This is a genomic window from Pseudomonas sp. FG47, from assembly GCF_057809115.1.
This window is the reverse complement of record NZ_JBMDJI010000032.1, coordinates 1-49,951: the sequence shown is the minus strand read 5'-3', so window position 1 is coordinate 49,951 and position 49,951 is coordinate 1. Positions and strand designations below refer to the sequence as shown.

The 49,951-nt window shown below is 64.1% G+C and carries 48 protein-coding genes and 1 other RNA gene; 12 read left to right on the top strand and 37 right to left on the bottom strand.

Annotation, left to right across the window (positions count from 1 at the left end; all coding sequences use genetic code 11):
* Nucleotides 1-232: 232 nt before the first annotated feature.
* From ACODS5_RS19805 to colR, 5 genes are all read right to left on the bottom strand, one after another.
* The gene (locus ACODS5_RS19805) at nucleotides 233-463 is read right to left on the bottom strand and encodes a hypothetical protein (RefSeq protein ID WP_134693942.1); all 231 of its coding nucleotides are present in this window, start codon (nucleotides 461-463) and stop codon (nucleotides 233-235) included.
* Nucleotides 460-1,161: a lipopolysaccharide kinase InaA family protein gene (locus ACODS5_RS19800; RefSeq protein ID WP_134693943.1), complete on the bottom strand. Its 702-nt coding sequence runs from the start codon at nucleotides 1,159-1,161 to the stop codon at nucleotides 460-462. Before ACODS5_RS19800 ends, ACODS5_RS19805 begins: the two co-directional genes overlap by 4 nt.
* A gap of 6 nt (nucleotides 1,162-1,167) precedes the next feature.
* Entirely contained in the window at nucleotides 1,168-1,848 is a 681-nt protein-coding gene (locus ACODS5_RS19795; RefSeq protein WP_134693944.1) for a class I SAM-dependent methyltransferase, read from the bottom strand.
* Between the two features lie 108 nt (nucleotides 1,849-1,956).
* Complete coding sequence (locus ACODS5_RS19790; protein ID WP_134693945.1) at nucleotides 1,957-3,285, bottom strand: sensor histidine kinase; 1,329 nt, start codon at nucleotides 3,283-3,285, stop codon at nucleotides 1,957-1,959.
* A complete protein-coding gene (gene colR / locus ACODS5_RS19785; protein ID WP_003255215.1) occupies nucleotides 3,275-3,958 on the bottom strand; it encodes a two-component system response regulator ColR in 684 nt (227 codons plus the stop codon). The genes ACODS5_RS19790 and colR overlap by 11 nt, the downstream gene beginning before the upstream one ends.
* Before the next feature lie 191 nt (nucleotides 3,959-4,149).
* Between colR and ACODS5_RS19780 the strand changes: the two genes are divergently transcribed.
* Nucleotides 4,150-4,878 carry a phosphatase PAP2 family protein gene (locus ACODS5_RS19780; protein WP_489109461.1) on the top strand — a complete coding sequence of 243 codons (729 nt, stop codon included), beginning with the start codon at nucleotides 4,150-4,152 and terminating at the stop codon, nucleotides 4,876-4,878.
* A gap of 100 nt (nucleotides 4,879-4,978) precedes the next feature.
* Here the strand turns inward: ACODS5_RS19780 and groL are convergent, their stop codons facing one another.
* From groL to ACODS5_RS19755, 5 genes are all read right to left on the bottom strand, one after another.
* Nucleotides 4,979-6,622: a chaperonin GroEL gene (gene groL / locus ACODS5_RS19775; RefSeq protein WP_134693947.1), complete on the bottom strand. Its 1,644-nt coding sequence runs from the start codon at nucleotides 6,620-6,622 to the stop codon at nucleotides 4,979-4,981.
* Between the two features lie 48 nt (nucleotides 6,623-6,670).
* Nucleotides 6,671-6,964 carry a co-chaperone GroES gene (locus tag ACODS5_RS19770; RefSeq protein ID WP_003260750.1) on the bottom strand — a complete coding sequence of 98 codons (294 nt, stop codon included), beginning with the start codon at nucleotides 6,962-6,964 and terminating at the stop codon, nucleotides 6,671-6,673.
* Nucleotides 6,965-7,232: 268 nt separating this feature from the next.
* Complete coding sequence (locus ACODS5_RS19765) at nucleotides 7,233-7,694, bottom strand: FxsA family protein (RefSeq protein WP_489109460.1); 462 nt, start codon at nucleotides 7,692-7,694, stop codon at nucleotides 7,233-7,235.
* 66 nt (nucleotides 7,695-7,760) lie between these two features.
* Nucleotides 7,761-8,492: a HugZ family pyridoxamine 5'-phosphate oxidase gene (locus tag ACODS5_RS19760; protein WP_134693949.1), complete on the bottom strand. Its 732-nt coding sequence runs from the start codon at nucleotides 8,490-8,492 to the stop codon at nucleotides 7,761-7,763.
* Between the two features lie 250 nt (nucleotides 8,493-8,742).
* Nucleotides 8,743-9,750: a DUF481 domain-containing protein gene (locus tag ACODS5_RS19755; RefSeq protein WP_489109459.1), complete on the bottom strand. Its 1,008-nt coding sequence runs from the start codon at nucleotides 9,748-9,750 to the stop codon at nucleotides 8,743-8,745.
* A 152-nt stretch (nucleotides 9,751-9,902) separates the two neighbouring features.
* Between ACODS5_RS19755 and ACODS5_RS19750 the strand changes: the two genes are divergently transcribed.
* Together ACODS5_RS19750 and ACODS5_RS19745 are read left to right on the top strand one after the other, a co-directional pair.
* On the top strand, nucleotides 9,903-10,256 hold the full coding sequence (locus ACODS5_RS19750; RefSeq protein WP_134693952.1) for an MGMT family protein: 354 nt from the start codon (nucleotides 9,903-9,905) through the stop codon (nucleotides 10,254-10,256).
* Nucleotides 10,257-10,300: 44 nt separating this feature from the next.
* A complete protein-coding gene (locus ACODS5_RS19745; RefSeq protein WP_134693953.1) occupies nucleotides 10,301-11,848 on the top strand; it encodes an AmpG family muropeptide MFS transporter in 1,548 nt (515 codons plus the stop codon).
* Nucleotides 11,849-11,979: 131 nt separating this feature from the next.
* On the opposite strand, the gene ACODS5_RS19740 is transcribed toward ACODS5_RS19745, so the two are convergent.
* From ACODS5_RS19740 to ACODS5_RS19730, 3 genes are all read right to left on the bottom strand, one after another.
* Nucleotides 11,980-13,224, bottom strand: coding sequence for an MFS transporter (locus tag ACODS5_RS19740; protein WP_489109458.1), 1,245 nt, complete (start codon nucleotides 13,222-13,224; stop codon nucleotides 11,980-11,982).
* Between the two features lie 167 nt (nucleotides 13,225-13,391).
* Nucleotides 13,392-14,231, bottom strand: a complete 840-nt coding sequence (locus ACODS5_RS19735; RefSeq protein ID WP_134693955.1) for a mechanosensitive ion channel family protein — start codon at nucleotides 14,229-14,231, stop codon at nucleotides 13,392-13,394.
* 111 nt (nucleotides 14,232-14,342) lie between these two features.
* Entirely contained in the window at nucleotides 14,343-14,828 is a 486-nt protein-coding gene (locus tag ACODS5_RS19730; protein WP_011535522.1) for a YajQ family cyclic di-GMP-binding protein, read from the bottom strand.
* 99 nt (nucleotides 14,829-14,927) lie between these two features.
* On the opposite strand from ACODS5_RS19730, the gene ACODS5_RS19725 reads away from it, so the two are divergent.
* Genes ACODS5_RS19725 through ACODS5_RS19715 form a run of 3 tightly spaced genes read left to right on the top strand, consistent with a single transcriptional unit; the run spans nucleotide 14,928 to nucleotide 18,477 of the window.
* Nucleotides 14,928-15,845, top strand: coding sequence for a putative 2-dehydropantoate 2-reductase (locus tag ACODS5_RS19725; protein ID WP_134693956.1), 918 nt, complete (start codon nucleotides 14,928-14,930; stop codon nucleotides 15,843-15,845).
* 36 nt (nucleotides 15,846-15,881) lie between these two features.
* Nucleotides 15,882-17,909: a sensor histidine kinase gene (locus ACODS5_RS19720; RefSeq protein WP_134693957.1), complete on the top strand. Its 2,028-nt coding sequence runs from the start codon at nucleotides 15,882-15,884 to the stop codon at nucleotides 17,907-17,909.
* A 1-nt stretch (nucleotide 17,910) separates the two neighbouring features.
* On the top strand, nucleotides 17,911-18,477 hold the full coding sequence (locus ACODS5_RS19715; protein ID WP_489109457.1) for a cob(I)yrinic acid a,c-diamide adenosyltransferase: 567 nt from the start codon (nucleotides 17,911-17,913) through the stop codon (nucleotides 18,475-18,477).
* A 116-nt stretch (nucleotides 18,478-18,593) separates the two neighbouring features.
* Here ACODS5_RS19715 and ACODS5_RS19710 read toward each other — a convergent pair whose 3' ends face one another.
* From ACODS5_RS19710 to secA, 4 genes are all read right to left on the bottom strand, one after another.
* The gene (locus ACODS5_RS19710) at nucleotides 18,594-19,538 is read right to left on the bottom strand and encodes a Nudix family hydrolase (protein WP_489109456.1); all 945 of its coding nucleotides are present in this window, start codon (nucleotides 19,536-19,538) and stop codon (nucleotides 18,594-18,596) included.
* Nucleotides 19,535-20,167 carry a glutathione S-transferase family protein gene (locus tag ACODS5_RS19705; RefSeq protein WP_489109455.1) on the bottom strand — a complete coding sequence of 211 codons (633 nt, stop codon included), beginning with the start codon at nucleotides 20,165-20,167 and terminating at the stop codon, nucleotides 19,535-19,537. The genes ACODS5_RS19710 and ACODS5_RS19705 overlap by 4 nt, the downstream gene beginning before the upstream one ends.
* A gap of 139 nt (nucleotides 20,168-20,306) precedes the next feature.
* Nucleotides 20,307-21,524, bottom strand: a complete 1,218-nt coding sequence (gene argJ, locus ACODS5_RS19700) for a bifunctional glutamate N-acetyltransferase/amino-acid acetyltransferase ArgJ (protein WP_134693963.1) — start codon at nucleotides 21,522-21,524, stop codon at nucleotides 20,307-20,309.
* 164 nt (nucleotides 21,525-21,688) lie between these two features.
* Entirely contained in the window at nucleotides 21,689-24,424 is a 2,736-nt protein-coding gene (secA, locus tag ACODS5_RS19695; protein WP_134693964.1) for a preprotein translocase subunit SecA, read from the bottom strand.
* Between the two features lie 310 nt (nucleotides 24,425-24,734).
* Here secA and ACODS5_RS19690 point away from each other — a divergent pair, with 310 nt between their 5' ends.
* On the top strand, nucleotides 24,735-25,184 hold the full coding sequence (locus ACODS5_RS19690) for a DUF721 domain-containing protein (RefSeq protein WP_489109454.1): 450 nt from the start codon (nucleotides 24,735-24,737) through the stop codon (nucleotides 25,182-25,184).
* 230 nt (nucleotides 25,185-25,414) lie between these two features.
* Here the strand turns inward: ACODS5_RS19690 and lpxC are convergent, their stop codons facing one another.
* The 18 genes from lpxC to rsmI all read right to left on the bottom strand — a co-directional run bounded on the left by lpxC (nucleotide 25,415) and on the right by rsmI (nucleotide 44,837).
* Complete coding sequence (gene lpxC, locus ACODS5_RS19685; protein ID WP_023629817.1) at nucleotides 25,415-26,326, bottom strand: UDP-3-O-acyl-N-acetylglucosamine deacetylase; 912 nt, start codon at nucleotides 26,324-26,326, stop codon at nucleotides 25,415-25,417.
* A 112-nt stretch (nucleotides 26,327-26,438) separates the two neighbouring features.
* Complete coding sequence (ftsZ, locus tag ACODS5_RS19680; RefSeq protein WP_023378838.1) at nucleotides 26,439-27,635, bottom strand: cell division protein FtsZ; 1,197 nt, start codon at nucleotides 27,633-27,635, stop codon at nucleotides 26,439-26,441.
* Between the two features lie 55 nt (nucleotides 27,636-27,690).
* On the bottom strand, nucleotides 27,691-28,959 hold the full coding sequence (gene ftsA / locus ACODS5_RS19675; protein ID WP_134691051.1) for a cell division protein FtsA: 1,269 nt from the start codon (nucleotides 28,957-28,959) through the stop codon (nucleotides 27,691-27,693).
* Between the two features lie 14 nt (nucleotides 28,960-28,973).
* Nucleotides 28,974-29,843, bottom strand: a complete 870-nt coding sequence (locus ACODS5_RS19670; protein WP_134691053.1) for a cell division protein FtsQ/DivIB — start codon at nucleotides 29,841-29,843, stop codon at nucleotides 28,974-28,976.
* A gap of 6 nt (nucleotides 29,844-29,849) precedes the next feature.
* Nucleotides 29,850-30,806: a D-alanine--D-alanine ligase gene (locus ACODS5_RS19665; RefSeq protein ID WP_489109453.1), complete on the bottom strand. Its 957-nt coding sequence runs from the start codon at nucleotides 30,804-30,806 to the stop codon at nucleotides 29,850-29,852.
* Nucleotides 30,803-32,251 (bottom strand): UDP-N-acetylmuramate--L-alanine ligase, encoded by a 1,449-nt coding sequence (murC, locus tag ACODS5_RS19660; RefSeq protein ID WP_134691057.1) that lies wholly within the window; start codon nucleotides 32,249-32,251, stop codon nucleotides 30,803-30,805. The genes ACODS5_RS19665 and murC overlap by 4 nt, the downstream gene beginning before the upstream one ends.
* Nucleotides 32,244-33,323, bottom strand: coding sequence for an undecaprenyldiphospho-muramoylpentapeptide beta-N-acetylglucosaminyltransferase (murG, locus tag ACODS5_RS19655; RefSeq protein ID WP_489109452.1), 1,080 nt, complete (start codon nucleotides 33,321-33,323; stop codon nucleotides 32,244-32,246). The genes murC and murG overlap by 8 nt, the downstream gene beginning before the upstream one ends.
* A complete protein-coding gene (ftsW, locus tag ACODS5_RS19650; protein WP_134691061.1) occupies nucleotides 33,313-34,527 on the bottom strand; it encodes a putative lipid II flippase FtsW in 1,215 nt (404 codons plus the stop codon). The genes murG and ftsW overlap by 11 nt, the downstream gene beginning before the upstream one ends.
* On the bottom strand, nucleotides 34,524-35,870 hold the full coding sequence (murD, locus tag ACODS5_RS19645; RefSeq protein ID WP_489109451.1) for a UDP-N-acetylmuramoyl-L-alanine--D-glutamate ligase: 1,347 nt from the start codon (nucleotides 35,868-35,870) through the stop codon (nucleotides 34,524-34,526). Before murD ends, ftsW begins: the two co-directional genes overlap by 4 nt.
* Before the next feature lie 6 nt (nucleotides 35,871-35,876).
* A complete protein-coding gene (gene mraY / locus ACODS5_RS19640) occupies nucleotides 35,877-36,959 on the bottom strand; it encodes a phospho-N-acetylmuramoyl-pentapeptide-transferase (RefSeq protein ID WP_134691063.1) in 1,083 nt (360 codons plus the stop codon).
* Nucleotides 36,959-38,326, bottom strand: a complete 1,368-nt coding sequence (locus ACODS5_RS19635) for a UDP-N-acetylmuramoyl-tripeptide--D-alanyl-D-alanine ligase (protein ID WP_489109450.1) — start codon at nucleotides 38,324-38,326, stop codon at nucleotides 36,959-36,961. Before ACODS5_RS19635 ends, mraY begins: the two co-directional genes overlap by 1 nt.
* Nucleotides 38,319-39,806: a UDP-N-acetylmuramoyl-L-alanyl-D-glutamate--2,6-diaminopimelate ligase gene (locus ACODS5_RS19630; protein ID WP_489109449.1), complete on the bottom strand. Its 1,488-nt coding sequence runs from the start codon at nucleotides 39,804-39,806 to the stop codon at nucleotides 38,319-38,321. Before ACODS5_RS19630 ends, ACODS5_RS19635 begins: the two co-directional genes overlap by 8 nt.
* Complete coding sequence (locus tag ACODS5_RS19625) at nucleotides 39,806-41,536, bottom strand: peptidoglycan D,D-transpeptidase FtsI family protein (protein ID WP_167659463.1); 1,731 nt, start codon at nucleotides 41,534-41,536, stop codon at nucleotides 39,806-39,808. The genes ACODS5_RS19630 and ACODS5_RS19625 overlap by 1 nt, the downstream gene beginning before the upstream one ends.
* Entirely contained in the window at nucleotides 41,536-41,829 is a 294-nt protein-coding gene (ftsL, locus tag ACODS5_RS19620) for a cell division protein FtsL (protein WP_134691069.1), read from the bottom strand. The genes ACODS5_RS19625 and ftsL overlap by 1 nt, the downstream gene beginning before the upstream one ends.
* The gene (gene rsmH / locus ACODS5_RS19615; protein WP_134691071.1) at nucleotides 41,826-42,773 is read right to left on the bottom strand and encodes a 16S rRNA (cytosine(1402)-N(4))-methyltransferase RsmH; all 948 of its coding nucleotides are present in this window, start codon (nucleotides 42,771-42,773) and stop codon (nucleotides 41,826-41,828) included. The genes ftsL and rsmH overlap by 4 nt, the downstream gene beginning before the upstream one ends.
* Nucleotides 42,770-43,225 (bottom strand): division/cell wall cluster transcriptional repressor MraZ, encoded by a 456-nt coding sequence (gene mraZ / locus ACODS5_RS19610; protein ID WP_011535546.1) that lies wholly within the window; start codon nucleotides 43,223-43,225, stop codon nucleotides 42,770-42,772. The genes rsmH and mraZ overlap by 4 nt, the downstream gene beginning before the upstream one ends.
* 309 nt (nucleotides 43,226-43,534) lie before the next feature.
* Nucleotides 43,535-43,894: RNase P RNA component class A (rnpB, locus tag ACODS5_RS19605), an RNA gene on the bottom strand.
* A 67-nt stretch (nucleotides 43,895-43,961) separates the two neighbouring features.
* Nucleotides 43,962-44,837, bottom strand: a complete 876-nt coding sequence (gene rsmI, locus ACODS5_RS19600; RefSeq protein WP_134691073.1) for a 16S rRNA (cytidine(1402)-2'-O)-methyltransferase — start codon at nucleotides 44,835-44,837, stop codon at nucleotides 43,962-43,964.
* 189 nt (nucleotides 44,838-45,026) lie between these two features.
* On the opposite strand from rsmI, the gene ACODS5_RS19595 reads away from it, so the two are divergent.
* The 5 genes from ACODS5_RS19595 to ACODS5_RS19575 all read left to right on the top strand — a co-directional run bounded on the left by ACODS5_RS19595 (nucleotide 45,027) and on the right by ACODS5_RS19575 (nucleotide 48,737).
* Complete coding sequence (locus ACODS5_RS19595) at nucleotides 45,027-46,844, top strand: penicillin-binding protein activator (RefSeq protein WP_489109448.1); 1,818 nt, start codon at nucleotides 45,027-45,029, stop codon at nucleotides 46,842-46,844.
* Entirely contained in the window at nucleotides 46,844-47,215 is a 372-nt protein-coding gene (locus tag ACODS5_RS19590; RefSeq protein WP_134691077.1) for a YraN family protein, read from the top strand. Before ACODS5_RS19595 ends, ACODS5_RS19590 begins: the two co-directional genes overlap by 1 nt.
* Before the next feature lie 88 nt (nucleotides 47,216-47,303).
* Nucleotides 47,304-47,897 carry a phosphoheptose isomerase gene (locus ACODS5_RS19585; RefSeq protein WP_134691079.1) on the top strand — a complete coding sequence of 198 codons (594 nt, stop codon included), beginning with the start codon at nucleotides 47,304-47,306 and terminating at the stop codon, nucleotides 47,895-47,897.
* The gene (locus ACODS5_RS19580) at nucleotides 47,894-48,472 is read left to right on the top strand and encodes a BON domain-containing protein (RefSeq protein WP_134691081.1); all 579 of its coding nucleotides are present in this window, start codon (nucleotides 47,894-47,896) and stop codon (nucleotides 48,470-48,472) included. The genes ACODS5_RS19585 and ACODS5_RS19580 overlap by 4 nt, the downstream gene beginning before the upstream one ends.
* Nucleotides 48,473-48,518: 46 nt before the next feature.
* On the top strand, nucleotides 48,519-48,737 hold the full coding sequence (locus tag ACODS5_RS19575) for a YgdI/YgdR family lipoprotein (protein WP_134691083.1): 219 nt from the start codon (nucleotides 48,519-48,521) through the stop codon (nucleotides 48,735-48,737).
* Nucleotides 48,738-48,785: 48 nt separating this feature from the next.
* On the opposite strand, the gene ACODS5_RS19570 is transcribed toward ACODS5_RS19575, so the two are convergent.
* Together ACODS5_RS19570 and ACODS5_RS19565 are read right to left on the bottom strand one after the other, a co-directional pair.
* Complete coding sequence (locus ACODS5_RS19570; protein WP_489109447.1) at nucleotides 48,786-49,217, bottom strand: ClpXP protease specificity-enhancing factor; 432 nt, start codon at nucleotides 49,215-49,217, stop codon at nucleotides 48,786-48,788.
* A gap of 12 nt (nucleotides 49,218-49,229) precedes the next feature.
* A complete protein-coding gene (locus tag ACODS5_RS19565; RefSeq protein WP_489109446.1) occupies nucleotides 49,230-49,853 on the bottom strand; it encodes a glutathione S-transferase N-terminal domain-containing protein in 624 nt (207 codons plus the stop codon).
* Nucleotides 49,854-49,951 lie beyond the last annotated feature (98 nt).

Genomic DNA, 49,951 nt, shown 5'->3' with positions numbered 1-49,951 from the left:
GGGAAGTGTCAACCATGTCTCCGTACACGTGTCCACCATGTGTCCGGTCTCTACAGATCCTTCAAAAAGGGACCCGCCGTAAGGGCGGAAAGGTGACTATGCGTCGACATCACAAATGAATGCACACAAAACAACCAAAACCAACAACTAACCAACTAACCAACTAACCAAAACATGATCACTAAAATCAAAACGCCAGGAACTTCCTAAAGCCCCTGACGCCAGCCAGCATTTAGCCAAACGGCCGCAACCCCTGCTTCATCCCAAACAGAAACAACAACAGATCATGGTCCGGCTGAGCCCGCGCCTGATCAGCCTTAGCCACCCGCGGCAGCGGGCACAACCCACCGACCTCGGCCTTGCTGAACACGGTCGGGCGAGGCTGCTCCCAGGCCGCCGCCGCCGCGGTGGTCACCGCCAACGCCGCCACCAGGAACAAAGCTCGAGCGATTTCTAGTTTCATTGCTCTAACCCTTTGACAGCGCTGCCAAACGCCATCTGGTAAAAATAGAGCAACATCTGCCATTGCGCGTCATTGAACGACGAATGGCGGCGCAGTTGGCGCAGGTCGTTGTACGCCGCGCGCTGGCAACTGATCCGCCGCCGGCATTTCTCCAGATCGAGCAACGCCACCTCGACCCGCGCCTGCTCCCCGTCGCCCATCACCTTGACGAACACATGCTTGCCGTACAGGCAGCCATGTTGCCAATGGCCCAGGTGCATACGCGCCAGGTTGTCCGCCAAGTCCTTGAGCATGCGCTCGTGAACCGCCTGCGGATATCGCTCGCGGGCACCCTCGGCATGCCAGGTATCAAGATCGACGAACCCCTCGAGCGCCTCGCTCACCAGCAATGCGCGCCATTGATGATCGGCATCGCGCTCGGCGCCGGCATAGACGATGCGCGGCACCCGCACACCCAACTGCTCGAAGCTGTGCAATGCATCGAGTTCGCGCAACACCGTGGGCCGGCCGAACGGGTGCAGCAGGCTGCGATAGATATGCCCCACCTGACGCTTGGCATACAGCATGTGGCCATGGTCATCGCTCAGGCGCTGCACACCACTCTCGCCACCGCGGCGCTGGTTAGGTTCCTCGACCCACTCCCCCTGCTGCTGCCAGTAATACTCGAACTGCCTGGATTCTTTCTGGACTACCGCCATCAATCTCTACCCCTTGCGCAATACATACACTCGCCACATGGCATAGAACGGCAGGAAGTCGAGACGTTCCTGAATCCTGAAGCCAGCAGAGGAAAATTCTTCTTCAACTGTAGCCGCTGGTAACACAAACCGGTTCTGATAGCTGCCCTGCGCTGCCTGGGCACCACGGCGAACCTCCAGCTTGCGACGTCGCCAAGCCTTGAAATTACCATCCACCCACAGTGACAGAATTACACTGTCACGACTAACTCTTTGAAATTCTGAAAGAATTGTTCTGCGATGGGCTGGATCACCAATGTGATGGAACAGCCGCATACAAAAAATGCTGTCGACTGCGTTATCCGGCAGATCAATCGCGAAAGCGGAAGTCTGCAAGGGGCGTACCCGCGCCACCACCTCTGGCGGTTGTGCCGTACAGGCTGTCTCGATCATCGCGGCAGAGTTGTCCGCCCCGATGATCACCCGGTTGGGTTTCTCCGCCAGCAGCGGCCAGAAACGGCCAGCACCGCACGGAAGGTCAAGCACCAGCCCCGGTTCCCCGGCCAGCGCCAAGGCACGCCGGGCCAACTGCTCGTCGCGCAGGTGAGAAAGGCGACGGGCCAGGCCATCCTGGTGCTTGAGGAAGTACTCACGGGCATGGTCCCGGTCGTACTTCTGCGAGAACGCAAGTTTGATGGGGCTACGCATTGAACATCTCCTGACTCCAGTGCGCCACACCTTAGGCAGGCAAGCGTTGGCGTCAGGTCATGTCGATGTGAAAAATCTGTCAGAACAAGCCGCAGATGTTACCGAACGTTAATCCGGATCCAAGACGCCGTCGCGGCCCTCGCTGTCCTGCACCACCGGTTTACCCTGGCTCAGGTCTACCTGGAAGCGGCAGCCATGGGGCAGCGTCGCGGTGAGGGTCACTCGCCAGCCCTGGTCGTCGCAGATCCGCTGCACCAGCGACAGGCCAAGGCCCAGGCCTTCGCCACGGCGCTCGTCCCCCCGCACGAAGGGCCGGAACATGGCCTCGCGCTGCTCCTCGGGAATGCCCACGCCGCTGTCCTCGACACTGAACCCATTGGCCTCCAGGCTCAGGCGGATGTAACCACCATCGGTATAGTGGGCGGCGTTGCGTAGCAGGTTGCCCATCACCGATTGCAGGAAGGTGGCGTTGTACAGCACCGGGCTGGCATTCGCTCGACCGTCGTAGTGCAGCACCAGGCCCTTCTGTTCGATGGTGTCGCGCCACACGCCGATCAAGTCGTCGCCCACCTCGCGCAGGGTCGCACGCGAGGCCACCGCGCCCTCGTCGCGCTGGGCCCGCGCTAGCATCAGGAAGGTCTTGACCAGTTCGCGCATCTCCTCGGTCGCCCGGGCAATCCGCTCGACCTGGCTACGCGCGCGGCTCTGCAGGTTGGGGTTCTCCATCAACAGCTCGCACGAGGTGGCCAGCACCATCAAGGGCGTGCGCAGCTCGTGGCTGACGTCGCTGGTGAACAGGCGCTCGCGGGTCAGGGCATCACGCAGGCGCCCAAGGGTATCGTCGAAGGCCACCGCCAACTGGCCAACCTCGTCCGCGGCATAGTCCGGCGCCAGCGGCGGCGCCAGGCCCAGCAACTGGTCGCGATGACGCACCTGGCGCGCCAGGCGAATCACCGGCGCCATCACCCGCCGCGCCAGCAACCATCCGAGTATCACCGCCAGGGCCAGGCTGAGCACGAAGCCCACCACCACCACGGCGAACAGCACCCGCTCGCGCTCCTCGAAGTCGCTCTGGTCCTGCAACAGCACATAGCGCCGGCCATCGACGATCTCGACCATGGCGTGGTACGACAACTGGTCGCGGAACACCTCGTGAAAGCCAACGTCCAGGTGGCGCAGGTCCTTGGGCAGTTCGAAGTCGTCGCGCCCGCCGCTGAAGTAGAACAGCTGGTCGGGGCGCGGCCGGTGGCTCCAGTCGCTGACGCTGTCCATGCGCAGCAGGCGCTGCAGGTCACCGCCCAGTACCGACGAGATCAGCCGCTCCTCGACCAGGTGCACCGTGGCGACGATGCCGAAGGCGAAGGCCCCGGCGACCAGCGCGCTCATCAGCGCAAAGGCGATGATGATGCGCTGGGCAAGGCTCTGTCTAAACTCCATCGCGGCCCTCGGCGAGGCGATAGCCGACGCCATGGACGGTATGCAGCAGGGGCTTTTCGAACGGCTTGTCGATCACCTGGCGCAACTGGTGGACATGGCTACGCAGGCTGTCGCTGTCCGGGCAGTCATCGCCCCACAGGGCTTCTTCCAACACCTCACGGCGCAGCACATGGGGGCTTTTCTGCATCAGCACGGCAAGCAACTTGAGGCCAACCGGGTTGAGCTTGAGCAGGCGGCCCTGGCGGGTGACTTCCAAGGTATCGAGGTCGTAGCTCAGGTCGGCGACCTGCAGCGTGCGCCGCCCGCCGCCCTGGGCACGGCGCAACACCGCTTCAATGCGCGCGGCCAGCTCCGAGAGCGCGAATGGCTTGAGCAGGTAGTCGTCGGCCCCGGAACGGAAACCCTGCAGGCGGTCATCCAACTGGTCGCGAGCAGTGAGCATGATCACCGGTGTATCGCGACGGGCGTCCTCGCGCAGGCGCTTGCACAGCGTGTAACCATCGATGCCCGGCAGCATGATGTCGAGCACGATCAGGTCATAGTGCTCGGTGGCGGCCAGGTGCAGGCCGGACAGGCCGTCCTGGGCGCAGTCGACGGTATAGCCCTTCATGCCGAGGTAGTCGGCCAGGTTGGCGAGGATATCGCGGTTGTCTTCAACCAAAAGAATGCGCATCGAGGTCTCCTGTGCGGCGCTTCGCAGTGCGCGGCAGGCGCAGCTTAAGGCCATCGCCCGCGTGGTGCCAGCCCTGGGGCGAATTCAGCGAACTTGACAGTTTTTTCACTGATCCTTCACGGACACAGGATAGCGGGCGCAGGACAATGCCCAGTCATTTTCACACCCGTCCCCCACCCGCTGGAGTCACCATGCAGGCAACTGTCCACCCTCGCCCGATCAACCCGTGGCTGTACCTGGGCATCCCTTTCGTCACCGCCGTGGCACTGGTCCTGCTGGAATGGACCTCGCTGGACATGGACCTGGCCAGGCTGTTCTACAACCCGGTGGCCGGCGAATTCATCGGCCGCCACAGCTACCTGCTGGAGACCATCCTGCATGACCGGGTCAAGCAAGGCGTGATCGTGCTCGGCGTGCTGAGTATCGCCGCACTTGCCCTGAGTTTTTGCTGGCAGCGCCTGTATGGCTGGCGACGGGAACTGGGCTGCCTGGTACTGGCGTTGGGGCTGTCCACCGCGTTCGTAACCCCACTCAAGCAACTGACCCAGGTGCAATGCCCCTGGAGCCTGACCCAGTTCGGTGGCAAGGAAACCTACAGCAAGCTGCTCGAACCCCGGCCGCCCACCGACAAGCCAGGCTTGTGCTGGCCGGGTGGCCACGCGACGACCGGGTTCTGCCTGTTTGCGCTGTTCTTCGTGCTGCGCGACCGTAAGCCGCGGCTGGCGCGGGCGGCGTTGTTGCTCGCGTTCGTGGCGGGCTCGGTGTTGTCGTTGGGACGGATGATGCAGGGGGCGCACTTCTTGTCGCACAACGTGTGGACGGCAGTGTTCTGCTGGTTGATCGGCCTTGGGTCGTATTACCTGGTGCTGTATCGCCGGGGCCGGGCGCAAGCGCCAGCCGGCGAGCGCAGCATGGCCTGAGCCAGGGGCCGCCTTGCCGCCCCACTGGCCTCGAGACAAACGAAAAAGCCCCGGCTCTCGCGAGCCGGGGCTTTTCCTTGGTGCAGGGGGTAAGGCTGGCTTACATCATGCCGCCCATGCCACCCATGCCGCCCATGTCAGGCATGCCGCCAGCAGCTGGCTTGTCTTCCGGCAGGTCGGCAACCATGGCTTCGGTGGTGATCATCAGACCGCCGATCGAAGCTGCGGCTTGCAGGGCCGAACGGGTGACCTTGGCTGGGTCCAGGATGCCCATCTCGATCATGTCACCGTATTCGCCGGTAGCGGCGTTGTAACCGAAGTTGCCCGAACCTTGCTTGACCTTGTCAGCGACAACGCTTGGCTCGTCGCCGGCGTTGGCAGTGATCTGGCGCAGCGGGGCTTCGACGGCGCGGCGCAGCAGGGCGATACCGACGTTCTGGTCTTCGTTGTCGCCTTTGAGCTCAACGATGGCAGCCAGGGCGCGCACCAGGGCAACACCACCGCCAGGTACCACGCCTTCTTCGACGGCAGCACGGGTCGCGTGCAGGGCGTCTTCGACGCGGGCTTTCTTCTCTTTCATCTCGACTTCGGTGCCGGCACCGACCTTGATCACGGCAACACCGCCAGCCAGCTTGGCCAGACGCTCTTGCAGCTTCTCACGGTCGTAGTCCGAAGTGGTGTCGGCAACCTGGGCGCGGATCTGGGTGACGCGAGCCTGGATGTCGGATTCTTGGCCAGCACCGTCGATGATGGTGGTGTTTTCCTTGGACAGGATCACGCGCTTGGCGTTACCCAGGTGCTCCAGGGTGGCGGTTTCCAGGGACAGGCCGATCTCTTCGGAGATCACGGTGGCGCCGGTCAGGACGGCGATGTCCTGCAGCATGGCCTTGCGGCGATCGCCGAAGCCAGGGGCCTTGACGGCGGCAACCTTGACGATGCCACGCATGTTGTTGACCACCAAGGTAGCCAGGGCTTCGCCCTCGACGTCCTCGGCAACGATCAGCAGCGGACGGCCGGCCTTGGCAACGGCTTCCAGTACTGGCAGCAGCTCGCGGATGTTGGAGATCTTCTTGTCGACCAGCAGCAGCAGCGCGCCTTCGAGCTCAGCCACCATGGTGTCCGGCTTGTTGACGAAGTACGGCGACAGGTAGCCGCGGTCGAACTGCATGCCTTCGACGACGGACAGTTCGTTTTCCAGGCCCGAGCCTTCTTCGACGGTGATCACGCCTTCTTTACCGACTTTTTCCATGGCTTCGGCGATGATTTCACCGATGGAGTTGTCGGAGTTGGCGGAGATGGTGCCTACCTGGGCGATGGCCTTGGAGTCGGCGCATGGCTTGGACAGGTTCTTCAGCTCGGCGACGACGGCGGCGGTGGCCTTGTCGATGCCGCGCTTGAGGTCCATCGGGTTCATGCCGGCAGCGACGGCCTTCAGGCCTTCGTTGACGATGGCCTGGGCCAGAACGGTGGCGGTGGTGGTGCCGTCACCGGCAGCATCGTTGGCCTTGGAAGCGACTTCCTTGACCAGCTGGGCGCCCATGTTCTCGAAGGCGTCTTTCAGCTCGATTTCTTTGGCGACGGAAACACCGTCCTTGGTGATGGTCGGCGCGCCGAAGCTCTTGGCCAGAACCACGTTACGGCCTTTCGGGCCGAGGGTCGCTTTTACCGCGTCAGCCAGAACGTTGACACCAACCAGCATTTTCTTACGAGCGGAATCGCCGAATTTTACGTCTTTAGCAGCCATGATCGTTTAATCCTTGGAATTCTTTGGAGTAACGGGAAGTCGGGGAAATCAGCCTTCGATAACGGCGAGGATTTCGTTCTCGGCCATGACCAGCAGGTCTTCGCCATCGACTTTCACGGTGTTGCTGCCCGAGTAAGGGCCGAAAACCACTTTGTCACCCACTTTCACGGCCAGCGCGCGCACTTCGCCGTTGTCCAGGATGCGACCGGTGCCGACGGCGACGACTTCGCCGCGGTTTGGTTTTTCAGCGGCCGAACCCGGCAGGACGATACCGCCAGCGGTTTTCGATTCTTCTTCGCTGCGGCGGATAACGACGCGGTCATGCAGAGGACGAAGCTTCATTGTCGATCTCTCCCAAATAGTGGTTTTCATCGGCCGGTGTCGACACCGGCAGGTTGATACGGTCCGGCGTTGCCGGGAGTGGCCCGCGACGGGCGAACCACGTGTGTCATGCCTGGTGTCACCACCAGAAACCTTGCGGTGACCACATACATGAGGCCGACAAAATTGATTACAAGGCTTGATAGGGAATTTTTTTTACCTGGCCTTTCAAGGCCGATGTGGCCGCCGGCTTGCCCCGCGATGCGGCAAGCCACAGCACTGGACGCCGTTACTTGTCACGACGCTCGTACTCGCCCTCGATCACATTGGGGCGATGGCCACCATCACGCGGTTGCGCCTGGTACGGATCATCCTGGAAGGCTCGTTGGCGCAGGGCCTGCTCCTCGGCACGGCGGCGCATATTCGCCGCCACCAGGCGCCGGGTGAACGGCAACAGGCACAGCAGGCCCAACACGTCGCTGATGAAGCCTGGCAGCAGCAGCAGGCCGCCACCGACCGCCAGCATCAGGCCCTGGAACATGTCCTCGGCGGGCAGTTCGCCACGCTGCAGGCTTTCCCGGGCACGCAAGGCGGTGGCCAGGCCAGCCACGCGCATCACCAGCACACCCAGGGCGGAACCGGCGATGATCAGTAGCAGCGCCGGAAAGAAACCGATGGCGGCGCTGACCTTGACGAAGACGAACAGCTCCAGCACAGGGAAGAGTAGAAACAGCAGTAGAAAAGCACGCATCAAGCATTCCTCGATGGAAGAGAATCTTCCTGTAAGACCATCAGATGGATGCCCTGCTGCCGATTTTCAACCCTCGACCGCCGCCGCCACTGGCCACTGGTCAGCGCGGGCCAGCAGTACCAAGGCCTCGCGGACTTGTGTCGGCGTGTTGCAAGTTTCAGGAAACGCCAGCCAGTGAACGCCCTGGCCGATGCGCAGGTGCATGCCTTCACTGTCGATACCGACCAGTTCGGCAGGCACGCTACGCGGCAGCCCGGTCAGCTCGACGTAGTGGGCAATGGCATTGGCGTGGTCGCTGTTCATGTGCGCGATCATGCTCGCCTCGGCGGAGCCGGCAAACGGGTTGGCCAGGGTCACCTGGTCGAGCCAGTGGATCGCACCGAACCCGCCAATGTAGCGGTGACGCACCGGTTGCAGCACCCAGAAGTCGAAATCGTGGGCCTTGTGATAATTCGCCGACTCGGGAAAGTAACGATAGTAGCGCGCCGCGGCCGCTTCGATGGCGGGCTCGTCGCTGAGCTTGTGGGCCTCGGCCATCACCGTCAGGCGCCCGACGGCCTGCACATCTTCTGCTTCGCGCTCGCCCACCAGCATCGAGCACTTGGGATCCTTGAGCAGGTTATGGGTGTGCTGGGCAATGCGGCTGATAAGGATCAGCGGATGGCCCTCGGCATCCAGGCAGTAGGGCACCACCGAGCCAAAAGGAAAGCCGGGCATCGACTTGGAGTGGGTCGAGAGGACACCGCGATACTCCTTGAGCAGCAGTTCCCGGGCGGGGCGAAGGGCGTTGGTACTCACGGGTGTGGGCTCCTGGCGGCGGACTGGATGAGTGACAAGATAAGCATTATCACCCGCTGCCGCCACTAGGTATGCTGCGCAGGCCTGGAGCTACGCATATCCCTGTAGGAGCGGCCTTGTGTCGCGAAAGGGCTGCGCAGCAGCCCCAGGATCTCAGCGACGAGGCAGACATCGTCGGGGCCGCTTTGCGGCCCTATCGCGACACAAGGCCGCTCCTACAAAGGGCACGCATAGCGCCTGCAGGATCGTCTTACCAGGTAACACCGAATCCGGCGGTATACCGCGTCTTGTCCAGGTCGCTGTCACGCGTGCCCCTGATAACGTCCTTTTCGGCCTTGAGGTTCAACGACGCCCACTCGGTCACCTTGTAACGCAGCCCCAACTCGGCATCCAGCGAGTAGTCGGCGACACTGCTAAACGGCCTGCCGAACTCGCCATTGGTGAAGAACTCGACCTTCTTGCCAATCAGGTAACGGTTGTAATCCCACTTCACCGCGGCGGCATAGAAGTTGTCCTGGCGACCATCCCGGTACTCGAAATCGGTGCGATTGATCAGCGAGCCCAGCGAGAACGCGCCCAGTTCGTCATCCCAGAACTGATAGCCCGGGCCGGTACCGAGGGTGCGTTGGCGGGCCAGGTCCTCGATATGATCGCGCTTGTATTCCAACCGCCCCTGCCAGAACCACTTATCGGTGATGAAGCGGTCCAGGGCGTACTCGGCGCTCCAGTTATTGGTGGTGGTGACGTCATCCTTGGTCTCGCGGTTGTACTCGCCTTCGGCGTTGTGCCGCCAGCGCCCGTGGCGGGCGGTGGTCTTGAAACTGACGTCATAGTCGTCGGTATTGTTCTCGGCGCGCTTGTAGTCCATCGCCACATCGACATTGCCTTTCCACAGGAAGTCCTCAAGCAGCGGTCGCGGTTTCATGATCTGCTCGATGCTGGCCAATTCGACGGTCTTCGGCGCCTCGCCATTGGCCAAGGTCACCTTGCCCGGCTCGGCGGCCTTGAGCGACTTGGCTTTTTCGCCACTGTAGGCATCCTGCTTGACCAGCAGCTCCTGGTCGCTCTCCAGGGTCTGCACCTGCTTCCAGTCCAGGGCGATGGAGCCTCCATAAGGGGTTTCCAACAGCAACTTGCCGCCGTCGAAGACTTTGATCTTGCCGCTCAGGCGGTCACCGTTCTTCATCCACACGGTGTCAGCGAGCGCTGGGGCGCACAGGGAAACGGCAACGAGGCACAGCAGGGTTCTAGAATACATAAATGCAATACGGGTTCGATTCGACGAAAAAGCCGGGCATTATCCAGATACCCCGGCCCTGAGCAAGGACAGACCCACCTCATGTCGATGAGTTCCACTCGCATTTACCCAAACCGCCTGTCCGGTTTCATCCACAGGCCAGGGGCGCCGTGATGCCCACGCCACTAGCACCACCTCCAGCAGACGCACAGGCCCGACGAATGGCGCTGTACTCGGTGCTGGGCCAAGTCCCCAGCGGCAAGGTGGTAAGCTACGGCCAGCTGGCCGAGCTGGCCGGCCTTGGCCGCGCGGCGCGCTGGGTTGGCCGTACCCTGGGGCAGCTGCCTGGCGACACCCGCCTGCCCTGGCATCGCGTGCTCGGCGCTGGTGGCCGGCTGAGCCTGGCGCTGGGCACACCCTCGGGCGACGAACAACGCGCCCGCTTGCGCGCAGAAGGCGTGAATGTGGCCAATAATCGTGTGGATATGGCGCGCCATGGCTGGCGCCCGATGGAGCACAGCGGTTAGAGTGCGCGCTTTGTTTTCGCAAACCTTGAGGCAGATGTTGGCCCATGCCCCGTAAAACCTGGCGCGCTGCGCTCGCTGCCTATGCCAGCCCGTCAACCCTGGTGCTTTTGCTGCTCGGATTCGCCGCCGGCATGCCGTACATGCTGGTGTTCTCGACCCTCTCGGTATGGCTGCGCGAGGCGGGTGTCGCGCGTGAAACCATCGGATATGCCAGCCTGATCGGCCTGGCCTACGCCTTCAAGTGGGTGTGGTCGCCGCTGCTCGACCAGTGGCGCCTGCCGCTGCTCGGCGGCATGGGCCGACGCCGCTCCTGGTTGCTGCTGTCGCAAGTGCTGGTGGTACTTGGCCTGATCGGCATGGGCTTCTGCGACCCGCAAAAGCACCTGTCGTGGCTGATCGCCCTGGCTGTGCTGGTGGCCTTCGCCTCGGCCACCCAGGATATCGCGGTCGACGCCTACCGCCTGGAGATCGCCGATGACCAGCGCCAGGCCGCCCTGGCTGCCAGCTACATGGCCGGTTATCGGGTCGCCGCACTGCTTGCCACAGCCGGCGCGCTGTTCTTTGCCGAGTGGTTCGGCTCCACCGGTTTCAGCTACCTGCATGAAGCCTGGACCGGCACCTACGTGCTGTTTGGCGTGTTGATGCTGCCCGCCGTCTTCACCACCCTGGTGATGCGCGAACCGCCAGTGCCCCTGCGCACCCAACTGTCGGCCGCACGCTATGGGCTGACGCACCAACTGGCCTCGGTGTTCGTGCTGATCATCCTGCTGGTTTCGGTGCCGGCCAGCTTCACCCAGATGTTCAACACCGACTGGGCCAGCGTGGTCTTCGGCGACGCGACCATGCTCGACCTGTTGCTCGAGGACCGCGCCTTCCTGCGCCTGATCCTCTACGTGCTGCTGACCTGGGCTTGCCTGTCGTCCCTGGGCCGCCGCGGCCTGGCGCCGGTGCTCACGCCGGTCAACGACTTCATCATGCGTTACCGCTGGCAGGCATTGCTGCTGCTCGGGCTGATCGCCACCTACCGGATGTCCGACACGGTGATGGGCGTGATGGCCAACGTGTTCTATATCGACATGGGCTTCACCAAGGACCAGATCGCCAGCGTCAGCAAGATCTTCGGCCTGATCATGACCCTGGTCGGCGCCGGCGCCGGCGGCCTGCTGATCGTGCGCTTCGGCATCCTGCCGATCCTGTTCATCGGCGGCGCGGCCTCGGCGGCCACCAACATCCTGTTCCTGATGCTGGCCGACATGGGCCCGAACCTGGAAATGCTGGTGGTGACCATTTCGCTGGACAACTTCAGCTCAGGCCTGGCCACCTCGGCGTTCGTCGCCTACCTGTCGAGCCTGACCAACCTGAAGTTCTCGGCCACCCAATACGCCCTGCTCAGCTCGATCATGCTGTTGTTGCCGCGCCTGATCGGCGGCTACTCAGGGGTGATGGTGGAGAAGTTCGGCTATCACGATTTCTTCCTGATCACCGCCCTGCTGGGCGTGCCGACACTGATCTTGATCGCCCTGCACTGGCGCCAGGAGGCCGGCCGGGGAAAGCCGGTGCCGGTGAGTAACTCTGCCGCCGAGCAACCCTGAACCGTAGGAGCGGCCTTGTGCCGCGAAAGGGCCGCATAGCGGCCCCGGCAATCAGAGCCTCCAACATGACTATTGCCGGGGGCGCGCTGCGCCCCTTTCGCGGCACAAGGCCGCTCCTGCAGGACTCGGGTTTACTGAGTGACAGCCCCTTCCCCGAAACGCCTGCCCACCACGAACCACAAGGGCAACAGCGCCAGCGCCCCTGCCACACCCGCGGCGACGGCGAAGTGCAGCAGGCTCGCCCCGGCGCCAAGCATCGCCAGCACCACGCCGCCCAGCCCCAGCAGCGCGATGGTGATCATGCCCAGCATGGCCGACACCAGGCCCTTGCTCTGTTCGCTGGAGAACAGCGTCATGCGGTACAGCACGGCGTTAGCCACGCCCAGACCCAGGGCATACAGCGACATGCCCGCCACCACGCTGGTCACCGACGACCAGCACCAGGTGGCCAGGACCATCAGCCCCAGCCCCGCCAGGTACGGCCATAGCGCGCCGCGCACCAGCGCCGGCAACGGATAGCGATCGGCGATACGGTTGATGATCAGGTTGCCGAGGATCAGCCCGGCGAATACCGGCAACTGCCACAACGCATAGTCCATCGTGCTCAGGCCCTCGTCGTGGATCAGCAGCACCGGCGACAGGCCGATCCAACCGATCAGTGGCAACCCCACCAGACCCAGCGCCGCGCTACCTGCAACGAAACGCCGGTTGCCCAGCAACTGGGCATAGCCGGCCAGCAGTGGCATCAGGTGAATCGGCGTGAACGCCAGGCGCGAGCCATCGCGGCGCTCCACGCCGAGGGTCTCTGGCATCAGGCGGTACAGCAGCCCCCAGCACAGTACCGCGCCCAGGGCGAAAGCGACGAACAGCCAGCGCCAGTCCAGCCATTGCAGCATCAAGGTACCCACCAATGGGCCGAGCAACGGCGACAGCAGCGCGATGTTGGCCAGCAAAGCCATCATGCGCACGGCGTCGGCCTCGCTGAAGGCCTCGTTGAGCGCCGGGTAGCTGACCGTGACCACGAAGCCCAGGCCGATGCCTTGTAGCAGACGCAGCAGGTTGAACAGGCCAATATCCTGAACCCAGAAGGTAGCCAGGCAGGCCAGCCCGAAGAACAGGCAGCCCGCCAGCAACATCGGGCGCCGGCCAAATCGATCGGCCAGGGGGCCGATCAGCCATTGCAGCACCACGCCACCGAGCAGGTAGAGGTTCAGTGCGTGGGGGATGTATTCGGGGCTGGCCCGCAAGTCACCGACCACCACTGGCATGGCGGGCATCACGGCGTCACTGGCCAGGTAGGTCAGCAGTTCGAATAGCGCCAGGGTCAAGCCGAACAGCAAGGCGCGCAGAGGGGTGATATACAACAGAGGCTTCATGGCGGGCATCAGGTATTGAGGGCGGGGTCAGGCTATATGCCAGATTTGACAGTGCCTGTGCTGTGAACAAGTGTAAGGGCACGAAAAGCAACATGGGGTAAGCCCATCCCCACAAGATTGTAGGAACAGGCTTACCCCACGATGAACAGCGAGGGTGACGAAGCGGATTACTGCACCGCGCTCTCCTGCACCACGCGGATGACCCGCTGCGGGAACGGAATGTCGATGCCTTCGGCCTTGAGCCGGTCACGGGCATGCTCATTGAGCATGAACAGCACGTCCCAGTAGTCGGCAGTCTTGGTCCAGATACGCAGCGACACGGTGATCGAGCTGTCGCCCAGGGTCGAGATCACTGCTTGCGGCGCCGGGTCCTGCAGCACGCGTGGGTCTTGCGCCAGCTCCAGCAGCACGTTGCGCGCCTTCTGCAGGTCGGCATCGTAGTCCACCCCCACATCGAACACGACCTTGCGGGTCGGCTGGCGATTGGTGTTGGTGATGATGCCGTTGGACAGCGCGCCGTTGGGCATGATCACCGTCTTGTTGTCACCGGTGCGCACCACGGTATGGAAGATCTGGATGCTGTCCACGGTGCCTGCGACACCCTGAGCTTCGATCCAGTCACCGATGCGGAACGGGCGGAACATCAGGATCAGCACGCCACCGGCAAAGTTCGCCAGGCTGCCCTGCAACGCCAGGCCGATAGCCAAGCCGGCGGCACCGATGGCGGCGACGAACGAGGTGGTTTCGATACCAATCATCGACGCGACACTGACCATCAGCAGCACTTTCAGCACGATATTGGCCAGGGAGCTGATGAAGCCCTGCAACGCCACATCGGCGCGCAGCCCCACCAGCTTGCCCAGGCGGGCGCTGAGCTTGTTGATGATCCACCAGCCGATGGCCAGTGTCAGCAGCGCCAACAACAGGCGGCTGCCGTATTCCATGATCAATGGAATCCAGGTTTGCGATTGGCGGACCAGCTGATCGACTTCAGCGTTCAAATCCATGTTCATCTCCTGATGCCGAACGGCAAGTGCACAGTAAAGCAGGCCGCTGAAACATCAGCGGCCAAGGGACCTCATGGACATCACTAGGCCATCAAGGTTCCGATGCCGTGATCAGTCGCGGAAGTTGTTGAACTGCAGCGGCATGTCGAATTCCTTGGTGCGCAGCAGGGCAATGGCTTCCTGCAGATCGTCGCGCTTCTTGCCGGTGACGCGCACCTGCTCACCCTGGATGGCGGCCTGGACCTTGAGCTTGCCATCCTTGATGGTGGCGACGATCTTCTTGGCCAGGTCCTTGTCGATACCCTCGCGGAACTTGGCTTCCTGTTTCTTTTCCTTGCCCGAGGCGTAGGGGTCCTTGGTTTCCAGGCATTTGACGTCGATCTTGCGCTTGACCAGCGCCAGGCGCAGGATTTCCAGCATCGCCTCGAGCTGGAACTCCTCCTCGGCGGTCAGCAGCACGGTCTGCTCCTTGTCCTTGAACTCGAAGGTGCCCTTGCCCTTCAAGTCATAACGGCGGTCGAGGTCCTTGATGGCGTTGTCGACGGCGTTCTGCACTTCGTGCTTGTCCAGTTCCGATACCACGTCGAACGAAGGCATGGTTGATCTCCAGAAAAAAAAGCGCGCTCGCCTGAAGATGGAGCGCGTCGGGTTTGATGGTTAAAATGCGCACTCATTATAACGGGTTGCGAAACGCAGATGAGCAGCACCTGGCATATTCTCGGCGCTGGTAGCCTCGGCAGTCTCTGGGCCTGCCGCCTGGCCCGCGCCGGCAAACCGGTAGCCCTGATCCTGCGCGACCAGCAGCGCCTGGCCGCCTATCAACGCAAGGGCGGGCTGACGCTGGTGGAGCAGGATGCCCAGCACCACTATGCGATCCCTGCGCAGAGTTTCGACGCGCCCGGCCCGATCCATCGCCTGCTGGTCGCCTGCAAGGCCTACGACGCCGCGCCTGCCGTGGCGCGTCTGGCCCCCAGGCTGGCCCATGGCGTCGAGCTGATACTGCTGCAGAACGGCCTGGGCAGCCAGGACGAAGTCGCCGAACAGGTGCCGCACGCCCGCTGCATCTTCGCCTCCAGCACCGAGGGCGCGTTCCGCGAAGCGGACTGGCAGGTTCGCTTTGCCGGGCACGGCTTCAACTGGCTGGGTGATCCGGCCAGCCCCGGCATGCCATCCTGGTTCGACGACCTGCACGACGCCGGTATTCCGGCCCAGTGGGCGCTCGACATCCCTACTCGCCTATGGCGCAAACTGGCGCTCAATTGTGCGATCAACCCGCTGACGGTACTGCACGACTGCCAGAATGGCGGCCTGCTCGGACACCTGACCGAAGTCGACCCGCTGTGCGACGAACTGGTCAACCTGCTGCACCGTTGTGGCCAGCCCGAAGCGGCCAGCGACCTGCACGAGGAAGTGCAACGGGTGATCGTCGCCACCGCGGCCAACTACTCTTCGATGTACCAGGACGTTCGCCATGGCCGGCGCACCGAGGTCCACTACCTGCTCGGCCATGCCTGCCGCAGTGCCGCCCGCCACGGCGCCGCGGTGCCGCAGCTGGAACGTCTGCTGCGGCGCCTGGTCGATAACCTCGAGGCGCGCGGCCTGCGCAGCGATTGACGCTTCCATCCACCGGATATGGACACGCCCCGACCCATGACCCTGCGCCAACGCCTGGAAAACCTCCCGGTAGGGCAAAAGCTGCTGGCGGCCCTGCTGGTGCTATTGGTGACCATCCTGCTGGTGGCCAACCTGGCCTTCATCAGCGCCGCCTACTGGATCACCCAGGAAAGCATGGCGCCCCAGGCCTTGCAGACCATCGGCAAGCTGGTGGCCAACCCACAGTTGTCGGCTCGCGCCGGCGACTCGCCAGACACCGCCACGGCGCTGCTCAAGGAGCTCGACAGCTACACGCCACTGCGCGCCGCGGCCATCTACGGCGGCGACGGGCGCATGCTGGCGCAATTGCAGCACGGCGAGGCGCTGACCCTGCCCAAGCGCTTTCGCAACATCGATGGCTGGCGCCTCATGGAGTTTCGCAGCACCCAGCTGATCCGCCTGCCACGCAACGCCAACCCGCCCGCGCACCTGCTACTGGTGGCCAGCAGCGAGTTGCCCACCGCGTTCTATACCGGCACGCTGTCGGCCAGCCTGGCGATCCTGGTGTTCAGCGTGCTGCTGTGGCTGGTCATCGCCCGGCAGATCAAGCGCCTGATCACCCTGCCGATCAACAACCTCGAGGAGTTGTCGCGCCAGGTCACCCGCGAGGAGAGCTACGCGCTGCGCGCCCAGCGCGGCAACGACGACGAGATCGGCAGCCTGGCCGAGGCGTTCAACACCATGCTGTCGCGCATCGAGGCCCGTGAACAGCAGCTCAAACGCACCCGCGACGAATTCCAGGACGCCTACGACCAGGCCCAGGGCCTGGCCGAGGAAACCCGCCACACCAACCGCAAGCTGGAACTGGAAGTCCAGGTGCGCAGCAAGATCGAGAAGAAGCTCACGGGCTTTCAGAACTACCTCAACAGCATCATCGATTCGATGCCCTCGGCGCTGATCGCCCTCGACGAACAGCTTTACGTCACCCAGTGGAACCACGAAGCCACGGTGCTCTCCGGCACGCCGCTGGACGAGGCGCTGAATCAGCCGATTTTCCTCGCCTTCGAACCGCTCAAGCCGTTCCTGCCGCAGCTCAAGGAAAGCGTGGAGAAGCACCGGGTGGCCAAGATCGAGCGGGTCACCTGGCCCAAGGGCGACGAGTTGCGCCATTACGCCCTGACCTTCTACCCGCTGATGGGCGGTGGCGGGCGCGGCGTGGTGATCCGCATAGACGACATCACCCAGCGCCTGTCACTGGAAGAAATGATGGTGCAGTCGGAGAAGATGCTCTCGGTCGGTGGCCTGGCCGCTGGCATGGCCCACGAGATCAACAACCCGCTGGGGGCGATTCTGCACAACGTGCAGAACATCCGCAGGCGCCTGTCGCCGGACCTGCCACGCAACCAGGAGCAGGCCAACGAGCTGGGTATCGACCTGCCGGTGGTCAACCGCTACCTGGACAGCCGCGACGTGCCGCAACTGCTCGATGGCATCCAGCAGGCCGGCGCCAGGGCGGCGAAGATCGTCACCCACATGCTCAGTTTCAGCCGCCGCAGCAATCGCCAGCTGGCACCGTGCGACCTGCCAGCGCTGATCGACCAGGCGGTGGAGATCGCCGGCAACGACTTCGACCTGACCATCGGCTTCGACTTCAAGGGCCAGGCCATCGTCCGCCAGTTCGACCCCGAACTGGGCCCGGTGCCCTGCACCGCCAACGAACTGGAGCAGGTATTGCTCAACCTGCTGAAGAACGCCGCCCAGGCCATCCACCTGCGCCCGCAACCCAGCGAGCCGGGGCGCATCACCTTGCGTACCCGGCTGAGCCCACCCTGGGCGGAAATCCAGGTAGAGGACAATGGCGTCGGCATGCCCGAAACGGTGCGCAAGCGCACCTTCGAGCCGTTCTTCACCACCAAGGAGATCGGCCAGGGCACCGGCCTTGGCTTGTCGGTGTCGTACTTCATCATCACCAACAACCACAAGGGGCAGATGGAAGTACAATCCACGCCCGGCCAGGGCACCTGCTTCACCCTGCGCCTGCCCCTGAACCCGGCCCCGCAGGCCACCACCCACTCGGAGACATGACATGGGCTATCGCCTGTCGAAGATCTATACGCGCACCGGCGACAAAGGTGAAACCGGCCTGGGCGATGGACGCCGGGTGCCCAAGGACCATCCGCGCATCGAGGCGATTGGCGAGGTCGACAGCCTCAACAGTCAACTGGGGGTGTTGCTGGCCGGGCTGGCCGACGCGGGTCTTGGCGAGCTGCTCGAAGTGCTGGCGCCTTGTCAGCATCGGCTGTTCGACCTGGGTGGTGAGTTGGCGATGCCCACTTACCAGGCTCTGAGCAGCGCGGAAGTGGAACGCCTGGAAGCCGCGATTGACCGCTGGAACGACGAGCTGGGGCCACTGAAGAACTTCATCCTGCCCGGGGGCTCGATGCTGGTGGCCCAGGCCCATGTGTGCCGTAGCCTGGCACGCAGCGCAGAGCGGCGCTGCCAGCAATTGAATGCAGTGGAACCGCTGGAGGGAGTGGGGTTGGCCTATATCAACCGACTTTCCGACCTGTTGTTCGTCGCAGCCCGGATCATAGGGCGGCGCCAGGGTGTGGACGAGGTATTGTGGCAGCCTGCGCCTAAACCTGAGGCCTGAGAATGCTGGGGCTGCTGCGCAGCCTATCGCGACACAAGGCCGCTCCTACAAGGATCGCGCGGTCTTCTGTAGGAGCGGCCTTGTGTCGCGATGGGCCGCAAAGCGGCCCCAATGACTCAGATCTCAGGCCAAAACGCCCGAATCCCGGCAACGCCCTGCGCCCCAGCTTCCCAGGCCTGCTCACGCTCACCCGGCCCTACCCCACCCAGTAAGAACACCGGATGACTGAAACCTGCAATCAACCGCTGCGCCTCAGCCCATCCCAGCGGGGCAGCCTCAGGATGCGTCTGAGTCGCCTGCACCGGCGACAGGGTGACAAAATCCACGCCCATCTGCTCAGCCAGCGCCAGCTCTTCTGCGTTATGACAGGAGGCCGCCAACCACCGCTCTTTCGGAAATGGCCGGCCCTTGGCTGCGTATTTGCGCAACTGCGCCGCTGTCAGGTGCCAACCAGCGGACGGGAAGTCTCCCAGCCACTCCAGCGGCCCTTTGAGCATCAACTGCGCCTTGCCGCCACACAGGCCCACCGCATCCACCGCGACGTCACGGTACTTGGGGTCGTACATGTCCGGGGCACGCAGCTGAATCAGGCGAATACCGCTGGCCACAGCCCTTTGAATGCCTTTGAGCATCTCCGGCACTTCCAGACCATCCGGGGTAATCAGGTACTGATCCGGCAGGCGCGCCGCAGCCACGATCGGTTTGTTGGCCTCGGGGAACTCGTATTGCGCCAACTCCCGTGGCGTAACCCAAGCGAGCGGCTGGCCTTCGGCGCCGTGGGGTTCGCCAGTGAACGCCTGGACCTCGCGGACATCCAGCAACACCTGTTTGTCCGGGTAGTCATGGCTGACTTTGATCAACGCCCGCGAACGGGTCACGTCGATACCCAGTTCCTCGCGAAGCTCTCGGGCCAGCGCCGCTTCGACGCTTTCGCCCTCCTCCACCTTACCGCCAGGGAATTCCCACAAACCGCCCTGGTGCTGGCTGTCGGCACGTCGAGCAATGAGGATACGGCCATCGTTACCGCGAATGACCGCTGCTGCTACATGAATCCGTTTCACCCTTCACGCTCCGCCAGGCCAGCCTGCTGCCAGGCCTGGAAGGCCGACCACTGGTAGATGGTTTCGATATAGGCGGCGGCCTCGGCCGGTACCTCGACGCGGTAGGTGCGCAGGCGCACGGCCACCGGGGCGAAGAAGGCATCGGCCAGGGTCGGCCGGCCAAACAGGAACGGGCCGCTATCCTTGGCCACCAGGCGGCACTCGGACCACAGGGCGACGATGCGGTCGATGTCGACCTGCACATCCAGCGGCACGCTTTCCAGCGCCTGGTCGCGGGACAGGTCGAACGGCATGGCGCCGCGCAGGGCGAAGAAGCCGCTGTGCATCTGCGCGCAGGCCGAGCGGGCCTGGGCACGGGCGGCGACGTCCTCCGGCCAGAGCCGGGCTGCGAGGTGCTGTTCGTTGAGGTATTCGGCAATCGCCAGGGAATCGGCAATCACCCCGTGCTCGGTCTTGAGCAGCGGCACCTTGCCGGTGGCTGAGAAGGCCAGCAGTCGCTGGCGGGTGTCGGGCTGGTTGAGTTTGACCAGGGTTTCTTCGTAGGGCACGCCGGCCAGGTCGAGGGCCAGGGCGCCGCGTAGCGACCAGGAAGAATACAGCTTGTCGCCGATGATCAGGTGATAGCTCATGATTGGGCTCCAGCGGATTCGGGATAATGGGGCTGCGTTGCAGCCCTTTCGCGGCACAAGGCCGCTCCTACAGGAGGTCGCGTGCTCTTGTAGGAGCGGCCTTGTGCCGCGAAAGGGCCGCACAGCGGCCCCAGTTATATCAAGTACGGTATTCGGCGTTGATCTTCACGTACTCGTGGGACAGGTCGGTGGTCCAGATGGTTTCGCTGCACTGGCCACGGCCCAACTCGATGCGAATGGTGATCTCTTCCTGGGCCATCACCGCCGAGCCTTGAGCCTCGGTGTAGCTCGGGTTGCGCCCGCCTTTGCTGGCGATGCACACGCTGTCCAGGTACACATCGATCAGGCTGACATCCAGCTCTGGGACGCCAGCACGGCCGACAGCGGCGAGGATACGGCCCCAGTTGGGGTCGGAAGCGAACAGCGCGGTCTTGATCAGTGGCGAGTGGGCGACGGCGTAGCCGACGTCCAGGCATTCCTGGTGATTGCCACCACCGTTGACCTGCACGGTGACGAACTTGGTGGCGCCTTCGCCGTCACGGACGATGGCCTGGGCCACTTCCATGCACACCTCGAACACCGCCTTTTTCAGGGCCTCGAACAGCTCGCCGCGGGCCTCGGTCACCTCCGGCACATCGGCCTTGCCGGTGGCGATCAGCATGCAGCAGTCGTTGGTCGAGGTATCGCCGTCGATGGTGATGCGGTTGAACGACTTGTTGGCGCCGTCGAGCATCAGGTCCTTGAGCACCTGGGGCGCGACCTTGGCGTCGGTGGCGATGTAGCCGAGCATGGTGGCCATGTTCGGGCGGATCATCCCCGCGCCCTTGCTGATACCGGTGACGGTGATGGTCTTGCCGGCGAACTGGAACTGACGGCTGGCGCCCTTGGGCAGGGTGTCGGTGGTCATGATGCCGGTGGCGGCTTCGGCCCAGTTGTTTTCCGACAGGTTGTCCAGGGCGGCCTGCAGCGCGCCTTCGATCTTCTCGACCGGCAGCGGCTCGCCGATCACGCCGGTGGAGAACGGCAGCACCGACTCGGCCGGGACCCCGGCCAGCTCGGCCAGCTTGGCACAGGTGCGTTCGGCGGCGGCCAGGCCAGGGGCGCCGGTGCCGGCGTTGGCATTGCCAGTGTTGGTCAACAGGTAGCGCACGCTGCCCTGCACGCGTTGCTTGGAGAGGATCACCGGTGCCGCGCAAAAGGCGTTGAGGGTGAACACGCCCGCGACACTGGAGCCTTCGGCGCAACGCATCACCACCACATCCTTGCGCCCGGGGCGCTTGATGCCCGCCGAAGCGATGCCGAGTTCGAAACCGGGAACCGGGTGCAGGGTGGGCAAAGGACCAAGACCAACAGCCATGTAAGCGCTCCTAGAAATTAATGCGGGGGATGAGGGGGCGCTGCGCGCCCCTTTCGCGACACAAGGCCGCTCCTACAGGATTACTGCGATTCCTGTAGAAGCGGCCTTGTGTCGCGATGGGCTGCAAGGCAGCCCCGGGATTTCAAGCCAGGGGTGAGATCAGATCACTCGATCTGCCCATGGCAGTGCTTGAATTTCTTGCCCGAACCACACCAGCATGGCTCGTTGCGGCCCAGCTTCATGTCGTTGCGCACAGGGGCCGACGCGACGGCGACTTCAGCGCCCTCCTCGGCCAATTGCTCGCCTTCCAGGCCAGGCGCGGCGGCATGCTGGAACTGCATGCGGCTGGCCAGCTCCTCGGCCTCGCGGCGCAGACGGGCTTCTTCCTCGGCCGGGTCTTCGCGGCGTACCTGCACGTGCGACAGCACGCGGATGGTGTCGCGCTTGATCGACTCGAGCAGTTCCTGGAACAGGGTGAAGGATTCGCGCTTGTACTCCTGCTTCGGGTTCTTCTGCGCGTAGCCGCGCAGGTGAATACCGTGGCGCAGGTGGTCCATGGTCGACAGGTGGTCTTTCCACAGGTCGTCCAGCACGCGCAGCAGGATCTGCTTCTCGAAAGTGCGCAGGGCGTCGAGGCCAGCCTGGTCTTCCTTCTCGTGGTAGGCGTCGGTGATTTCCTTGAGCAGCTTCTCGCGCAGGGTCTCCTCGTAGAGGTGATCGTCCTCGTCGAGCCACTGCTGGATCGGCAGCTTGATGGCGAAGTCGCTGGACAGCGAGGCCTCCAGGCCAGCCACGTCCCACTGCTCGGGCAGCGATTGCGGCGGGATGTGCTGGCTGATGGTGGCATCGAGCACTTCCTGGCGGAACTCGGCGATGGTGTCGCCGATATTCTCGGCCGCCAGCAGGCTGTTGCGCATGTGGTAGATCACCTTGCGCTGTTCGTTGGCCACGTCGTCGTATTCGAGCAGCTGCTTGCGGATATCGAAGTTGCGACCCTCGACCTTGCGCTGGGCCTTCTCGATGGCGTTGGTGACCATGCGGTGCTCGATGGCCTCGCCGGACTGCATGCCCAGCGCCTTCATGAAGTTCTTCACCCGGTCGGAGGCGAAGATACGCATCAGGCTGTCTTCCAGCGACAGGTAGAAGCGGCTGGAGCCGGCATCGCCCTGACGGCCGGCACGGCCACGCAGCTGGTTGTCGATACGGCGCGATTCGTGACGCTCGGAGGCGATCACGTGCAGGCCGCCAGCCTCCAGCACCTGCTGGTGGCGTTTCTGCCAGTCGGCCTTGATCTGGGCAATCTGTTCGGCGCTCGGGTTGTCCAGCGCGGCGACTTCGGCCTCCCAGTTACCGCCCAGCAGGATGTCGGTACCGCGACCGGCCATGTTGGTGGCGATGGTCAGGGCGCCCGGCGCACCGGCTTGCGCGATGATCTCGGCTTCCTTCTCGTGATACTTGGCGTTGAGGACCTTATGGTCGATACCTTCCTTCTTGAGCAGGTTGGACATGTGCTCGGAGGTTTCGATGGTCGCGGTACCCACCAGCACCGGACGGCCCTGGGTCATGCTTTCCTTGATGTCGGCGATGATCGCGGCGTATTTCTCGTCGGCGGTCAGGTACACCAGGTCGTTGAAATCCTTGCGCGCCAGCGGCTTGTTCGGCGGGATCACCATCACGTTGAGGGCGTAGATCGACTGGAACTCGAACGCCTCGGTGTCGGCGGTACCGGTCATGCCGGACAGCTTGGTGTACAGGCGGAAGTAGTTCTGGAAGGTGGTCGAGGCCAGGGTCTGGCTCTCGGCCTGGATGTTCAGGTTTTCCTTGGCCTCGATGGCCTGATGCAGGCCTTCGGACAGGCGGCGACCCGGCATGGTACGGCCGGTGTGCTCGTCGATCAGGAGGATCTGGCCTTCCTGGACGATGTACTCGATGTTGCGGTGGAACAGCTTGTGCGCGCGCAGGCCGGCGTAGACGTGGGTCAGCAGGCCCAGGTTGTGCGCCGAGTACAGGCTCTCGCCCTCGGCCAGCAGGCCGGACTGGGTGAGCATGTCCTCGATGAACTGGTGACCGGCTTCGTTGAGCTCGACCTGACGGCTCTTCTCGTCGATGGTGTAGTGGCCCTCTTGGGTCACCTGGCCTTCGACTTCCTCGATGTGCTGGGTCAGGCGCGGGATCAGGCGGTTGATCTCGATGTACAGCTTGGAGCTGTCCTCGGCCTGGCCGGAGATGATCAGCGGGGTACGCGCTTCGTCGATGAGGATCGAGTCGACTTCGTCGATCACCGCGAAGTTAAGCTCACGCTGGAACTTCTCGTCCTGGCTGAAGGCCATGTTGTCGCGCAGGTAGTCGAAACCGAATTCGTTGTTGGTGCCGTAGGTGATGTCGGCGGCGTAGGCAGCGCGCTTTTCCTCAGGCGGCTGGAAGGCCGAGACGATACCCACGGTGAGGCCGAGGAACTCGTACAGCGGGCGCATCCAGTTGGCGTCACGGCGGGCCAGGTAGTCGTTGACCGTGACCACGTGCACGCCTTTGCCGGACAGCGCGTTGAGGTAGACGGCCAGGGTACCGACCAAGGTCTTGCCTTCACCGGTGCGCATTTCTGCGATCATGCCTTCGTGCAAGGTCATGCCACCGATCAGCTGGACATCGAAGTGACGCATGCCCATCACGCGCTTGCCGGCCTCACGGGCCACGGCGAAGGCTTCAGGCAGCAGCTGGTCGAGGGTCTCGCCTTTGGCCAGGCGCTCTTTGAACTCTGCGGTCTTGCCCCGCAGTTGCTCGTCAGAGAGGGCCACCATTTTCTCTTCGAAGGCGTTGACGGCGCTCACCGTCTTGAGCATGCGCTTGATTTCACGCTCGTTCTTGCTTCCAAAAAGTTTCTTTAACAAAGGCGCAAACATATCGGCAGGATCTTCCACACGTAGGGATGGAGGGCGGCCCCGTGAAGTCGCCCGTGCAGCCCATAGGCCGCATGCGAACGAGCATTCTACCCGGAAACGATGGTGAGGAAAGTGGTGGATTTCCACGATGCTGGCACAGCGCTTTTAGGGGGCCTGACTAACATAGGGGCTTTTTTCGCAAGTTCAAGGTGCGCGGACATGAAACGTATCGCGAATGACTTGCATCAAGATCCAGCAACCGATCGCGGGGCAGTCCGCGATGAATGCCCAACTGTTAGACTGTCGATCCTGTAACCCTCTGCATACCTCCATGGCCTACAAACCCACCCCTGCCCGCCCCCCCGCCGACCTGCTGCGCAAGGCCCGGCCGCTGCGCCTGCTGCTGAACCAGGCCGAGCGCCTGGAGCATTTGCAGCGCCTGCTGGAAAGCCAGTTGCAACCGGCGGCACGCGAGCACTGCCATGTGGCATCGTGGAAAGAAGGCACCTTGTTGCTGGTGGTGACCGATGGCCACTGGGCCACGCGTCTGCGCTACCAGCAAAAACGTCTGCAGCGCCAACTGCTGGCGCTGGAAGCCTTCGCCAACCTGACGCGCATTCTGTTCAAGGTGCAGCCGCCGCTGGTGCCGGCCAAGCGCGAAGGCCAAGGGCCGGAACTGTCTGAAAACGCCGCCCAGAGCATTCGTGGCTCGGCCGAGGGCATTAGCGACCCGAAGCTCAAGGCTGCACTGGAGCGCCTGGCGGCGCATGCCAAAGGCTAACCCGTAAAAAGCCCCCCAGGAGATCGAGATCCATGTAGGAGCCGGCTTGCCGGCGAACCTGCCACACCCCGCAGTGCCAGGTTCGCCGGCAAGCCGGCTCCTACGAAAATCGCGCAAGGCCTTCACAAGCAAGCCCATAGTTTGTTGAGGCCGCTCCCCTACCTATCAAAGTCGCAGGCATAAAAAAGGCCACCCGAAGGTGGCCTCAATGAACTAGAGAGTGTTCGAACTTACACGGCCGCGACAGGGCGCATGTACGAGATCGGTGCCGTGCTGGCATCTTCGAACGTGACCACTTCCCAGGCATCGGTTTCGGCGATCAGCTTGCGCAGCAGCTGGTTGTTCAGCGCGTGTCCGGACTTGTAGCCCTTGAACTCGCCGATCAGGCTGTTGCCCAGCAGGTAGAGGTCGCCGATGGCGTCGAGAATCTTGTGCTTGACGAATTCGTCATCGGAACGAAGGCCGTCTTCGTTGAGCACACCGGTTTCGTCGACGACGATGGCGTTCTCGACACTGCCACCCAGCGCAAGGTTGTGCTTGCGCAGGTACTCGATGTCACGCATGAAACCGAAGGTGCGGGCGCGACTGACTTCCTTCACGAACGAGGTGCTGGAGAAGTCGACGACCGCGCTCTGGGTCTGGCCCTTGAGGACCGGGTGATCGAAGTCGATCTCGAAGCTCACCTTGAACCCGTCGAACGGCAGGAAAGTGGCGCGCTTGTCGCCCTCTTCCACTGTCACTTCGCGCAGGATGCGGATGAACTTCTTCGGTGCGTCCTGTTCTTCCAGGCCGGCCGATTGGATCAGGAATACGAAGGGTCCGGCGCTGCCATCCATGATCGGCACTTCCGAGGCGGAGAGCTCGACGTAGGCGTTATCGATGCCCAGGCCCGCCATGGCGGAGAGCAGGTGCTCGACCGTATCGACTTTGACGTCACCGTTGACCAATGTCGTGGACATGGTGGTCTCACCGACGTTGGCCGCGCGCGCCGGGATTTCGACCACAGGGTCGAGGTCGGCGCGACGGAAGACGATGCCGGTGTCGACAGGCGCAGGCTTGAGGGTCAGGTAGACCTTCTCCCCGGAGTGCAGGCCGACACCTGTGGCACGGATGGTATTCTTCAGGGTGCGTTGTCTAATCATGGCATTGGCCGCTTCAGCGCAAATTGCGAACAGGTATCAACAAAGGCTGGGGATGATAACAGACCCGGCCTTTGCTGAACACCAATCACCCTTATACCCCTGATAAATTCCATTAATCGGCCTGGCGACGCAGGAAGGCCGGGATATCCAGGTAGTCCAGGTCATCCTGAGGATTGAGTTTAGCGGCTGCCGCGGCACCTGCGTGGGCCTGGTTGCGCATCACGGTCGGACGCTCCAGGTCACGGTAGTTGACGGCTGGCTGCTCCTGGCGAGCCGGCGCTGGGTTGGACGACTCGTACACCTGCTGTGCGGTCTGCAGGGTGTTGTCGACGACCTTGACCGGCTTCTCGATGCGCGCGCCCAGGCCGGTGGCCACCACGGTCACGTGCAGTTCGTCGCGCATGTCCGGGTCGATCACGGTGCCGACCTTGACCATCGCGTGGTCGGAGGCGAAGGCCTCGATGATGCTACCCACGTCGGAGTACTCACCCAGCGACAGGTCGGGACCGGCGGTGATGTTCACCAGGATGCCGCGGGCGCCCTGCAGGTTGACGTCTTCGAGCAGCGGGTTGCGGATCGCCGCCTCGGTGGCTTCGCGCGCACGGTTCGGGCCGCTGGCGCAACCGGTGCCCATCATCGCCATGCCCATCTCGCCCATCACGGTGCGCACGTCGGCGAAGTCGACGTTGATCATGCCCGGACGCTTGATGATGTCGGAGATACCGCGCACGGCACCGGCCAGCACGTCATCGGCCTTGGCGAAGGCGGACAAGAGGCTGGCATCCTTGCCCAGGATGGTCAGCAGCTTCTCGTTGGGGATGGTGATCAACGAGTCGACGCTCTCGGCCAGCATGCGGATGCCTTCATCGGCGATCTGCATGCGCTTGCGACCTTCGAACGGGAACGGACGGGTCACCACCGCGACGGTGAGGATGCCCATTTCCTTGGCCACTTCGGCGATGATCGGCGCCGCGCCGGTACCGGTACCGCCGCCCATGCCGGTGGTGATGAACACCATGTTGGTGCCCTGCAGCACCTCGGCGATGCGCTCACGGTCTTCCAGCGCGGCCTGGCGGCCGACTTCCGGATTGGCGCCGGCACCCAGGCCCTTGGTCACGCCAGTGCCCAATTGCAGGATGGTGCGCGCGCCGATGTTCTTCAGCGCCTGGGCATCGGTGTTGGCGCAGATGAACTCGACGCCTTCGATGTTGCTTTTGACCATGTGGTTGACGGCGTTGCCGCCACCACCGCCGACGCCGATCACCTTGATGACCGGACTTTGCGGGACGTTGTCTACGAGCTCGAACATTTTCCCTCTCCTTACAGTTCTCTAGTTGTCGCGCCTACCACTACTGCTTTGAAACTCAGAAGTTGCTCTGGACCCAACGCTTGAGTCGCTCAAGCACTGGCCCCTTGGGTTCATCGCCATAGCTGTTGTTGCTGTTGCTGCTGTTGCTGATACCGGTCAGGGACGGGTCCTCGGACTGCTTCTGCAGACCGTAGGTGAGCAGACCCACGCCGGTGGAATAGATCGGGTTGCGTACCACGTCGCTCAGGCCGCGCACGCTGTGCGGCACGCCCAGGCGTACCGGCATGTGGAAGATTTCCTCGGCCAGTTCCACGGCGCCTTCCATCTTCGCGGTGCCGCCGGTGAGGACGATGCCGGCCGGCACCAGGTCCTCGAAGCCGCTACGACGCAGTTCGGCCTGGATCAGGGTGAACAGTTCGTCGTAACGCGGCTCGACCACCTCGGCCAGGGCTTGGCGCGACAGTTCGCGCGGTGGGCGGTCACCGACGCTCGGCACCTTGATGGTCTCGCCGGCACCGGCCAGCTTGGCCAGGGCGCAGGCGTAGCGGATCTTGATCTCCTCGGCGTATTGCGTCGGGGTGCGCAGGGCCATGGCGATGTCGTTGGTGACCTGGTCGCCAGCAATCGGGATTACCGCGGTGTGGCGGATCGCGCCTTCGGTGAAGATGGCGATGTCGGTGGTGCCGCCACCGATGTCCACCAGGCACACGCCCAGTTCTTTTTCGTCGTCGGTCAGCACCGAATACGCCGAGGCCAGTTGCTCGAGGATGATGTCGTCGATTTCCAGGCCGCAACGACGCACGCATTTCTCGATGTTCTGCGCCGCGTTGACCGCGCAGGTAACCACGTGGACCTTGGCTTCCAGACGCACGCCCGACATGCCCAGCGGTTCGCGCACGCCTTCCTGGTTGTCGATCACGTAGTCCTGCGGCAGCGTGTGCAGTACCCGCTGGTCAGCCGGGATGGCCACGGCCTGGGCGGCGTCGAGCACGCGCTCGAGGTCGGCGGTGCTCACTTCGCGGTCGCGGATGGCGACGATGCCGTGGGAGTTGAGGCTGCGGATGTGATTGCCGGCCACGCCGACGAACGCCGAGTGAATGCGGCAGCCGGCCATCAGCTGGGCCTCTTCCACGGCGCGCTGGATCGACTGCACGGTCGATTCGATGTTCACCACCACGCCCTTCTTCAGGCCGCGCGATGGGTGGGTGCCGATGCCCACGATCTCCAGGGTGCCGTCCTCGCCGACTTCACCCACCAGCGCCACCACCTTGGAAGTGCCGATGTCCAGCCCGACGATCATTTTGCCGCTATGCGCGTTTGCCATGGTCCTGCCTCTCTCTAATTCTTCGCAACGGCGGGTTGGGCCGTCGTCGGTGCATTCGGTTCCCGCCAACCAACGGCAAGTCCGTTGGAATAACGCAGATCGATGCGGGCGATATTGGTGATCTGGTCTTTAAGCGTCTTGTCGTAAATGGCAATGAAACGGCGCATCTTCTCCACCAGGTGGTCGCGCCCCAGCAGCAGCTCGATGCCTGGGCCGGCGCTACCCGCGCCAGTGGTCAGGAACCAGCTGCCTCGCTCGCGCAGCTCCAGACGAGCGATGGAAAAGCCCATGGGGCGCAGCATCTGGCTCAATACCTGATACTGCTGCATGACTTGTTGCTGAGCGCGCTGCGGCCCGAACAGCTGCGGCAGGTGCTCGTAGTTGGCCAGCTCGCGCGGGGTGAAGGCCTGGCCTTGGTTGTTGAGCAAGGCCTCGTCACCCCAACGCGCCACCGGCAACTGTTCTTCCAGGCGGATCACCACCTCGTCCGGCCACACCCGGCGCACTTCGGCATGGGCGATCCAGGGCATCTGCTCGAGCTCGACACGCATCGCCGCAAGGTCGACGGTGAAGAAGCTCGCCGCCACGTAGGGCGCAATGCGCTGTTGCACCGACTGCTGGCTGATGTAGCTGAGGTCGCCCTGCACGTCGATCTTGGTGATCGGCCGATCGGCATACGGCATCAGGCGGATGGCGCCTTCATAGGCGCCAAAGCCTGCGGCCACCAGCAGCACCGGCCACAGCAGGCGCTTGAGGCCGCCGAAGCTAGGCCGCGGCAGGCGCGCCGATACGGGCTCGTCGGCCACCAGTCGGCTGGCACCACGCGGCACCGGCTTGCTACGGCCGGTGACGGGTTGCTGCTGACGTATCATCGCGCCTTGCATGATTGCTTAACCTCGCGTCGCTACGCTGTCGGCCAGGATCGCCAGCACCAGTTGCTGGAAGTCCAGGCCGGCCGCGCGGGCCGCCATGGGCACCAGGCTATGGTCGGTCATGCCCGGTGCGGTGTTGACTTCGAGCAGCCAGAAGCGGCCCTGCTCGTCCTGCATCACGTCCAGCCGGCCCCAGCCTTCGATGCCAATGGCATCGCAGGCGCGCGCGGTCAGGTCGATCAGTTCCTGTTCCTTGACACTGTCCAGGCCGCACGGGATGCGGTACTGGGTGTCATTGGCGATGTACTTGGCGTCGTAGTCGTAGAACACATGCGGGGTGCCCAGCGCGATCGGCGGCAGCACCTGGCCACGCAGCACGGCGATGGTGAACTCCGGACCGTGGATCCACTGCTCGACCAGCACTTGCGAATCGTACTTGGCGGCGTCTTTCCAGGCGGCGACCAGCTCTTGCTCGCTGTTCACCTTGGCCATGCCGATGCTTGAACCTTCATGGGCAGGTTTGACGATCAACGGGAAGCCCAGTTCCGCGCTGGCTGTCACGCAATCCTGCTCGCTGGCCAGCACCGCGTGACGCGGCGTGGGGATACCCAGGCTCTGCCACACCTGTTTGGTGCGCAGCTTGTCCATGGCCAGCGCCGAGGCCAGGATGCCGCTGCCGGTGTAGGGAATCCCCAGGCACTCGAGCAAGCCCTGCATGCTGCCATCTTCGCCGCCACGACCGTGGAGGATGATGAAGGCGCGGTCGATCTGCTCGCTTTGCAGGCGGGTCAGCAGGTCGTCGCCGACGTCGATGGCGACTACGTCGACACCAGCGTTGGTCAGCGCTTCGATCACTGCCTTGCCCGACTTCAGGGAAACCTCACGCTCGGCGCTCTTGCCGCCGTACAGCACGGCGACGCGGCCGAAGGCCTTGACGTCGAGGGTGGAGTGCAGCTTGTCGTAGGCGCTGGTCATTTCGACTTCTCCTGCTTGGCGCCTGCGAACAGCGGGCTTTTCATCAGTTGCGGGGCCAGGCCGCCGACATCGCCGGCGCCCTGGCAGATCAGGATGTCGCCGGCGCGCAGCAACGGCTTGACCAGCGGCGCCAGCTCGGCGCCACGTTCGATGTAGATCGGGTCGAGCTTGCCGCGCTGGCGGATGCTGTGGCACAGCTGACGGCTGTCGGCACCGGGGATCGGCTCTTCGCCGGCCGGGTAGACCTCCATCAGCAGCAGCACGTTGGCATCGCCCAACACCTGCACGAAGTCGTCGTACAGATCGCGCGTGCGGCTGTAGCGGTGCGGCTGGTAGACGATCACCAGGCGCCGGCTCGGCCAGCCGCCACGCACGGCCTTGATCACCGCGGCGACCTCGGTCGGGTGGTGACCGTAGTCGTCGACCAGCATCACGCTGCCGCCGTCGACCGGCAGCTCGCCGTACACCTGGAAGCGTCGACCGACGCCCTGGAAGCCCGACAGGCCCTGGACTATGGCTTCGTCGCTGATGCCTTCGTCGGTGGCGATGGCGATGGTGGCCAAAGCGTTGAGCACGTTGTGATTGCCTGGCATGTTCACCGACACTTCCAGCGGCTCGCAGTCACGGCGCAGCACGGTGAAGTGGGTCTGCATGCCCTGCTGGCGCACATTGATGGCGCGGATGTCGGCCTCTTCGCTGAAGCCATAGGTCACGGTCGGACGCTTGACCTGCGGCAGGATCTCGCGCACCACCGGGTCGTCCAGGCACATCACCGCCAGCCCGTAGAACGGCAGGTTGTGCAGGAACTCGACGAAGGTCTTCTTCAGCTTGTTGAAGTCGCCTTCGTAGGTCGCCATGTGGTCGGCGTCGATGTTGGTGACCACGGCCACCATCGGCTGCAGGTGCAGGAAGCTGGCGTCGCTTTCATCGGCTTCGGCGATCAGGTAGCGGCTGGTGCCCAGCTGGGCATTGGTACCGGCCGCGGTCAGGCGCCCGCCGATGACGAAGGTCGGGTCCAGGCCGCCGGCGGCGAACACCGAGGCCAGCAGGCTGGTGGTGGTGGTCTTGCCGTGGGTGCCAGCCACCGCCACGCCGTGGCGATAGCGCATCAGCTCGGCGAGCATCTCGGCGCGCGGCACCACGGGGATGCGCCGTTCCAGGGCGGTGGCGACTTCCGGGTTGGCCGGATTGATCGCGCTGGACACCACCAGCACATCGGCAGTGGCGGCGTTCTCGGCGCGGTGGCCGACGAAGATCTGCGCGCCGAACGACTGCAGGCGCTCGGTGACCGGCGACTCCTTGAGGTCGGAGCCGGACACTTCATAGCCCAGGTTCAGCAGCACTTCGGCGATGCCGCACATGCCCACGCCGCCGATACCGACGAAGTGGATGCGACGGATGCGGCCCATCTTCGGTTGCGGCATGGCTTTCTGGCTTTCAACCATGGGCCACCTCCAGGCAGATATCGACCACGGTGCTGGTTGCATCAGGCTTGGCCAGGCGCCGTGCGGTGCCAGCCATGGTGTTGAGTTTCTCGGGTTGCATCAGCACCTCGTTCAGGCGTTCAGCGAGCTGCGCTGCGCCAGTTGTCGCTTGTGGCATCAGGAAGGCAGCGCCTTCACGAGCCAGGTATTGGGCGTTGTGGGTCTGGTGGTCGTCGATGGCGTGGGGCAAGGGCACTAGCATCGAGGGCAGGCCTGCCGCCGCGAGTTCACTGACGGTCAGGGCGCCGGCCCGGCACACCACCATATCGGCCCAGCCATAGGCGTGGGCCATGTCCTTGATGAACGGTTCGACCTGGGCCTCGACACCGGCCTCGTGATATCGCTCGGCGGTGACCGGCGCGTGGTTCTTCCCGGCCTGGTGGAACACTTCGGGGCGCAGGTTCGCCGGCACTTCGGACAGGGCCTTAGGCAACAATTTGTTCAATGGTTCCGCACCCAGGCTGCCACCCATCACCAGCAGGCGCGCGCGGCGCTCGGCCAAGGGCGCGCGGGTAGCGTCCATGAACAGCTCAGGGCGCACCGGGTTGCCGGTGGTGCGCAGCTTGTCACTGGCGGCGAAGGTGTCCGGGAAGGCTTCGCAGACCCGCGCCGCCATCGGCAGCAGCAGGCGGTTGGTCGTGCCGGCCCGGGCGTTCTGTTCGTGGATCACCAGCGGCACGCCGCACAGCCGCGCGGCCAAGCCGCCGGGGCCGGTCACGTAGCCACCGAAGCCGACCACGCAGACCGGATTGAGCTCGCGCACGATGCGCCGCGCCTGGAGCACCGCCTTGACCAGGGTGAACGGCGCCTTGAGCAGGGACAGCTTGCCCTTGCCACGCAGGCCCGTAACCTGGATCAGGTGCAACGGCAACCCGGCCTGGGGCACCAGTTCGTTCTCGATGCCGCGCGGGGTACCCAGCCAGTGCACGCTGTAGCCGCGCGCCTGGAACTCGCGGGCACAGGCCAGCGCAGGGAACACGTGGCCACCGGTACCGCCGGCCATGATCAGGACATTCTTGCCGTCAGCGGCCATGACTGGTCTCCTCGGCAAAGTCGCTTTCGTTGAATTCGTGTTCTTCGCTGCCCAGGTGCGTGCGGCTCTCCCACTCGATCCGCAGCAACAGCCCAACGCAAGCGCAGCAGATCACCAGCGAGCTGCCGCCGTAGCTCAGGAACGGCAAGGTCAAGCCCTTGGTTGGCAGCAGGCCGACGTTCACCCCGATGTTGATCAGGAACTGGCCGATCCACAGGAACGACAGGCCGAACGCCATGTAGGCGGCGAAGAACTGTTTGGCCTTCTCGGCCCACAAGCCGATGTACAGCGCGCGCACGGTGATGAACACGAACAGCGCGATGGTCAGCAGCGAGCCGATCACCCCCAGCTCTTCGGCCAGCACCGAGAACACGAAGTCGGTGTGTGCCTCGGGCAGGTAGAACTGCTTCTGCACGCTGTTGCCCAGGCCCACGCCCAGCCACTCGCCGCGGCCGAAGGCGATCAGCGCCTGGGTCAGCTGGTAGCCGGAGCCGAACTGGTCGGACCAGGGATCGGTGAAGGTGATCAGGCGCGCCATCCGGTAGGGCTGGGCCTGCACCAGCACCACCACCGATATCACCGCCAGCACCACCATCAGCGAGAAGCGGAACAAGCCCACCCCGCCGAGGAACAGCATGGCCGCCGCGGCGCCCATCATCACCACCGTGGCACCGAAGTCCGGCTCCATCAGCAGCAGGCCGGCCATTGGCAGCAGCACGATGAACGGTTTGAAGAAGCCCATCCAGCTTTCGCGCACCTCGGTCTGCCGGCGCACCAGGTAGCCGGCGAGATAAATGACCACGAAGACCTTGGCGATCTCCGAGGGCTGGACGTTGAAGAAGCTGAAGCCGATCCAGCGCATCGAGCCGTTCACTTCGCGGCCGATGCCGGGCACCAGCACCATCACCAGCAGGCCGAAGGCGCCGATCAGCATCATGAAGCCCATGCGCTGCCAGGTGGCGATTGGCACCAGGATCGTCAACACTCCGGCGCCGAGCCCCAGGGCCACGTACACCAGGTGGCGGAACATGTGGTACAGCGGGTTACCCGACTGCACGGCAGCCACTTCCGAGGAGGCCGAGGTGATCATCACCAGGCCCAGGCCCAGCAGCGCCAGGCAACCGGCCAGCAGCGGGAAGTCGAGGTCGATGCCACGACCGCTGATCAGCGGCGACGGGTAAGGCTTGAGGATGCCGAAGATCATGCCAGCCCCTCCACTGCCTGGACGAACAGGCGCCCGCGTTGTTCGAAGTTCTTGAACATGTCCAGGCTGGCGCAGGCCGGCGACAGCAGCACCGCGTCCCCCGGCTGGGCCAGTTCGGCGCAGCGCTGCACGGCTTCGTCGAGGGTCTTGACCCGTACTTGCGCCACGGCATCGCCCAATGTTTCAGCCAGACGCTCGGCATCACGACCGAGCAACACCACGGCACGGCAGTGTTGAGCCACCGGTGCGCGCAGGGCGGCGAAGTCGGCGCCCTTGCCATCGCCACCGGCGATCAGCACCAGCTTGCCTTCGATATCGGCGCCCAGGCCTTCGATGGCGGCCAGGGCTGCACCGACGTTGGTAGCCTTGGAGTCGTCGTACCAGTTCACGCCGTTGCGCTCGCGCACCCACTGGCAACGGTGGGCCAGGCCCTTGAATTCGCGCAGGGCTTCGAGCATCGGCTCGAATGGCAGGCCGGCGGCATGGCCGAGGGCAAGCGCGGCCAAGGCGTTGCTCTGGTTGTGAGCGCCGCGGATCTTCAGCTCACGCACCGGCATGAGGGTCTGCAATTGGAACGCCAGGTACTTCTCGCCATCGACCTCGCGCAACCCAAAGGCTTTGAAGTCCGGTGCATTGAGACCAAAGCTCCAGCTCGGACGGCCTTCGACCGGCAGCGGTCGGCTCAGGGCATCCTGGCGGTTGACCACCACCTGGCGGGCGCCACGGAAGATCCGGTGCTTGGCCAGATGATAGGCCGGCAGGCCGCTGTAGCGGTCCATGTGGTCTTCGCTGATGTTCAGCACAGTGGCTACTTCGGCGTTGAGCTGGTCGGTGGTTTCCAGCTGGAAGCTCGACAGCTCCAGCACGTACAGCTCAACGTCATCGGCCAGCAAGTCGAGGGCCGGCGTGCCGAGGTTGCCGCCCACTGCCACACGTTTGCCGGCCTTGGCGGCCATCTCGCCGACCAGGGTGGTCACGGTGCTCTTGGCGTTGGAACCACTGATCGCCACGATCGGCGCCTTGGCATGACGGGCGAACAGCTCGATATCGCCGGAAAGCTTCACGCCGCGCGCGGCGGCCTGCTGCAAGGCCGGAGTGGCCAGGGCCAGGCCGGGGCTCACGTACAGCTCGCTGGCGCGGCAGAGGAACTCGACGTCCAGCTCGCCACAGCGCACTTCCACCTGCGGGTATTCACGGCGCAGGGTGTCCAGTTCCGGCGGTTGCTCGCGGGTGTCGGCGACCGCAAAGGCAATGCCCCGGTTCGCCAGGAAGCGAACCAGGGACATGCCGCTCTTGCCGAGGCCGACAACGATGCGGAATTGGTCGGAAGCGATCAGTGACACGCTCGTTTACCTCAGTTTCAGGGTGGCAAGGCCGATCAGCACCAGGATCACGGTGATGATCCAGAAGCGGACGATCACCCGAGGTTCGGGCCAGCCCTTGAGTTCAAAGTGGTGGTGGATCGGCGCCATGCGGAACACGCGCTTGCCGGTCAGCTTGAAGGAGGCCACCTGAATGACCACCGACAGGGTTTCCATGACGAACACGCCGCCCATGATGAACAGCACGATTTCCTGGCGCACGATCACCGCGATTGTGCCCAGCGCGGCACCCAGTGCCAGGGCGCCAACGTCGCCCATGAACACCTGGGCCGGGTAGGTGTTGAACCACAGGAAGCCCAGGCCGGCGCCGATCAGCGCGCCGCAGAACACGATCAGCTCGCCAGCACCCGGCACGTAGGGAATCAGCAGGTATTCGGCGAACTTCACGTTGCCCGACAGGTAGCAGAAGATGCCCAGGGCACCGCCGACCATCACCGTCGGCATGATCGCCAGGCCATCGAGGCCATCGGTGAGGTTGACCGCGTTGCTCGAGCCGACGATGACGAAATAGGTGAGCACGATGAACCCGGCACCCAACGGAATGGCCAGGTCCTTGACCATCGGGATGATCAGCGTGGTTTCGACGCTGGTCGGCGCGGTCTGGTAGAGGAAGATCGCCGCCGCCAGGCCGAATACCGATTGCCAGAAGTACTTCCAGCGGCTCGGCAGGCCACGGGAGTTCTTTTCGATCACCTTGCGGTAGTCGTCGACCCAGCCGATGGCGCCGAACGCCAGGGTGACGATCAGCACCACCCATACGTAGCGGTTGCTCAGGTCGGCCCACAGCAGGGTGCTGATGGCGATGGCCGACAGGATCAGCGCGCCGCCCATGGTCGGGGTGCCGGACTTGGACAGGTGCGATTGCGGGCCGTCGTTACGCACGGCCTGGCCGATCTGGCGGATCTGCAGGGTACGAATCATCCAGGGGCCCAACCACAGGGCCAGGGACAACGCGGTCAGTACACCCAGGATCCCGCGCAGGGTCAGGTACTGGAAGACCGCGAAGCCCTTGTGGAACTGTTGCAGATACTCGGCCAACAGCAGCAGCATTAATGTTTCTCCCCGCAAGCTTCGCACAATGCCGCCACGACGTTTTCCATCGCAGCGCTGCGCGAGCCCTTGATCAAGATAGTGGTATCGCTGGCGGTCTCGGCGCTAACGGCATCGATCAGCTCAGCTTGAGTAGCGAAATGGCGGGCATTGGCACCAAACGCCTGAACGGCGTGGGCCATGTTGGCGCCCACCGCGTACAGCGCGTCGACCTTGCCGCGGGCGTAGTCGCCCACTTGCCGGTGACCTTCCTCGGCCCATTGCCCCAGTTCGCCGATATCCCCGAGCACCAGGACGGTGCGACCGGAAAAGCCGGCGAGTATATCAATGGCGGCACACATCGAGGTGGGATTTGCGTTGTAGCTGTCGTCGATCACCCGCGCGCCGCTGGGCGCAATCTGCGCAACGGTGCGACCCTTGACCGGTTGCACGGCGCCAAGACCGGCGGCAATACCACTCAGGCTCAGACCAACGGCGTGGGCGGCAGCGGCAGCGGCCAGCGCATTGCTGACGTTGTGGGTGCCGAGCAGGTTCAATTGCACCGGGACGCTGCCGTCCGGGCCATGCAGGGTGAACGATGGGCAGCCACGGGCATCGCGGCCGATGTCACTGGCATGGAAGTCGGCCTGCGGGTTGTCCAGGGCGAAGCTGACGACACGGTGACTGCCGGCACGCTTGTGCCAGATGTCGAACGCCTTGTCGGCCAGGTTGAGGATGGCCGTGCCACCCTCGCCCAGGCCTTCGAGAATCTCGCCCTTGGCCTCGACGATCTTCTCCGGGCCGCCGAACTCGCCGACATGGGCGGTACCGGCGTTGTTGATGACGACCACCTGCGGCTGGGTCAGGCCGACGGTATAGCGGATCTCGCCAATGCGCGACGCGCCCAGCTCGATCACCGCGGCGCTGTGCTCCGGGGCGATTTCCAGCAGGGTCAGCGGCGCGCCGAGGTCGTTGTTGAGGTTGCCACGGGTAGCATGCACCGGGCCGCGGGTACGCAGGATAGCGGCGAGCATTTCCTTGACCGTGGTCTTGCCGCTGGAGCCGGTGATGGCCACCACCGGCTTGTCGAAAGCAGCACGGTTCAGCGCGCCCAGCTGACCAAGCGCGACCCGACAGTCGGCGACCACCAGCTGTGGCAGGTCGACATCGCTGACCTCGCGCTCGACCAGCGCGGCGACGGCGCCTTTGGCCTTCACGTCGGCCAGGTAGTCGTGGCCATCGAAGCGCGGCCCGGTCAGGGCGACGAACAGTTGACCGGCGGCAACGCTGCGGCTGTCGATACTGACACCGGTAAAGGTGGCGTCGGCGCCCGCCAGGCGCGCATTCAGGGCGCCAGTCAACTGGCTGAGGGTCATCGGCTTAAGCATGTGGCGCCTCCCAGGCGGCAAGGGCCTTCTCGGCTTCGACCAGGTCGGAGAAGTCATGGCGCTGGCCATTGATCTCCTGGTAATCCTCGTGCCCCTTGCCAGCCAGGACGATCACATCCTCGGCAGCAGCAGTGGCGACCAGGTGGGCAATGGCCTGGCCGCGGCCGGCGACGAACTCCACGCTGTCGGGCTGGGCAAAACCGGGACGAATGTCATCGAAGATGCGCTGCGGATCCTCGGTACGCGGGTTGTCATCAGTCACCAGCACACGATCGGCCAGGCGCTCGGCGACTGCCGCCATCAGCGGACGCTTGCCGGCGTCACGATCACCGCCACAGCCGAACAGGCACAGCAACTTGCCGTGGGCATGCGGGCGCAATGCCTCGAGCACCTTTTCCAGGGCATCCGGGGTGTGGGCGTAGTCGACCACAACCAACGGCTTCTCACCGCCACCCAGGCGCTGCATGCGGCCGACCGGCCCCTGCAGCTGCGGGGTGACTTTCAGGATCTCGTCCAGCGAATAATCCAGCGCCAGCAAGGTCGCCACCGCCGCCAGCATGTTGCTCAGATTGAAGCGTCCCAGCAGTTGGCTGCGCAGGCTGCGTTCGCCCTGCGCGGTGACGAGGGTGGCCCGTACGCCATCATCGTCGAACGTGGCCTCGCGGCAGAACAGCGAAGCGTCCGGGTTTTCCAGGCTGTAGCTGAGCAACCGGGTCTCGATATGATCGGTACTCGGGCGGCGGGCGAAGTCGGCAGCCAGGCGGCGTCCGAACTCATCATCCAGGTTGACTACCTGGCAGCGCAGGCTCGGCCAGGCGAACAGCTTGGCCTTGGCGGCCCCATAGGCTTCCATGCTGCCGTGATAGTCCAGGTGATCGCGCGACAGGTTGGTCATCACCGCGATATCGAACTCCAGCGCGGCGACACGCCCCTGCTCGAGGGCGTGAGAGGACACTTCCATGGCCACGGCCCTGGCACCCGCTTTTTTCAGGTCGTTCAGGGTCGACTGCACGGCGATGGGGTCCGGCGTGGTCAGGCGGCCGCTCTGCAACTCACCGTAGAAGCCGGTGCCCAGGGTGCCGATCAGCCCGCAACGCTGACCAAGGGCATCGAGCGCCTGGGCCACCAGCTGAGTGACGCTGGTCTTGCCATTGGTGCCGGTGACACCCACCAGGTTCAACTGGCGGCTGGGCTCGCCATAGAAGCGCCCGGCGATCTGCGACAGCTGGCCGATCAGCCCCTTGACCGGGATCAGCGGCGCGTCGGTAATCGGCAACACGCAGGTGCCCTGCTCTTCATAGGCGACCGCGGCGGCGCCACGGGACAGCGCGTCGGCAATATGCTCACGGCCGTCGACCTTGGCGCCCGGCACGGCGAGGAACAGATCGCCCTGGCGCACCTGGCGGCTGTCCAGGGTCAGCTCGCGAATCAACGGATCGCGGCTGGCATGGGCGAACAATTTGCTCAATGGCATCGTCATCAACCTCGCCCTCCCTTGGCGGGTACTGCGCTGGCTTGCTGCGTCGAGGACGGCGGCAGGTTGTCCGGCGGTACATTCATCAGGCGCAGGGTGCCCGACATCACTTTGCTGAATACGGGGGCCGAGACCAGGCCACCGAAGTAGCCGCCCTTGCTCGGCTCGTCGATGACCACGACGATCGCGTAGCGCGGGTCGCTCATCGGGCCGAAGCCGGCGAACAGCGAGCGGTAGGCGTTCTCGGTGTAGCCCTTGGAACCTACGGTGGCTTTACGCGCCGTACCCGACTTGCCGCCTACGTGGTAGAACGGCACCTGCGCGCGGAACACCCCGCGCGGCGCCTCGATCACTTGCTGCAGCATGCCCTGCACGGTCTCGGCGGTTTCCTTGGGGATCGCCTGCACCGCTTCCGGGGCCTTGTCGACCTTGAGAATCGACAGCGGCACCATCTTGCCGTCGTTGGCCAGGGCGGCGTAGGCATGCACCAATTGCAGGGCGGTCACCGACACGCCGTAGCCATAGGACAGCGTGGCGGTCTCGGCCTTGCGCCACTCGCGGTGGTTGGGCAGGTTGCCGACGCGCTCGCCGGGGAAGCCAAGGCCGGTGTACTGGCCCAGACCGACCTGGGACATGACCCGGTAGATGGCTTCGCCACCGATATCGAAGGCGATCTTGCTCATGCCGACGTTGGACGAGTTGATCAGGATGCCGGTCAGGTCGAGGATCGGGCCCTCGCTGCGCGACACGTCCTTGATGGTGTAGCGGCCAATCTGCAAGCTGCCCGGGTACACCTCGACCTTGTCGGTGACCTTCCAGCGGCCGCTTTGCAAGGCGGCGCTCATGGAAATCGGCTTGACCGTCGAGCCCGGCTCGAACACGTCGATGATCGCCCGGTTGCGCATCGCGGCGGGGAACATGCTGCGGCGGTTGTTCGGGTTGTAGGTCGGCTGGTTGACCATGGCCAGGACCTCGCCGGTCTTGACGTCCATGATCACCAGGCTGCCGGCCTTGGCCTCCTGCTCGGCGATGGCGTTGCGCAGCTCGCGGGTGGCCAGGTACTGCAGGCGCAGGTCTATCGACAACGCCAAGGTCTTTCCGGCCTTGGCGTTCTTGGTAACCTGGATGTCCTTGATCAGCCGGCCGCGCCGGTCCTTGATCACCTGACGCTTGCCGGGCACCCCGGCGAGCCATTCGTCATAGGCCAGCTCCACACCCTCGCGACCGTGATCGTCGAGGTCGGTGAAGCCGACCATGTGCGCGGTGACATCACCGGCCGGGTAGAAGCGGCGGAACTCTTCCAGGCCATAGACGCCCGGCACTTTCAGGTCGAGCACATGCTGACCCTGTTCCGGGGTCAGGCCACGGACCAGATAGATGAATTCCTTGTTGGCCTGCTGGGTAAGACGCTCGACCAGTTGCTGCGGGTTCTGCCCCAGGGCGGCGGCCAGTTGCGGCCAGCGTTCTTTCGAGGCCTGCATTTCCTTGGGGTTGGCCCACAGGGTGGTGACCGGGGTACTGACGGCCAGGGGCTCGCCATTGCGGTCGGTGATCAGGCCACGGTGGGCGGGGATAGGAATGTGTCGCAGGCTGCGGGCATCGCCCTGGCCCTTGAGGAAGTCGCGGTCGACCACCTGCAGGTCGATGATGCGCCAGCAGATGGCACCGACCATCAACGCCAGCAAGCCGATCACCACGCGGAAGCGCCAGGGATAAAGTGCGCCTTCGAGCTTCATCATGGCGCCACCATCCGCACTTCATCAGCCGCCGGCACGCGCATCTTGAGCTGCTCGGAGGCCAGGCTCTCGATACGGCTGGCCGCGGTCCAGGTGCTTTGCTCGAGGATCAACCGGCCCCATTCGGCCTGGGCCTTGTCGCGCTCGCTCAGCTCGCCGTACAGGGTGTTGAGCAATTGACGGTTCCAGTGCGCGCTGTAGGACACGGCGATAGCCGAAATCAGCACGCCGACGAACAGCAGAAGCATCAGGAAGCTTCCGCCTGGCAATGGCTTGGCGAACAGGCGGCTCACCGCAACTTCTCCGCCACCCGCATCACGGCGCTGCGCGACCGCGGGTTGGCCTTGAGTTCGGCGTCGGAGGCGAACTGTGCCTTGCCGATGAGCTTGATCTTCGGCTCGAAGACCTTGTGCTGCACCGGCAGGTTGCGCGGCAGGTTGTCTGCCTCGCCCTTGACCAGTTTGCGCATGAACAGCTTGACGATACGATCTTCCAACGAGTGGAAGCTGATCACCGCCAGGCGGCCACCGACTTCGAGGGCATCGAGCGCGGCCTCAAGGCCGCTCTCGAGGTCGCCCAGTTCGTTGTTGACATGGATACGCAGGCCTTGGAAGGCGCGGGTCGCCGGGTTCTTGCCCTTTTCCCAGGCCGGGTTGGCGACCTTGAGCACCTCGGCCAAATCGGCGGTACGGGTGAACGGCTGCTTCTCGCGGCGCTCGACCACGGCGCGTGCCATGCGGCCGGCAAAACGCTCTTCGCCGTACTCTTTGAACACCCGGGCGATTTCTTCGACGCTGGCGCTGGCGATGAACTCGGCGGCGCTGATGCCCTGGGCGGGGTTCATGCGCATGTCCAGCGGGCCATCGTTGAGGAAGCTGAAGCCGCGCTCGGGGTCATCCAGCTGTGGCGAGGACACGCCCAGGTCGAGCAGGACGCCGCTGACCTTGCCGTCCAGGCCGCGGGCGCGCACTTCGTCGCCGAGCTCGGCAAAGCTGCGCTGCACAATGACAAAGCGGCCGTCTTCGGCCGCCAGCGCTTGCCCGGTGGCAATCGCTTGAGGATCTTTGTCGAACCCCAGCAGCCGCCCTTGCGGCCCGAGCTTGCTGAGGATCAGGCGGCTGTGGCCGCCACGCCCGAAGGTGCCGTCCAGATAGCAACCGTCGGCGCGCAAGGCCAATGCCTCGACAGCTTCGTCGAGCAGGACGGTGATGTGGTTGAAGCCGCTATCTATGGTCACAGGATCAGGTCACGCAAATCATCGGGCATGGCGCCCGGTTGTTGAATAGCTGCGAGGTCGGCTGCCGAAACCGCGTTCCAGGCATCCTCGTCCCACAGCTGGAATTTATTCAGCTGCCCCACCAGCATCGCCTTCTTGTCCAGCTTGGCGTACTCACGCAGGCGTGGCGGCACCAGGAAACGCCCGCTGCCATCGAGCTCCAGGTCCACCGCGTTACCGATCAGCAAACGCTGCAGGCGGCGGTTTTCCTCACGCAACGATGGCAAGGCGCGCAACTTGGCTTCTATCTGTTCCCACTCATCGAGGGGATAAACACACAAGCAGGGGTCAACGGCGTCGATGGTCACGATCAGTTGACCATTGCAACGCGAATCGAGCTCGTCACGGTACCGGCTCGGCATGGCGAGACGGCCCTTGGCATCGAGACTGACGGCGTTGGCTCCGCGGAACACGGCTGTGATTCCCCACAATGTTAGCTTTTTTGTGTCAGAAAACCCACTTCATCCCACTTTCTGCCACTTGCGCACACTATAGGAATCCGCCCGCCACACCGTCAAGGCACGTTCATAAGGAAATCCCTTACAGGACGGCGATTTAGCGCAACAAAGGAAGGCCGAAGGAATACCGGAGAGGAAAAATGGCGGGAAAAATCAAACACACTCAAGTGGATAGAGTGCGAAGTTAAAGTGATTTATTAAGAGTAAGATTTTTTTGGTATTACCAGGACACATCTGCTATCGATTCAAGCAGGGAAGGAAGAGGTGGAGAGTCGATCTGTAAGCCGGGTTTTGTCGAGGACAGTCATTCCTCTACGACGGCCATCACTGGACGCCTCTAGCAACCTACCCGGTTCCGACGCGGGCCACGCCGTATGGAACCCTATTTGGTCTTGCTCCGAGTGGGGTTTACCTAGCCACGGACTGTTGCCAGCCGTGCGGTGCGCTCTTACCGCACCTTTTCACCCTTACCGGCACCGAAGTGCTTAGGCGGTTGTTTTCTGTGGCACTTTCCGTAGGCTCGCGCCTCCCAGGCGTTACCTGGCACTCCGCCCTATGGAGCCCGGACTTTCCTCCCCCGCCCCTTGCGGAACAAAAGACGGCAGCGACTGTCCGATCGACTCTCCGCCGCCAAGGTTACCGGGACACGCGCTCGAGAACAAGCGAGACGACAACCAATATCACTACGCCATTAGTCGGCCTTCTGTTTCTCCAAGGCCAATTGATAGAGCAGGTTCTTGCGCACACCGGTAATTTCCGCCGCCAACGCCGCCGCTTTCTTCAGCGGCATCTCGGCCAGCAGCAGATCCAGCACGCGCTGGGCTTCGGCGCTGATTGCCTGCTCGCCCTCCGGCGCGCTCCAGCCGGCCACCAACACCACGCACTCGCCACGCTGCTGGTTGCTGTCGCCCTGCACGAACCCGCGCAACTCAGCCAACGGCAAGCCCTTGAGGGTCTCGAAGGTCTTGCTGATCTCGCGAGCCAGCACGGCTGGGCGCTCCCCCCCGAACACCGCCTCCATGTCTTCCAGGCACTCCAGGATACGGTGCGGCGCCTCATAGAAGATCAAGGTCCGCGGCTCTTCCTTGACCTGCTCCAGGCGTGCCCGGCGCCCGGCCGCCTTGGCCGGCAGGAAGCCTTCGAAGATGAAGCGGTCCGACGGCAAGCCCGCCGCCGACAATGCGGCGATCAACGCGCAGGCACCCGGCACCGGCACCACCTGCACCCCGGCGGCGCGCGCTTGACGCACCAGGTGATAGCCAGGATCGGAAATCAACGGCGTGCCGGCATCGGACACCAGCGCCACATCGTCGCCCGCCAGCAAGCGAGTGATGAAGCGCCCGCCCTCGTCGCGCTCGTTGTGCTCATGGCAGGCCGCCAGCGGCGTATCGATGCCAAAATGCTGCAGCAGGCGCACCGAGTGGCGCGTGTCCTCGGCGGCGATCAGGCTGACCTGGGCCAGCACCTTCAGCGCCCGCGCGCTCATGTCGTCGAGGTTGCCGATGGGCGTGGCCACCACATACAACTTGCCCAACGCGGAATTCGAACCCCCTGCACCATCAGTCACTGCGCACACCTGCTTTCACGGATCAAAGGCCGCCATTGTAGCCCGAGCGCCGGCAACAGGGCGCAAAGAACTTCGCCCTGCGCCGCGCGCCAGCCACCTATAGTGAAGGTTCACCGTCGGCAACATCGCGCCGGGCGCGAGGCTTGGGTACAATTGCCGGCCAACTTGATCGAGTAACAGGACCTTTACATGATCGCTTGCCTGCGGCTGCTCACAGCCCTCTGCCTCGCTGCCCTGCTGGCAGCCTGCGCCAGCTCGCCCTCATCCAGCCTGGGCGAACTGCCGCGCACCCCGGACGCCAGCATCGAGCAACTGCTCGACAAGGCGGCTTCCAGCAAGTCCGCCGAGGACGCGGCCCTGCTGCGCCTGAGCGCCGCCGACCTGGCCTACAAGCAGAAGGACTTCCCGCGCGCGGCTCGCATCCTCGAGCAGGTGCAACTGGAGCCGCTCAAGCCTGCCCAGCAAGTGTTCGCCTCGACCCTGGCCGCCGAGCTGGCGATGAGCCGCAACCAGCCCAAGGCCGCCCTGACCGCCCTCGCCCACCCCAGCCTGCAACGGGTCGGCGAACTGCCGGACGAGCAGCAGGCGCGCACCTATAGCGTGCACGCTGCAGCCCTCGAGGCCGACGGCCAGGCCCTGGCGGCCGCCCAGCAGCGCGTGGCACTGAGCCCGCTGCTCAGCGGCCAGGCCGCCACCAGCAACCAAGACGCGATCTGGGCCCTGGTCGCCGCGCTGCCCGCCGAACAGCTGCAGCAACCGGCCGCCAACGAAACCCTGGCCGGATGGACCAGCCTGGCCTTCGCCGTGAAAAGTGCCGGCACCCTCGAGCAGCAACAGGCCGCCATCGACACCTGGCGCAAGCAACACCCGGACCACCCGGCCGCCAAACAGCTGCCCACGGCGCTGGTCAAGCTCAAGGAACTGGCCAGCCAACCGCTGACCAAGATCGCCCTGCTGCTGCCCCAGGAAGGCCCGCTGGCCGGTGTCGCCCGCGCCCTGCGCGACGGCTTCATGGCCGCCCACTTCCAGGCCGCACAAGGTGGCCAGCCAGCACCGGCGGTACAGGTGTTCGACAGCTCGCGCATCACCTCCCTCGACGACTTCTACCGCCAAGCCCAGGCCGCCGGCGTGCAACTGGTGGTCGGCCCACTGGAAAAACCACTGGTGAAGAAACTCGCCGGCTACCCGCAGCTGCCGATCACCACCCTGGCCCTGAACTACGCCGATGCCGGGCAGAAAGCCCCGCCGCAGCTGTTCCAGTTCGGCTTGGCCGCCGAAGACGAAGCCCGCGAAGTGGCCCGCCGCGCCCGCGCTGACGGCATGGTCCGCGCCGTGGCCCTGGTGCCGAGCGGCGAATGGGGCGACCGCGTGCTGGCGGCCTTCCGCCAGGACTGGGAAAGCAACGGCGGCACCCTGCTCGCCGCCGAGCGCATTGCCCAGCCCGTCGCCCTGGCCCAGCAGATTGCCCAGCTGTTCCAGCTGCGCCAGAGCGAAGCCCGGGCCAAGAGCCTGCAAAGCACCGTGGGCGGCAACATCGCCGCGCAACCGTCGCGCCGCCAGGACATCGACTTCATCTTCCTCGCCTCGACCCCACAGCAGGCCCAGCAGATCAAGCCGACCCTGAACTTCCAGTACGCCGGCGACGTGCCGGTCTACGCCACCTCCAACCTGTACAGCGCCAGCGGTGACGTGAACCAGTACAACGACATGAACGGCATCCGCTTCTGCGAAACGCCATGGCTGCTCGACACCAGCAACAGCCTGCGCCAGCAGGTGGTCCAGCAGTGGCCGCAGGCAGCCGGCAGCCTCGGCCGCCTGTACGCCATGGGCGTCGATGCCTACAGCCTGGCGCCGCGCCTGGGCCAGCTCAAGGCCCTGCCGGACAATCGCGTCGAAGGTCTGTCCGGTAGCCTGAGCATGAGCCCGAGCCAGCGCGTGGAACGCCAGCTGCCATGGGCCGAGTTCGCCGGCGGCCAGGTCAAGCGCCTGCCGGACACCCCGCGCTAATGCCCAGCGCATCGCCCAGTTGCGCCGGCCAAGCTGCTGAAGACCAGGCCCTTGCCTTTCTGCAAGGGCACGGCCTGCAGTTGCTGACGCGCAACTGGCGATGCAGCGGTGGCGAGCTCGATCTGGTCATGCTCGATGCCGATACAGTAGTATTCGTCGAAGTCCGCTACCGGTGGCACGCGCAGTTCGGCGGAGCGCTCGGCAGCATCGATGGGCGCAAGCAGCAGCGACTGGCGCTTGCCGCCAACCTTTTCCTGCAGCACGAGCCCCGTTGGGCCGACCAGCCCTGCCGCTTCGACGTCGTCGCGCTGCAGGGCAAGGGGCACGCCGGGCAACCGCTTCAATGGCTGAAAAACGCCTTCGAATGCTGAACCCTATTCGATTTTTTTGCTCTATGTTTCGCGGGCTGGTCACTGTTGCGCGCCGCGCCAGCCACCGCCCCACTTAAGGTCACACCAGATGGACATGCAATCCCGAATTCGCCGGCTGTTCCAGGCCAGCATCGACACCAAGCAACAGGCAATGGACATCCTGGCACCCCACATCGAGCAGGCCAGCCTGGTCATGGTCAACGCCCTGCTCAGCGACGGCAAGATGCTCGCCTGCGGCAACGGCGGTTCGGCCGGCGATGCCCAGCACTTTTCCTCGGAACTGCTCAACCGCTTCGAGCGCGAGCGCCCGAGCCTGCCGGCCATCGCCCTGACCACCGACAGCTCCACGCTCACCTCGATCGCCAACGATTACAGCTACAACGAAGTGTTCTCCAAGCAGATCCGCGCCCTGGGCCAGCCCGGTGACGTCCTGCTGGCGATCTCCACCAGCGGCAACTCGGCCAACGTGATCCAGGCGATCCAGGCCGCGCACGACCGCGAAATGATTGTCGTCGCCCTGACCGGCCGCGACGGCGGCGGCATGGCCTCGCTGTTGCTGCCCGAGGACGTGGAAATCCGCGTCCCTTCGAGCGTCACCGCGCGCATCCAGGAAGTCCACCTGCTGGCGATCCACTGCCTGTGCGACCTGATCGACAGCCAACTGTTCGGGAGTGAAGAATGATCCCCAAGCGTCTCGGCCTGATGGCCCTCACCCTGTGCCTGGGCCTGTCCGGCTGCAGCTCGGTCCTGACCTCGGCACGCAATTCGCCGATCGAGGATGACCGCGGCACCCGCACCATCGGCAGCAAGATCGACGATTCGCTGATCGAGACCAAGGTCTCGGTCAACATCGCCAAGGCCAACCCGGACCTGGACAAGGGCTCGCACATCGTCGTCAGCAGCTACAACGGCGTTGTCCTGCTGGCCGGCCAGACCCCGCGCGCCGACCTCAAGTCCCTCGCCGAGCAGACCGCCGGCCAGGTACAACGGGTCAAGAAAGTACACAACGAGCTGCAGGTGATGCAGCCCTCGTCGATTCTGGCGCGCAACAACGATGCCTGGCTGACCACCAAGATCAAGACCCAGATGCTGACCGACGAGAACGTCCCCAGCTCGCGAATCAAGGTGATCACCGAAAACGGCATCGTCTACCTGCTCGGCCTGGTGCGTCAGCAAGAAGCCAACGCCGCCACCAACGTGGTGCAGGGCGTATCGGGCGTGCAGAAGATCGTCAAGCTGTTCGAATACATCGATTGACTCTCTCGCCGGCTTGCCGGCGAACCAACCCCACCAGGAAACACCCATGAAGAAGTTGTTGCTGCCCACCCTGCTGATCGGCGCCTTCGCCACCCTCGCCGGCTGCTCCACCCCGAGCGTCATCGTCCTCAACGACGGCCGCGAACTGCAGACCACCGACACCCCGTACTACGACCGCGACTCCGGCTTCTATGAGTTCAAACAACTCGATGGCAAGCCGACCCGCATCAACAAGGACCAGGTTCAGACCATCAAGGACCTGTGATCCGCACCGCGGCAAAAAAAAGGCGACCCATCTGGATCGCCTTTTTTGTTACTTGACCACCTTCAAGCTGGGTCGACCGCTGGGGCGCGGCGGCTGACCACCACCCGGCGGCGGACCCTCGTCATCCGGCTCGACGCTATCGTCGGCGAGGTCTTCCTCATCGTCCAGCGGCGGCTCCAGCTCAAAGACCATGCCCTGGCCGTTCTCCCGGGCGTAGATACCCAGGATCGCGCTGGCAGGCACATAGAGCGAGTGGGCGACGCCACCGAAGCGCCCTTCGAAGCTCACCGCCTCGTTGTCCATGTGCAGGTTGCGCACGGCACTGGGAGAGATGTTCAGGACGATCTGGCCATCGCTGGCAAAACCTTGTGGCACCTGGACAGCCGGGTATTCGGCATTGACCAGCATGTGGGGCGTGCAATCGTTGTCGACGATCCACTCGTACAGCGCGCGAACCAGATAGGGGCGACTGGAGTTCATCAACGGCTCCTCTTAAACCTTGCGCATTTCACGTTCGGCAGCGGACAGGCTCGCCTGGAAAGGCTCGCGGGCGAACTGTCGCTCCATGTATTCCAGCAGCGGCTTGGCCTGCCGCGGCAATTCGATACCCATTATCGGCAATCGCCAAAGGATGGGCAGTAGACAACAATCGACCAGGCTTTGCTCCTCGCTCATGAAGCACGGCATCTCACCGAACAACGGCGCCACGCCGGTCAGGCTTTCACGCAGTTCCTTGCGCGCCAGGGCCCTGGCCGCATCGCTGTTGCGCGTATCAAGCACGGTGTCGGCCAGGCTGCACCAGTCGCGCTGAATGCGGTGCATCAGCAAGCGGCTGTTGCCACGCGCCACCGGGTAGACCGGCATCAACGCGGGGTGCGGGTAACGCTCCTCGAGGTACTCCATGACCACGGTCGACTCGTACAGCGCCAGGTCGCGGTCGACCAGGGTCGGCAGGCTGCCATAAGGGTTAACCTCGACCAACTTGGGCGGCAGGCGATCGGCGGCGACATCGATGATCTGCACGGCGACGCCTTTTTCGGCGAGCACCAGGCGAACCCGATGGGAGTAATGATCAGCGGGGTCGGAATAGCAGGCTAACCTGTTGGTTGCGCCCATGTAGCGCCTCCTCGCACGGGATGCTTGTAAAACTGTAAATGAAAACGCGCCCGGGGGGGGGGGGGGGGGGGGGGGGGGGGGGGGGGGGGGGGGGGGGG

Coding starts and splice junctions, on each gene's coding strand:
- ACODS5_RS19805 (WP_134693942.1), bottom strand. CDS start 463: ATGAAACTAGAAATCGCTCGAGCTTTGTTCCTGGTGGCGGCGTTGGCG.
- ACODS5_RS19800 (WP_134693943.1), bottom strand. CDS start 1,161: ATGGCGGTAGTCCAGAAAGAATCCAGGCAGTTCGAGTATTACTGGCAG.
- ACODS5_RS19795 (WP_134693944.1), bottom strand. CDS start 1,848: ATGCGTAGCCCCATCAAACTTGCGTTCTCGCAGAAGTACGACCGGGAC.
- ACODS5_RS19790 (WP_134693945.1), bottom strand. CDS start 3,285: ATGGAGTTTAGACAGAGCCTTGCCCAGCGCATCATCATCGCCTTTGCG.
- colR (WP_003255215.1), bottom strand. CDS start 3,958: ATGCGCATTCTTTTGGTTGAAGACAACCGCGATATCCTCGCCAACCTG.
- ACODS5_RS19780 (WP_489109461.1), top strand. CDS start 4,150: ATGCAGGCAACTGTCCACCCTCGCCCGATCAACCCGTGGCTGTACCTG.
- groL (WP_134693947.1), bottom strand. CDS start 6,622: ATGGCTGCTAAAGACGTAAAATTCGGCGATTCCGCTCGTAAGAAAATG.
- ACODS5_RS19770 (WP_003260750.1), bottom strand. CDS start 6,964: ATGAAGCTTCGTCCTCTGCATGACCGCGTCGTTATCCGCCGCAGCGAA.
- ACODS5_RS19765 (WP_489109460.1), bottom strand. CDS start 7,694: ATGCGTGCTTTTCTACTGCTGTTTCTACTCTTCCCTGTGCTGGAGCTG.
- ACODS5_RS19755 (WP_489109459.1), bottom strand. CDS start 9,750: ATGTATTCTAGAACCCTGCTGTGCCTCGTTGCCGTTTCCCTGTGCGCC.
- ACODS5_RS19750 (WP_134693952.1), top strand. CDS start 9,903: ATGCCCACGCCACTAGCACCACCTCCAGCAGACGCACAGGCCCGACGA.
- ACODS5_RS19745 (WP_134693953.1), top strand. CDS start 10,301: ATGCCCCGTAAAACCTGGCGCGCTGCGCTCGCTGCCTATGCCAGCCCG.
- ACODS5_RS19740 (WP_489109458.1), bottom strand. CDS start 13,224: ATGAAGCCTCTGTTGTATATCACCCCTCTGCGCGCCTTGCTGTTCGGC.
- ACODS5_RS19735 (WP_134693955.1), bottom strand. CDS start 14,231: ATGGATTTGAACGCTGAAGTCGATCAGCTGGTCCGCCAATCGCAAACC.
- ACODS5_RS19730 (WP_011535522.1), bottom strand. CDS start 14,828: ATGCCTTCGTTCGACGTGGTATCGGAACTGGACAAGCACGAAGTGCAG.
- ACODS5_RS19725 (WP_134693956.1), top strand. CDS start 14,928: ATGAGCAGCACCTGGCATATTCTCGGCGCTGGTAGCCTCGGCAGTCTC.
- ACODS5_RS19720 (WP_134693957.1), top strand. CDS start 15,882: ATGACCCTGCGCCAACGCCTGGAAAACCTCCCGGTAGGGCAAAAGCTG.
- ACODS5_RS19715 (WP_489109457.1), top strand. CDS start 17,911: ATGGGCTATCGCCTGTCGAAGATCTATACGCGCACCGGCGACAAAGGT.
- ACODS5_RS19705 (WP_489109455.1), bottom strand. CDS start 20,167: ATGAGCTATCACCTGATCATCGGCGACAAGCTGTATTCTTCCTGGTCG.
- argJ (WP_134693963.1), bottom strand. CDS start 21,524: ATGGCTGTTGGTCTTGGTCCTTTGCCCACCCTGCACCCGGTTCCCGGT.
- secA (WP_134693964.1), bottom strand. CDS start 24,424: ATGTTTGCGCCTTTGTTAAAGAAACTTTTTGGAAGCAAGAACGAGCGT.
- ACODS5_RS19690 (WP_489109454.1), top strand. CDS start 24,735: ATGGCCTACAAACCCACCCCTGCCCGCCCCCCCGCCGACCTGCTGCGC.
- lpxC (WP_023629817.1), bottom strand. CDS start 26,326: ATGATTAGACAACGCACCCTGAAGAATACCATCCGTGCCACAGGTGTC.
- ftsZ (WP_023378838.1), bottom strand. CDS start 27,635: ATGTTCGAGCTCGTAGACAACGTCCCGCAAAGTCCGGTCATCAAGGTG.
- ftsA (WP_134691051.1), bottom strand. CDS start 28,959: ATGGCAAACGCGCATAGCGGCAAAATGATCGTCGGGCTGGACATCGGC.
- ACODS5_RS19670 (WP_134691053.1), bottom strand. CDS start 29,843: ATGCAAGGCGCGATGATACGTCAGCAGCAACCCGTCACCGGCCGTAGC.
- ACODS5_RS19665 (WP_489109453.1), bottom strand. CDS start 30,806: ATGACCAGCGCCTACGACAAGCTGCACTCCACCCTCGACGTCAAGGCC.
- murC (WP_134691057.1), bottom strand. CDS start 32,251: ATGGTTGAAAGCCAGAAAGCCATGCCGCAACCGAAGATGGGCCGCATC.
- murG (WP_489109452.1), bottom strand. CDS start 33,323: ATGGCCGCTGACGGCAAGAATGTCCTGATCATGGCCGGCGGTACCGGT.
- ftsW (WP_134691061.1), bottom strand. CDS start 34,527: ATGATCTTCGGCATCCTCAAGCCTTACCCGTCGCCGCTGATCAGCGGT.
- mraY (WP_134691063.1), bottom strand. CDS start 36,959: ATGCTGCTGCTGTTGGCCGAGTATCTGCAACAGTTCCACAAGGGCTTC.
- ACODS5_RS19635 (WP_489109450.1), bottom strand. CDS start 38,326: ATGCTTAAGCCGATGACCCTCAGCCAGTTGACTGGCGCCCTGAATGCG.
- ACODS5_RS19630 (WP_489109449.1), bottom strand. CDS start 39,806: ATGACGATGCCATTGAGCAAATTGTTCGCCCATGCCAGCCGCGATCCG.
- ACODS5_RS19625 (WP_167659463.1), bottom strand. CDS start 41,536: ATGAAGCTCGAAGGCGCACTTTATCCCTGGCGCTTCCGCGTGGTGATC.
- ACODS5_RS19595 (WP_489109448.1), top strand. CDS start 45,027: ATGATCGCTTGCCTGCGGCTGCTCACAGCCCTCTGCCTCGCTGCCCTG.
- ACODS5_RS19590 (WP_134691077.1), top strand. CDS start 46,844: ATGCCCAGCGCATCGCCCAGTTGCGCCGGCCAAGCTGCTGAAGACCAG.
- ACODS5_RS19585 (WP_134691079.1), top strand. CDS start 47,304: ATGGACATGCAATCCCGAATTCGCCGGCTGTTCCAGGCCAGCATCGAC.
- ACODS5_RS19580 (WP_134691081.1), top strand. CDS start 47,894: ATGATCCCCAAGCGTCTCGGCCTGATGGCCCTCACCCTGTGCCTGGGC.
- ACODS5_RS19575 (WP_134691083.1), top strand. CDS start 48,519: ATGAAGAAGTTGTTGCTGCCCACCCTGCTGATCGGCGCCTTCGCCACC.
- ACODS5_RS19570 (WP_489109447.1), bottom strand. CDS start 49,217: ATGAACTCCAGTCGCCCCTATCTGGTTCGCGCGCTGTACGAGTGGATC.
- ACODS5_RS19565 (WP_489109446.1), bottom strand. CDS start 49,853: ATGGGCGCAACCAACAGGTTAGCCTGCTATTCCGACCCCGCTGATCAT.